The sequence below is a fragment of the Arthrobacter sp. B0490 genome, from assembly GCF_002929355.1.
Taxonomy (GTDB): Bacteria; Actinomycetota; Actinomycetes; order Actinomycetales; family Micrococcaceae; genus Arthrobacter_D.
The window spans coordinates 341676-399346 of the sequence record NZ_PJIR01000002.1; the positions used below are offsets into that span (position 1 = coordinate 341676).

Consider the following 57671-nt stretch of genomic DNA (forward strand, 5'->3'; position numbering starts at 1 on the left):
GCGATGTTGCCGCCGTTGTCGTCGTCCCCGCCGAAGGCCTTCGGGAAGGCGCGGTGCACGGCCCTCTGGCCCACGAGGTAGTGGAGCTGGTCGAAGCAGCGCAGGCGGTGGTCGGTGTGCGTGAGGCCCTCGATCTTGTGCAGCTCGGGGCGGCCGGCGAGCTCGCGGGCCACGCGGCGCACGTGTGCCCACCTGCCGAGGAGCAGTTCTCCGAGCTCGGCCGTGTCGACGGTGGCCCGATCATCGTCCCTGATGTCGACCGTCGGCGGGATCTGCTGCGGCCTGGAGATGGTGTCGGTCATGGCGTGTCCTTCGCTGGTCGGCGGGTTGCGGGGGAAGGCGGGGCAGCCGCCGGCACGAGGTCCTCGTACCGGCTGATGCCGTCGAAGAGCCAGCCCGTGATGTGGCGGGCCATCTGCTCCTCGGTGGGTCTGTCGGGGCTCTCGGGGGCGCAGAGCCAGCTCTCGCCCGCGGCCCGCACCATGCCGATCGCCGCGGCCGGCCAGTACTCCGGCGCGGCGTCGTCGGGACCGGCGGGACGGTCGGGGGACAGCAGGTAGGCACGCATGGGCCGCGAGACCATCTCGGTGATCGCGGCGAGGAAGTGGGCGAGGGTGTCCTGGGGGCCGTCGTCGGCCGCCGTGGATTCCGCGATGCCCACGCGCGTCACGAAGGCGTAGACGTTGGGTGAGGTCTGGGCCATCTGCAGGTAGGCGAGCACCATCGAGTACAGGCCCTCACGGGGCGTCGAGGCGGACTTCGCCGCGTCGAGCACCTTCTGCTGCATCTGCCCGATGACCACCTCCGCCATGGCCCGCTGCAGCCCTGTCTTGTCGCCGAAGTAGCGGTAGTACACGGACTTGGAGGTGTCGGCCGCCGCCGCGATGTCCTCCATGGACGCGCCCGGGCCGAGGGAGTCCACGGCCCGCCGGGCGGTCCTGATGAGCTGGCGGCGCCGCTCCGCGCGGTGCTGCTCCCACCGGCTGGATCGCCCGTCGGACGCTGCCGGGGCACCACTCGGCGCCTTCGGGGAGGTGCCCTTCAGGGCCGACGGGAGCTTCATGATACCCAGCGTATCAGGTACGCTAGGTATCGGTAATCCACCCCCTCGCACCAGGAGTTCTTCCATGGCAGATCAGGCCGGGGCGCAGCACGCCTCCTCACCCCGCACGGCAGTCGTCATCGGCGGCAACCGCATCCCCTTCGCGCGGTCCGGGGGCGCGTACGCCTACTCCTCCAACAAGGACATGCTCATCGCCGCCCTGGACGGGCTGGTGGCCCGCTTCGGGCTCCAGGGGGAGCGCATCGGGGAGGTCGCCGCGGGCGCCGTCCTCAAGCACTCCCGCGACTTCAACCTGACCCGTGAAGCGGTCCTCGGCTCGGCCCTCTCGCCCGAGACGCCGGCCTACGACCTGCAGCAGGCCTGCGCCACCGGCCTCGAGACCGTGGTGGGGCTGTCCAACAAGATCAGGCTCGGGCAGATCGAGTCGGGCATCGCCGGCGGCGTCGACTCCGCGTCCGACGCCCCCATCGCCGTCAGCGAGGGGCTCCGGCGCGTGCTGCTGGACCTGTCCCGCGCGAAGACGACGCAGCAGAAGCTCCGGACCCTCGCCACGCTCCGCCCGAAGGACCTCTCGCCCAACGCCCCGACGACCGGGGAGCCCCGCACGGGCCTGTCCATGGGGGAGCACCAGGCCCTCACCACGGCCGCGTGGGAGATCACGCGCGAGGCCCAGGACGAGCTCGCCTTCCGCAGCCACCGGAACCTGGCGGCGGCCTACGAGCGTGGGTTCTTCACGGACCTCCTGACGCCGTACCGGGGCCTCACGAAGGACGCGAACCTCCGCGCGGACACCTCGCTCGAGAAGCTGGCCACGCTCCGGCCCGTCTTCGGGAAGTCCCTCGACACCCCGGCGACCATGACGGCCGGCAACTCCACACCGCTCACCGACGGCGCCGCCGTCGTCCTGCTCGGCAGCGAGGAGTATGCGACCGCCAACAACCTGCCCATGCTCGCGAACATCGTCGACGCCGAGGCGGCAGCAGTGGACTTCGTGCACGGGGACGAGGGCCTGCTCATGGCACCGGTCCACGCCCTGCCACGCCTGCTCGAGCGCAACGGCCTCACCCTCGAGGACTTTGACTTCTTCGAGATCCACGAGGCCTTCGCCGGGACGGTCCTCGGCTCGCTGGCGGCCTGGGAGGACGCGGACTACTGCAAGCGCGTCCTCGGCCTCGACGGCGCACTCGGCAGCATCGACCGGGCGAAGCTCAACGTCAACGGCTCCTCCCTCGCCGCCGGGCACCCCTTCGCGGCGACGGGCGGACGGATCGTCGCCTCCCTCGCCAAGACGCTGTCCGAGCGGGGCGGCCGCGGCCTCATCTCGGTCTGCGCCGCGGGCGGCCAGGGCGTCGTCGCGATCCTCGAGGCCAGGAACTGATGGGGGACAGCTACCTCGACCTCGTCAACACCCCGCTGCCCGGCAGGATCGCCAAGGCCCTCGGCCTGCCGCGGCCCTCGGTGCTGCGGCGCTACACGCCCGGGGAGGCCGTCGCTGCGCAGCCCGTGCTCGTCACGGGGTCCGGGGCCGGCGCCGAGGCGCTCGCCGACGTCCTGCTGGGCTGGGACGTCGAGGTGCGGCGGCACGTGCTGCCGGGCGAGAAGCTGGGCGCGGCCGTCGTCGTCCTCGATCGCGCCGCATCGCCGGAGGACCTCGCTGCACCGATGCTCGAGCTCGGGCAGGCCGTGCGGCTGCTCGTCCCGGGCGGGCGCGTCGTCGGACTCCTCCGGTCCTCCGCCGACACCGCCGATCCCGCCGAGGCCGCGGCCCGCCAGGGCATCGACGGCGCTCTCCGGTCGATGGCCCACGAACTGCGGGGTGGCGCGACCGCCAACGGGATCGTCCTGCGGGGGAACGCCACGACCACCGACCCCACCACCCTCGGCGCCCTGAGGTTCCTCCTGTCCGGCAGGAGCGCGTACGTGGACGGCCAGTTCATCGAGGTCACCTCCACGCCCGCGGGCGGCGTCGCCGGCGCCGCGGCCCGTCCGGCGGCGGAGGGCACACCCGACCGGCCCCTCGCGGGCAGGACGGCCGTGGTGACCGGGGCGGCACGCGGCATCGGCGCGAAGATCGCGGAGGTCCTCGCCCGCGACGGCGCCCGCGTGGTCGCCGTGGACGTGCCCGCGGCCGGGGAGCAGCTCGCCCGGGTCGCCAACACCGTCGGCGGGACGGCCCTGCAGCTCGACATCACAGCACCCGACGCCGCGACGCGGATCCTCGACCACGTCGGGCAGCGCTACGGCGTCCTCGACATCGTGGTGCACAATGCGGGCATCACGCGGGACAAGCTGCTCGCCAACATGGACGCGGCCCGCTGGGACTCGGTGATCGCGGTGAACATCGCCTCGCAGCTGCACATGAACGAGCGGCTCCTCGCCTCTCCCGTCTTCTCGGACACGGGCCGCATCATCAGCCTCGCCTCGACGAGCGGCATCGCCGGCAATCGCGGACAGAGCAACTACGCCGCGTCCAAGGCCGGGGTCATCGGCATGGTCCGGGCCCAGGCGGCGGCCTTCGACGACGGAGGCCGCACCATCAACGCCGTCGCGCCGGGCTTCATCGAGACGGACATGACCGCGAAGATCCCGCCCCTCACCCGCCAGGTGGCACGCCGCCTGAGCAGCCTGCAGCAGGGCGGGCTGCCCGTCGACGTCGCCGAGACGGTCGCCTTCCTGGCCTCCGACGCGGCGGCCGGGGTCAACGGGCAGGTGCTCCGCGTCTGCGGGCAGAACCTGGTCGGCGCGTGAGCGGGGCGGCCGTGCAGGACGTGGCGCTGCCCGCGGTACCGGGCCTTCCCGGGCTGTACCGGCAGGCGGTGGTCCTCGCCGGGCGGCGGAGGATCCGCCGGGAGGGCATGCCGTCCGGCCTTCCCGCCGCACGCCACCGTGTGGACGGCGTGGTCGCCGACCTCGGCGCCCTCACCCGGTTCCAGCAGCTGTTCGGTGCCGCCGTGCGGGACCGGCTGCCGTCGGCCTATCTGCACACGCTCGCCTTCCCGGTCGCCCTGAGCGTCCTGGCGCGGGCGGACTTCCCGCTGCCCCTGCTCGGCCTGGTGCATCTCAGCAACGAGGTGCACCAGGCACGGCAGGTCGGGGCCTTCGAGGCGCTCGACGTCGTCGCGTGGGCGGAGGACCTGCGACCCCACGCCGCGGGTACTCAGGTGGACCTGGTCATCGAGGCCTCCGTCGGCGGCGAGCGGATCTGGACGGGCCGCTCCGTCTACCTGGCCCGCGGCCTCCGCACGGACGGCGCGGCCCCGGCCGTCCGGCGCGACGGCGACCGCCCCGCCTTCTCCGCCCCCGTGCCGACGGGCCTGTGGCGGCTGGGTGCCGACACGGGACGGCGCTACGCCGCCGTCTCGGGGGACTGGAACCCCATCCACCTCACCGGACCGACGGCGAAGGTGCTGGGCATGAAGGGCGCCATCGCCCACGGCATGTACCTGGCCTCGCGCATGGTCGACGAAGCCGTGCCGGCCCCCGGCGGCGCCCTCGCGTGGCGCATCGATTTCGCCGCCCCGGTGCAGCTGCCCGGGACGGTGACGACGTCGTTCGCCCGCGCCGGGCATGCCACCGGGAGGGATGGCGCCGGCAGCGTCGTCGAGGTGGTCGGGTGGTCCGCCGGGCGTCGCCGGCCACACTTCACGGGCTGGGTGCGCGCGGAATAGTTGCACGGCGGACGGGCCCTGTCCAGAGCGGCGACGATTTTCGGGGGGAGTTCCCCGGAAGTCGTCCTTTACACTGGCAGGGCCGCCGCCCTCAGGGCACACTCCAGGGACCGGCCCACGTGGGCCGGCCCCCAGTATGGAAAGAGGAGTTTCGTGAACTCTCAAGGTCTCAAAGCGGGAATGATCGCCGCATCGGCCCTGATGGCATCGGCGCTGATGGCAGCAGGTCCCGTCCAGGCAGCACCGGCCCTACCCTCCATCGACACCGTCGTCGCCGGAGGTACCACCCCCGGGACGCAGTCCCACACCCAGGAACAGAGCCAGGCGGCGCTCGACGCCTACTGGACCGCCGACCGCATGAAGGACGCGAAGCCGGCGAACACCATCAACTCCGGCTGGGCCGCCGCGGGCCGCTCGATCCTGCCGAAGGCCGGCCAGCAGGCCGTCGCGAAGGCCCCGAAGGCGCCCGCCGTCCAGCCGCGGGCCATCGCCCAGTCTCCCGTCCCACGTATCGGCAAGGTGTTCTTCACCCAGGCAGGGCAGAACTACGTCTGCTCCGCCAACTCGGTGCAGAGCGGTAACCAGAGCACCGTCGCGACCGCCGGTCACTGCACCTACGACGTCGCCACGGGCTGGGTCACGAACTTCGTCTTCGTCCCCGCCTACAACAACGGCGCGGCGCCGTACGGCAAGTGGACGGCGCGTTCGCTCCACGCGGCCACCGAGTGGGTGTCGCGGGGCGACATCAACTACGACGGCGCCTTCGCCGTCGTGAACACGCTCAACGGCCGGACGCTCGCCGCCACGGTCGGGGCATCGAGCATCGGCTTCAACATGGCGCGCAACCTCAGCTACACCGCCTACGGCTACCCCGCAGCAGCGCCCTTCAACGGCGAGCGCCTCTTCAGCTGCTCCGGCGCGTCCTCCACCGACCGGCTCGGCGGCACCCAGTCGCAGGGCATCCCGTGCGACATGACCGGCGGCTCGTCGGGCGGCCCCTGGTTCGTCGGCTCCGGCGCATCCGGCACACAGAACTCGGTCAACAGCTTCGGCTACAACACGCAGGCGAACGTGATGTACGGGCCGTACTTCGGCAGCTCCATCCAGTCCGCGTACTCCATCGCGGCCAGCCGGTAGGCACCACCCTTCCAGCTCCGACCCACCACACGGCACGGGCGGTCCCCTCGTCGGGGACCGCCCGTCCGCCGTCCCGGGGCAGGTCCGCCGCGTCGTCCCCCGTCCGTCCTCGTCCGTCCCGGGCCGCCTCCCGGGTGGGCGCATGCCACCCGGTCGGGTCCACCTAGACTGGGGCCATGACCGGCCCCACCCTCGCCGACCGCGCGGCGGAACTCGACACCGCCGACCCGCTGGCACACCACCGCAAGCTCTTCCTCGGCGCAGACGCCGTGCAGTCCTACCTCGACGGCAACTCGCTCGGCCGTCCCCTCGCGAGGACGGTGGACAGCCTCACCGCCTTCGTGGAGGAGCAATGGGGCGGGCGCCTGATCCGGGGCTGGGACGAGGGCTGGCTCGAGTTGCCCGAGCGGATCGGCGACCAGCTCGGACGCGTCACGCTCGGAGCCGCCGCCGGGCAGTGCATCGTGGCGGATTCGACGAGCGTCCTGCTCTACAAGCTGGCGCGCGCCGCGGTGGCCGCACGCCCAGACCGCACCGAGATCGTCATCGACCGCGACAACTTCCCGACCGACCGCTTCATCGTCGAGGGCATCGCCAGGGAGCGGGGGCTGACGCTGCGCTGGATCGACGTCGCCTACGACGGCGGGGCCACCCCGGCGGACGTCTCCGCCGTCGTCGGGCCGCAGACCGCGCTGGTCCTGCTCAGCCATGTCGCCTACCGCTCGGGTTTCGTCGCCGACGTGCCCGCGATCACGAGGATCGCCCACGACGCCGGGGCGCTCGTCCTGTGGGACCTCAGCCACTCCGTGGGGTCCGTGCCCGCCGAACTCGACGCCTGGGGCGTCGACTACGCCGCGGGCTGCAGCTACAAGTACCTCAACGGAGGTCCCGGCGCCCCGGCCTGGGCCTACGTGGCCCAGCGCCACCTGGCCACCCTCGACCAGCCGATCCTCGGCTGGCTCGGCAGCGCGGACCCCTTCGCGATGGGATCCGCCTACCAGCCCGCAGCGGGGATCCGGCGCCTGGTCTCCGGGACGCCACCGATCGTCGGCATGCTGGCGATGCGCGAGATGCTGGACCTGATCGAGGAGGTCGGCATGCCGGCGGTCCGCCGCAAGTCGGAGCTCCTCACCGCCTTCGCCGCGGACGCGGTGGAGGAGCTGCTGTCCCGGTACGGCGTCGTCCTCGCCTCCCCGCGCGCGGCCTCCGACCGCGGCGGCCACATCACCATCGACCACCCCGCCTTCGCCGCGATGGTGCCCGAGCTGTGGCAGGACGGCATCATCCCCGACTACCGCAACCCCGACGGGATCCGGCTCGGTCTCTCGCCGCTCTCGACGTCCTTCGCCGAGGTCGCGGTCGCGGTCGACGGCATCGCCGCGCGCCTGGCGGCCGACACGGGGACGGCCGTCCGCGCCCCCGCCCCGGGCCTGTAGCGCCCCATCGTGCCTTTCGACCCCGCCCTGCTCTGGGAGCGGATCGCCGCCGGCTTCACGCGCGCGCTCCCGCCCGAGATCGGCGTGCCCGGACTCGTCGCGATCGTCGTCGTGGCCGCCGCCCTCTCCGTGCCGCGGCGATCGTGGCGGGTCTTCGGGCTCTTCGTCACGGTGGTACACGAACTCGGCCACGCGGCGGCGGCACTCCTGACGCTGCAGCGCGTCACCGGCATCACCCTGCGCCTCGATCATTCCGGCACGACCACGAGCAGGGGACGCCGCGGCTGGCGGACCGCCTTCACGACCTTCTGGGGGTACCCGGTACCCGCCGTCGTCGGCGCCGCCCTCGTCTGGAGTGCCGCCCACGGCTGGGCGGCGGTGGCCCTCTCCGCCGGAGCGCTGCTCCTGGTGGCCGCGCTCGTCCTGATCCGCAACGGGCAGGGCTTCCTCATCCTGGGCGGCACCGCTGCCGCGTCCCTCGCCCTCGTCTGGTTCGGGGGAGCGGTGCCCGCCGGCTTCGTCTGCCTGGTCCTCGGCATCGCCCTGCTGGTCGGTTCCTGCCGTGACTGGGTCAAGGTGGTGCGCGTCCACGTCCGACGGCGTGACCTCGGCACCTCCGATGCGCACCTGCTGCAGGACGCCACGCGCATCCCGTCGCCGGTCTGGCTCGGATCGTTCGCGCTCGTCATCGGGGCGGCCCTCGTGCAGTGCCTCGGGCCGCTGTCGCTCATCGCGGACCGGGCGGCCCAGGGCTGATGCGCCTCCCCCTTCCGAGCCGGCCCGGGGGGCGGTCGGGGGCCGGTCAGTCGCAGCGGCGGGTGCGACCCGAGCTGTAGGGTGCGCCCTGCTCGCGGCACAGGTCGTCGAAGAGTTCGTTGACCGCCTGCGAGACGCAGTCCCGCTCATGATCCGGCAGTTCCATCAGGCCGTGCAGGTACGCGTTGATCTCGTACTCGTCCACGCCGCCGCCCATGCTGAAGTAGTGGACCCAGAGCTGACCGGGCGAGATGTTGGCGCGCTTCATCGCGTCATACGTCCGGGCGTACTGCTCCCGATCGGGGTTCGTTCCGTCCACGTCGTCCACTCCATGCACTCGGGGCACCGTTCCCGGGACGGGTCGATGCTTCGGCGGTGTTGAAAACAGCATACGCACGCCCGCAGCACCCGGGAGCCCGGGCCGGGGCTGCCTCGCGGATCGCGATCCGGAACGCAGAGCGGCAGTCCACCGTTGCTGATGATTCGCGGGGCCACGGCCTCCGCGACGGTCCTCCCGATGCAACAACGCGGTCGGACTCGTGCTAGAGTTTCTCTCGTTGCTTTCGCCGGTTTCGACCGCGAAAAACCACCCGCGCGGGTGGCGGAATGGCAGACGCGCTAGCTTGAGGTGCTAGTCCTCTTATTGAGGGTGGGGGTTCAAGTCCCCCTCCGCGCACAGTGAAGGCCCTAGTCAGAGAGATCTGGCTGGGGCCTTCTCGTCGTTCCCCGACGATGCTCCGTGGCGGGCGGTGGCGATCCGCACCCGCCGGGGTGCGCACTCGCTAGGCTGGAGGCAACTGCTACCCAGGAGGACCGCGTGGGCATCCCACCCGAAGATGAAGTTGTCAGGATCTGCCAGGAACTGATCCGGATCGATACCTCGAACTTCGGGGACAACGTGGGGCCCGGGGAGCGGCAGGCCGCCGAGTACACGGCCGGGCTGATCGAGGAGGTGGGCCTGTCCACGCAGCTCTTCGAGGCCGCCCCGGGGCGCACGTCCGTCGTCGCCCGCATGGAGGGCTCGGACCCGTCGCTGCCCGCCCTCGTGGTCCACGGCCACCTCGACGTGGTGCCCGCGCAGAAGGAGGACTGGACGGTCGACCCGTTCGGCGGCGAGGAGAAGGACGGCCTGATCTGGGGCCGCGGTGCCGTCGACATGAAGGACATGGACGCCATGATCCTCTCCGTCCTGCGATCCATGCAGCGGGACGGCGTCAGGCCGCAGCGCGACCTCATCTTCGGGTTCTTCGCCGACGAGGAGGCCGGCGGGGCGTACGGCGCATCCTGGCTCGTCGACAACAAGCCGGAGATCTTCGAGGGGGCCACCGAGGCCATCTCCGAGGTGGGAGGGTTCTCGGCGACCATCGGCGGGCAGCGGACCTACCTCCTGCAGACCGCGGAGAAGGGCATCTCCTGGCTGCGCCTCGTCGCCCACGGGCGCGCAGGCCACGGCTCGCAGATCAACACCGACAACGCCGTGACCGCGCTGGCCCGCGCCGTCACCCGCATCGGCGACCACTCGTGGCCCATCGAGCTCACACCCACCACGCGCCAGTTCCTCGACGGCGTCACCGAACTCACCGGCGTCGAGTTCGATCCCGACAATCCCGACATCATCCTCAAGGAACTGGGCACCGTGGCACGCTTCGTCGGGGCGACCCTGCAGAACACCGCGAACCCCACGGTCCTGAAGGGCGGCTACAAGCACAACGTCATCCCCGGCACCGCGGAGGCACTCATCGACGTGCGCACGCTGCCCGGACAGCAGGACCAGGTCCTGGAGATCATCCGCGGACTCGCCGGTGAGGGGGTGGACGTGAGCTACGAGCACAAGGACACCTCCCTGGAAGTGCCCTTCGCCGGCAACCTCGTGGACTCGATGATCGACGCCCTCCACGCCGAGGACCCCGGCGCGAAGGTGCTGCCCTACACGCTCTCGGGCGGCACGGACAACAAGTCACTGAGCCGGCTCGGTATCACCGGGTACGGCTTCGCGCCCCTGCAGCTGCCCGACGAACTGGACTTCACCGGCATGTTCCACGGGGTCGACGAGCGCGTCCCGGCCGACTCCCTGCGGTTCGGCGCCAAGGTGCTCTCCCGCCTGCTCACCCGTTACTGAACCGGTGGCCATGACCCCCGGGGCACCGGACGCGGGCCGGCTCCTGCCCGCAGGACTGCTCGGGCGCTTCCGGGCGAGGGCCGCCGGCTACGACGCCGCCAACACGTTCTTCACCGAGGACTTCGCCGAACTCGAGGCGGCCGGCTACCTCCGCCAGCTGGTGGACACCCCGCCCGGCGACGCGGGCGGCATGGCCGGTGCGGCCGCCGCGCAGCGCCTGCTGGCCGCGGCTGCGCCCGCGACGGCCCTCGGGGTCAACATGCACCTCGTGTGGACGGCGGTCGCCGGCCTCCTCGCCGACCGCGGGGACACATCGCTGCACGGTGTCCTCGCGGACGCGGGACGCGGGGAGGTCTTCGCCTTCGGCGTCTCGGAGCCGGGCAACGACGCCGTCCTGTTCGACTCGCTGACACGGGTGGACCGCCTGCCCGACGGCGGCTTCAGCTTCACCGGCACGAAGGTCTTCACGAGCCTGTCACCGGTCTGGACCCGGCTCGGGATCTTCGGCAAGCTCGAGGGCCGGGACGGGGACGACGTCATCCTCCACGCCTTCGTGCCCCGCGGGACGCCGGGGGTCGAGATCGTCGAGGACTGGAATCCGCTCGGGATGCGCGCCACGCAGTCGTCGACGACGCGACTCTCCGGAGTCCGCGTGCCCGAGGACGCCGTGTTCAGGCGCGTACCCGTGGGGCCGAACGCCGACCTGCTGGTGTTCGGGATCTTCGCCGCGTTCGAGAGCCTGATCGCCGCGGTCTACCTGGGTATCGCGGACCGGGCGCTCGACCTCGCGGCCCACGCCCTGACCCGGCGTCGCAGCATGGTCGCGGACCGTCCGCTCGCGGACGACCCGGTCCTCCGGAACACCCTTGCGGCCGCCGCGATGCAGCGGACCGCGGCCGAGGCCGAGCTCCGTGCCGTGGTGCAGGATCTGGACGCCAGGAGCGATCTCGGGTCCGCGTGGTTCCCCCGTCTGGTGACGCTGAAGACCCATGCGGTCGAGGCGGCGGTCGCCGCGACGGGCACCGCGCTGCACGTGGGCGGAGGATCGGGTTTCTCGGCGGATTCCGAGGCGGTGCGGCTGCATCGCGACGCCCTGGCCGGCCAGTTCCATCCGTCGACCGAGGAATCGGCCCGGGCGACGGTCGCCACGGCACTCCTCGGCCCGCCGTCGACCTGACACGGCCCCGGAACCGCGCAAGGCCCGGCAAGGGAAGCGGCGGAGGACCGGCCACTGCCGCGGCGGTACGTCGCGCTGCGGGCGCTAGGCGGTGCGCTCGACCCGCAGGACCTTGCGGCGCAGCCAGTAGCGCCTGTCGCCGCCCATGTAGATGCAGCTGCGTTCGAGTTCCCACTTGCCGTACTCGGCATGCTCGGTCAGTAGTTTCCGCGCCGCGGGCAGGGGCTCACGGGCACTCACCGTCAGGACCAGGTACTCGTATTGCAGCCCATAATCACGCTTCCGGACGGCCGTGGCATTCAGAAAATGTTCTCGCATATCCCTCCAATTCCGATCACTTTACCGATAACGTCTAGGCCATGAGCATAGATCCGCGTGTCGCGCTCCAGTCCCTCGTGACGGCCCTCGAAGAGCATCTGGCGGCCGCGGCGTCACAGCGGGACGACAACGATCCCGCGGTGGAATCCGCGTACCTGGGGATCGCGGACGCGTTCGAGGTCTACGAGGAGGCCCTCTACGACGCCTTCGGCGAAGTGACCCCGCTCGAGATCTACGAGGACACCGAGGACGACACCGAGGACGACACGGACGACGACGAGGATCAGGACGGCGACGACGACGAGGAAGCGGACTACGCGTCCGACCTGGTCGACGCCGAAGTGGAGAACTGACCGCATCCTGATGCGCCGCCCGACGGCCCTGGGCCCGCGCGCGTCGGGCCCGGGCATCAGCTCAGGGCCGAGACCTCGTCCAGGACCTCCGCGATCGGTTCGGCCACGGGTGCACCACTGGTCTGCAGGAGTTCCTTGAGCTGCTGCGGCGTCCGTGCACCGACGATCGCGGCGGCCACGCCGGGGCGGTGGAGGAGCCAGCGCAGTGCGAGCTCGTGCGGCTGCAGATCGAGTCCGCGGGACGCCGTGCACAGCGCCTCCGTGATCCTCTGGGGCTTGCCGGAGAGATAGGGCTCCACGTACGGCGCCCACACGTCCGAGGCGGCCCGGGACTCCGAGGGGATCCTGCCGCGGTACTTCCCCGTGAGGACGCCCCGGCCCAGCGGGCCCCATGCCAGGATCGCCGCACCGAAGGCCTCGGCGGACGGCAGGACGTCCCGTTCGGCGCCGCGGCTGATGAGCGAGTACTCGACGTCGTTCACGAGCAGCGGGAACGACGCCGTCGCAGCGGCCCGGGCGAACTCCCAGCCCGAGTAGTTGGAGACGCCCACGTAGCGTGCGCGGCCGCTGGCGTAGGCGACGTCGAGCGCGCTCAGCGTCTCGTGCAGCGGGACGGTCGCGTCGGGGGAGGGCGCGAGCCACACGTCGACGTGGTCGGTGCCGAGCAGTGAGAGCGACGCGTCCAGCGAGTCCAGCAGTCCCCGGCGCGAGGCGTCCAGGCGCCGGCTGCCCGAGCGTGTCGTCCCGCCCTGCACCACCAGGACGAGTTCCGAACGAGCGACGGTGTCACCGATGAAGCCGCCCAGCATCGCCTCCGCCTGGCCCTCGCCGTAGCGGGCCGCGGTCTCCACGAGCGTGCCCCCCGCGTCGGTGAAGAGACGGAGCTGCTCGCGGGCCGCCTCCTCGCCGACCTCCTGCCCCCAGTTCATGGTGCCGAGTCCCAGCGCCGAGACGGTCAGGCCGCTCGCTCCCACGTTTCGCCGTTGCATGAGGCCAAGCCTAAAGCCTGGGCCCGGCCGCATGGCTTAGGGTCGTAAGGGTGCATTGGATAGAAGCAGTCATCCTGGGGTTCGTCCAGGGCCTCACCGAATTCCTGCCCATCTCCTCGAGCGCCCACCTGCGCATCGTCGGCGAGCTCCTGCCGAACGCACAGGACCCGGGTGCGGCGTTCACGGCGATCACCCAGCTGGGGACGGAGACGGCCGTCGTCGTCTTCTTCTGGCGGGACATCGTCCGCATCGTCAGGGCCTGGTTCGGTGCGCTGCGGGGCAAGGTCCCGCGGAACCACCCGGATGTCCGCATGGGCTGGCTCGTCATCCTCGGCAGCGTCCCGATCGTGGTGCTCGGGCTCCTGTTCCAGGACCAGATCGAGGGGACCTTCAGGAGCATGTGGCTCGTCGCGACCATGCTGATCGTGTTCGGGCTGATCCTCGCGGTCGCCGACCGTGTGGGACGGCAGACGCGGGACCTCCAGAGCCTCACCTACCGGCACGGCATCCTGTACGGCCTGGCGCAGGCCCTCGCGCTCGTCCCGGGCGTGTCGCGCTCGGGCGGGACCATCACGGCGGGCCTGCTCATGGGCTATACCCGCGAGGCGGCAGCCCGCTATTCGTTCCTCCTCGCCATCCCCGCCGTGTTCGGCAGCGGTGTGTTCCAGCTCGTGAAGAGCTTCGACGAGACCGGTCCGTACGGACTGCCGGAGACGGCGCTGGCGACGGCGGTCGCGTTCGTCGTCGGCTTCGCCATCATCGGCTGGTTCCTCAGGTTCGTCACGACGCGCGGCTACGGGCTCTTCGTCTGGTACCGCATCCTGCTCGGTCTCGCGCTCTACGTGCTCCTCGGGTTCGGCGTCATCAGCGCCTGACGCCGGGCCGTAAGGTAGAACGTGTGATTGCGTGGAACTCGACTCCTGTCCCTGAACTCGTCGGCACCCAGTCGGACATCATCCTGTTCGACACCGCCACCCAGGAGCCGGCACCGCTCGAGGGACATGCCGAGCAGAGCCTCTACGTCTGCGGCATCACCCCCTACGACGCGACCCACCTGGGCCACGCCGCCACATACGTCGCCTTCGACCTCCTGAACCGTACGTGGCGGGACACGGGATCCACCGTCCGCTACGTCCAGAACGTCACCGACATCGACGACCCCCTGCTCGAGCGCGCGACGGCGACCGGTGTCGACTGGCGGGACCTCGCCGCCGACCAGATCGCCCTGTTCCGCGAGGACATGGAAGCCCTGAACGTGCTGCCGCCGGACGAGTACGTGGGCGCCGTCGAGGCGATCGACTGGATCGTCCCGGTCGTCGAGGACCTGGTGGCACGCGGTCTCGCCTATCCCGTCGCGGGCGGGGCGGGGGAGCCGGACGGTGACATCTACTTCTCCCTCGACGCATGCGCCTCGCTCCACGAGGACGACGCCGCACGCTGGTTCCTCGGCCAGGTCTCGCACCTGGACGGCGCGACGATGCTCGAGCTCTCCGCACAGCGCGGCGGCGACCCGGCCCGGCCCGGGAAGCGCAACGCCCTCGACCCGCTCCTCTGGCGCGCGGCCCGCGCGGACGAGCCGAGCTGGCCCGGAAGGTCCCTGGGCGAGGGCCGGCCCGGCTGGCACATCGAATGCGCCGTGATCGCGCAGCGCTTCCTCCCGACCCCCTTCACGGTGCAGGGCGGCGGCTCCGACCTCGTCTTCCCCCACCACGAGATGAGCGCCTCGCACGCCTGGGCCGCCGGAGGCACCCCGCTGGCCCGGCACTACGCCCATGCCGGCATGGTCGGCTTCGACGGGGAGAAGATGAGCAAGTCCCGCGGGAACCTGGTGCTCGTCTCGGCGCTGCGCCGCTCGGGCGTGGATCCCGCGGCGATCCGGCTCGCGATCCTCGCGCACCACTACCGCTCGGACTGGGCCTGGACCGACGGCGTGCTCGCCGGGGCGGTCGACCGGCTGGCCGCCTGGCGTGAGGCTGCCGCCCGCGCAGCGCAGGACGACGTCGGCGCCGTCCGCAGGCAGATCCGTGCACACCTGGCGGACGATCTCGATGCGCCGTCCGCCCTGGCCGCGGTGGACGCCCTGGCGGAGAAGCTCCGCGGTTCCGCCGGGGACGGCGGGGACGGCGGGGGCTCGCAGGACCTGGCCGACGCCGTCGACGCCCTGCTCGGCGTCCGGCTCTAGCCCCCGCACGACCCGCCGGACCGGGCCGTCCCCCCGGGACGGCACCCACCCGCGCATACGAGGGCCCCGCCGCCGGGACGGGCAGTCGCGCGGGCCGTCGGGTGGACTCCTCCGGGACGGGCAGTCGGGTGGAGCCCGCCGGGCGGAGTCGATCGGACGAAGCGGGTCGATCGGGACCGGCCGGTCGGAGTCGGTCGGTCGGAGTCGGTCGGGCGGAGTCAGGCCGACGCCGTCACTGCAGCACGATGCGCAGGACGCCGAAGATGAGTGCTGCCACTCCGAGGGCCGTCGCGATCCAACCGAGGACGCGTCCTGCACTGGAGCGTTCCCCCAGGCGCTCGGCCTTGTTGGCCTGCATGATGGCGAGCGGACCGAGGATGATGCCGAGGAAGAAGATCCCGATGATCCCGAGGACGAGGGACGCCGTCCTGGCCTGCCCGGCCTCCGGTGGAAGGGATCCGGATGCCTCGTTGAACGGCTGCTGTGACACTGGCCCTCCGATCAGCCCGACCGGCGGCACGATTCCCGGTGCTGGGCGCATGGTGCGGTTCGAGCGAGGCGGTGCCTCCGAACGCTCTGTCGCTGCGACTCTACTCCGGCCCGGGCCCGGGTGGACCCGGAGCCGGGAGTGTGTCGCGGACCGTCCCCGCACGCCGTTCCGCGACGCAGCGCGTCACTGCTCGCGGCGTCGCTTCTTCAGGTAGCGCTCGAACTCGCGGGCGATCGATTCGCCGCTCGCCTCCGGGAGGTCCACGGTGTCCTTGGCCTCCTCGAGCTGGCGCACGTAGGCGGCGACCTCGGGGTCCTCGGTGGCGAGCTCGTCGACGCCGCGCTCCCAGGCCTCCGACTCCTCGGTCAGCACGTGCGTGTCCACAGTGACCTGCAGGATCTCCTCGAGCTTGTTCAGCAGGGCGAGCTGCGCCTTGGGGGAGGGCGACTGTCCCACGTAGTGCGGTACGGCGGCCCAGAGGGACATGGTGGGGATGTCTGCGAGCAGGCCCATCTCGGCCAGCACCCCGACGATCCCGATCGGCCCCTCGTAGGTGGAGGGTTCCACGTCGAGGCTCTCGCGCACCAGGTCGTCGTCCGAGGTGACCGTCACGGGGATGGGGCGGGAGTGTGGGACATCTGCCAGCAGGGCCCCCACCAGGACGATGCAGTCGACCCTGAGCTCCTTCGCCAGCGCCACGAGCTCCGCCGTGTACGCGCGCCACTTGTAGGACGGCTCGACGCCGTTGACGAGGATCAGGTCGACGTTCGAATCGGGGACCACCGTCTTGCTGATGCGGGTGTTGGGCCACTTGATCCGCCGCTGGCCCGAGGAGTTGCGCTTGATCATGGGGCGCGTGAACTGGAAGTCGTAGAACTCGTCGGCGTCGATCGTGGAGATCCGTTCGCTGCCGAAGAACCGGCCCATGTACTTGAGGGCGTCACTGGCCGCCTCGCCGGCGTCGTTCCAGCCCTCGAAGGCGGCGAGCAGGATCGTGGTCCGACGCTCGGGTTCGCCGGCATCCTGGAAAAGGTCCTGGATCCCGTTCGGCTGGTTCTCTTCGAAGCTGTCCACGTTCTCACCCTAGACCCCGGCGCGCGGGCATGTCAGGCGGGGTCGGGCCGCTACGCGCAGAGCTGACGTACGGGCGGAGCAGGGGCCCACCGTAGACTTGGAGGCATGGCCAACCACCCCACCAGCACCGTCCGCACCCTGTCCCGAACGGATCCCGACGGAGACAACGCGGCCCTCCGGGGGCTGCAGGGCGTGCTGTGGGACATGGACGGCACGATCGTCGACACGGAGCCGTACTGGATGAGGGCGGAGAAGGAACTCGTCGAATCCTACGGCGGGGACTGGAGCACCGAGCAGGCCACAGCGCTCGTCGGCCAGGCGCTCGACTACTCCGCCGCCCGCCTCCAGGAAGCGGGGGTCGCGATGGACATCCGCGCCATCATCGAGCACCTCACCGAGCGCGTCGCCGCCGACGTCCGCTCCGCCGTACCGTGGCGGCCCGGAGCCCGGGAGCTCCTCGCAGCGCTCCGCGAGGAAGGCGTCCCCTGCGCGATGGTCACGATGTCGGAGACGCTGCTCGCCACGGCGGTCGCCTCGCGGCTGCCGGAGGGCACCTTCCGGCACCTCGTGACGGGCGACCGCGTGCACGCCGGCAAGCCCGACCCCGAGGCTTACCAGCTCGGCTTCGACCTCCTCGCCGCGGACCACCCCGGCCTGCGGAAGGACCGCGTCGTCGCCGTCGAGGACTCCCTGCCCGGGGTGACGTCGGCGCTCGCCGCCGGACTGGTCACGCTCGCCGTCCCGCACTTCGTCCCGCTGCCCCCCGACGGTCGCCGAACCGACTGGGACACCCTCGCGGGGCGGACGCCCGCCGACCTCGCGGCACTCCTGCCCGACGACGCCGGGCAGGACGGCCCGCGGGGGGACGAGCACGCATGAGCAACGACCAGCAGTCGGCCCGGCCCCCGGCGAGCCCCGGGCTGTCCCTCGGACGCATCGCCGGTATCCCCGTCGTCCTGGCCTGGTCCTGGTTCATCATCACGATCTTCATCGTGGTGGTGTTCGGACCACGCGTGACCGATGCGTTCCCCGGCATCGGTGTCGGCGCCTACGCCGTCGCCCTGGGCTATGCCCTGCTGCTCGCGGCCTCCGTGCTGATCCACGAGCTCGCACACGCCCTCACGGCACGGGCCTTCGGGTGGCCCACCACGCGGATCGTGCTGAACCTCTGGGGTGGCCACACCCAGTTCGCGAGCTTCAACGCCTCGCCCGGTCGGTCGCTGCTCGTCGCCCTCGCCGGCCCGGCCGCTAACTTCGTCCTCGCCGGTATCGGCTGGGGGATCCTGCAGGCCATGACCCCCGGATCCGTCTCCTATCTCCTCACTACCATCCTCGTCTGGGCCAACCTCCTCGTCGCCCTGTTCAACGTCCTGCCGGGCCTTCCCCTCGACGGGGGCCGCCTCGTCGAGAGCGCCGTCTGGAAGGCGACCGGAAGCCAGGAGAAGGGTACCGTCGCGGCCGGCTGGGCGGGCCGCATCATCGTCGTGCTCCTGCTCGGCGTCGTCGTCGGCGTCCCGCTGGTCCGCGGGCTGCAACCCGACCTGACCGTCATCGTCCTCGCGGTGGTCATGGGAGCCTTCCTGTGGATGGGCGCGACGGCGGCCATCGAGAATGCACGCATGCGCCTGCGGCTCCCGGCGATCAGTGCGGGGAGGCTGCAGCAGCGCGCCATCGGCCTGCCCGCCGGGACGAGCGTCGCCGCCGCGCGGCGCCTGCTCCGGGACAACCCGGGTGCCGCCGTCGTGGTCACCGGCGCCTCCGGGATGCCGGAGGCCGTCGTCGACGAGGCCGCGCTGCTCGCCGTCCCCGAGGAGGCGGAGGGAACGACGCCGGTCAACGCGGCCGCCCGACGCCTCGCCGCCGGCGCCTACGTGCCGGAATGGGCCGAAGGGCAGGAACTCGTCCAGTTCCTAGCACGGCTCGAGGGCAGCGAGTACGCCGTCATCAACCGCCAGGGCTCGGTCACCGGACTCCTGCACCAGCAGACCGTCGTCCACGCCATCACCGGCAAGGGGACCCCGGGCCCCTGACGGGGAGCAGCCGGCGACACCCGCCCCAGAGCCCTACCCGCATCCACGCACCCCGCCCGTTCACGCCGGTTCCACCGGCCCACGCCGAAGGATCCCCATGAGCACCCCCACATCCCCCGAAGCATCGTCGACCCCGCACGGCGCTGCGGCCCGCCGCGGCCCGTTCCGTGCAGGGGAGCGGGTGCAGCTGACCGACGAGAAGGGCCGGATGAACACCATCACCCTCACGCCCGACGGCGCGTTCCACACCCACAAGGGCTTCCTGCAGCACGACACCCTGATCGGCGCCTCCGAGGGCACCATCCTCGAGAACACCAGCGGCCAGCTGTACCAGGCGCTGCGGCCCCTCCTGTCCGACTTCGTGCTCTCGATGCCGCGCGGCGCCGCCGTCGTCTATCCCAAGGACGCCGGGCAGATCGTCACGATGGCTGACATCTACCCGGGTGCGCGCGTCGTCGAAGCCGGCGTCGGCTCCGGTGCCCTGTCGATCTCGCTCCTGCGGGCGGTCGGCGACTCCGGTTCCCTGCACTCGTTCGAGCGCCGCGAGGAGTTCGCCGACATCGCCCGCGGCAACGTCGAGACGATCTTCGGCGGGCCCCACCCTGCATGGCAGATCACGCTCGGCGATTTCCAGGAGCAGGTGCTCGTGCAGGAGGAGCCCGGCTCCGTGGACCGCGTGGTCCTCGACATGCTCGCCCCGTGGGAATGCCTCGACGCCGTCGCCACCGTCCTCGCCGCCGGCGGGGTCTGGATCAGCTACGTCGCGACGGTCACCCAGCTGTCCCGCACCGCCGAGGCCGTCCGCGCCGACGGGCGCTTCACGGAGCCGGAGGCGTGGGAGTCCATGGTGCGCGGCTGGCACCTCGAGGGTCTCGCCGTCCGGCCCGACCACCGCATGGTCGCCCACACCGGGTTCCTCATCACCACGCGACGCCTCGCGGACGGGGTCACGGGCTTCACCCCGAAGCGCAGGCCGTCGAAGACCGGCTTCAGCGAGGAGGACCTCAACGCGTGGACCCCGCAGGCCGTGGGCGAACGCGACGTGTCCGACAAGCGCCTCCGCCGGGTGGCGCGTGACGCGGCGTCGACCATCCAGCGCGGCTCCCTCCCGCCGGAAGAGGCCCAGGCCCGGCGCGACGCCATCGCCGACGGCGGCTCGGTCGAGTAGTCGGCGATCCGTCCCCGAGCAGGCGCCGGGCGGTGCGGTGGAGACCGGGCCGGCGGAGCGGGCCGGCACCACGGCCGCGCCTGACGATGCGATGGCTCCCGCGCGTCGACACCGCATCGCCGATACCGGGCGGAACTCCGCGCACCGCGGGCCCGGCTCTGCGCTAAGGTCGAAAGACAGCCGAACGTCGAACATGAGGTGGCGAACCCGAATGCCCGAATCAGACGACTACGCTCCAGGCGCCGACCGTCGCGGCCCCGACACTCCCGCGGTCGACCATTCGGTGGCCCAGCGCCAGCTGAACGTGCTGCGGGACAAGCTGCGGCACATCGACCGGCAGCTCGCCGCGGCCACCCAGAACAACGGTAAGCTCGTCGCCGCCCTCGAGTCCGCCCGCACGGAGATCGTCCGGCTGAAGGCCGCCCTCGAGAAGGAGGGCGCCGCCCCGTTCAGTTTCGCGACCGTCATGCAGGTGAACCCGAAGCGCCCGTCCGAGCCCGGCACGACCACCGAGGCGACGGTGCAGGACACCGCCGACATCCTGCAGTCGGGGCGGAAGCTCCGCGTCACCGTCAGCCCCCTCATCAGCGTCCGCCAGCTCGCGCCCGGGCAGGAGGTGCTGCTCAACGAGTCGCTCACGATCGTCGCCGCCCTGGGCTACGAGCGCGCGGGGGAGATCGTGACCGTGAAGGAGCTCCTCGGCGTCGACCGGGCCCTCGTGGTGGGGCGCACGGACGACGAGCGCGTCATCAGGCTCAGCGGTCCGCTGCGCACGGAGCGGATCCGCGTGGGCGACGCCCTCGCGGTCGACACCAAGTCCGGCTACGGGCTCGAGAAGGTCCCCCGCAGCGAGGTGGAGAACCTCGTGCTCGAGGAGGTGCCGGACATCGCCTACGGCGACATCGGCGGGCTCGGGCCGCAGATCGAACAGATCCGCGACGCCGTCGAACTGCCCTTCCTCCACCCCGACCTCTACCGGGAACACGGGCTCAAGCCGCCCAAGGGGATCCTGCTCTACGGACCTCCGGGCTGCGGCAAGACCCTCATCGCGAAGGCCGTCGCCAACTCCCTCGCGGCCCGTGCCGCGGAGCGGGCGGGCGTCGACCAGATCCGCAGCTACTTCCTCAACATCAAGGGGCCGGAACTGCTCGACAAGTACGTGGGGGAGACCGAGCGCCACATCCGCCTGATCTTCGCCAGGGCACGCGAGAAGGCCTCCGACGGGAGTCCCGTCGTCGTGTTCTTCGACGAGATGGACTCGCTCTTCCGCACCCGCGGCACCGGCGTGTCCTCCGACGTCGAGACGACCATCGTGCCGCAGCTGCTCAGCGAGATCGACGGCGTCGAGAAGCTCGAGAACGTGATCGTCATCGGTGCCTCCAACCGGGAGGACATGATCGACCCGGCCATCCTGCGGCCGGGCCGGCTCGACGTGAAGATCAAGATCCAGCGGCCCGACGCGGAGGGTGCCGCCGAGATCTTCGCGAAGTACATCACCGCCGACCTCCCGCTGCACGCCGACGACCTCGCGGAGAACGGCAACGACCCGCGGACGACCATCGCCGAGATGATCCGCCGCACGGTCGAGCAGATGTACTCCACGGACAAGTCGAACGAGTACCTCGAGGTGACCTACGCCAACGGCGACACCGAGATGCTGTACTTCAAGGACTTCAACTCCGGCGCCGTCATCCAGAACGTCGTGGACCGCGCCAAGAAGTACGCCATCAAGGACCTCCTCCTCGACGGCAGCAAGGGCCTGCGGATCGAGCACCTCATGCGGGCCGTGGTGGACGAGTTCCGCGAGCACGAGGACATGCCGAACACCACGAACCCCGACGACTGGGCGCGGATCTCCGGCAAGAAGGGCGAGCGCATCACGTACATCCGTACCATCGTGCAGGGCAAGGCGGGCCAGGAACCGGGCAAGTCGATCGAGACGACGGCCAACACCGGCCAGTATCTGTGATCGGAACGGGCGGGCGACCGAGCGCGCCGGGGGCGGCGCTGCCGGCGGTCGGTGAGGGGATCTCCGTCCACCGCGTCATGGGAACCGAGACCGAGTACGGCATCATCGCGCCCGCCCTGCCCTCGGCGAATCCCACCCTGCTGTCCTCCCAGGTGGTCAACGCCTACGCGGCGACCCTGCGTGAAGGACTGGGCAACCTGGCCGGCACGCGGTGGGACTACACGGACGAGACCCCTCTGACCGACGCCCGGGGCTTCCGCATGGACCGCGCGAGCGCCCACCCGAGCCAGCTCACGGACGAGCCCGCCGAGCTCAGCGCCGAACAGATCGCGCTCGAACGCGGCGAGCCCACGGAGGCCGCCGTCCTCATGAACCTCGTGCTCAACAACGGTGCGAGGCTCTACGTCGACCACGCCCACCCCGAGTACTCGTCGCCCGAGGTGACCAACCCCCTCGACGCCGTCCTGTGGGACCGGGCGGGCGACCACGTCGCCGTCACCGCCATGCAGCGGATCGGGGCCATGCCCGGCTTCTCGCCCGTGATCCTCTACAAGAACAACACCGACAACAAGAGCGTCTCCTACGGCTCCCACGAGAACTACCTGGTGCCCCGCGGCGTCCCGTTCTCCCGGCTCGCCGAGGCACTGATCCCCTTCTTCGTCTCCCGGCAGGTCATCTGCGGTGCGGGGCGGGTGGGCCTCGGTCCGCTCAACCAGGAGCCCGGCTTCCAGATCAGCCAGCGCGCCGACTTCTTCGAGAACGAGGTCGGGCTCGAGACCACCGTCCGGCGGCCCATCATCAACACGAGGGACGAGCCGCACGCCGTCGCCGAGAAGTACCGGCGGCTGCACGTCATCATCGGCGACGCCAACCTCAACGAGGTGTCCAACTACCTCAAGGTCGGCACCACCGCCCTCGTCCTCTCCCTCATCGAGCAGGGCCTCGCCCCGGTGCCCGTGCTCGAGGACCCGGTCGCGGCGCTGCACACCATCAGCCACGACCCCTCGCTGCGGGCCACCGTGCGCCTCGCGGACGGCCGGAGCGTCAGCGGGCTCGACCTGCAGGACCTGTACTGCGACGCGGTGCTCGCCGCGCTCCCCGCGGACGCGGACGAGCAGACGCGCGACGTCGTCGACCGCTGGCAGTCGCTCCTCGCGACGCTGCGCCGGGCTCCCATGGACGCCGCCCGGCAGGTGGACTGGATCGCGAAGCTGAAGGTCCTGGAGGCGTACCGGGCGCGGGACGGGCTTGCCTGGACCGACCCGCGACTGGCGCTGATCGACCTGCAGTACGCGGACCTGCGGCCCGAGAAGGGCGTCTACCAGCGGCTCGCACGCCGGAACGACGTCGACCTGCTCGTGACGCCCGCGGAGGTGGCGCGGGCCGCCGTCGAGCCTCCGCGGGACACGCGCGCCTACTTCCGCGGCCGGTGCATCGCCGAGTACCCCGCGGAGGTCGTGGGCGCCAGCTGGGACTCGCTGATCTTCGAGCTCGCGGGGGAGCGCAGGCTGCAGCGCGTCCAGACCCGGGAGCCGCTCCGGGGAACGGCGGCCCTGACCGCCGAGTTGTTCGACGTGGCTGCCGATGCCGAGGATTTCCTCGCCCGATTGTTGAGCGGCCCCGATCGCCGCGTGGCACCATAGGATTGCGATCCGAGAACGGATCACGTACAGGGAAGGGAGCCATCATGGCGACGCAGGACCGCAGGACCACGAGCGGATCGGCAACCGAGGCCGAGGAGGAGATCCACGACCCCGCCCCCGCTGCTCCCGCCGCCCAGGACTCCGCACAGACCCAGGGCGTGGACGACCTCCTCGACGAGATCGACGGCGTCCTGGAATCCAACGCGGAGGAGTTCGTCCGCGGATTCGTGCAGAAGGGCGGCCAGTAGCGGATGCTCCCGGACGATGCAGCAGCGGCGGTTCCCCGGGCCGCCTCGACCTCCTTCGCCGACTACCTCGGCGCGCACCATCCCGGACTGCTGCCGTCCAACCGCACGCTCGGGCCGACGACCGGCTCGGTGGACGCCTCGCACCTCGCCCCGCACGCCACCACGATCGTCTCCCTGACCTTCCCCGGCGGCGTCCTGATGGCGGGGGACCGGCGGGCGACCATGGGCAACGTCATCGCGAGCCGCCACATCGAGAAGGTCTTCCCCGCCGACCGCTCCTCGGTCCTCGGTATCGCGGGCAGCGCCGGGATCGGGCTGGACCTGACCCGGCTCTTCCAGGTGGAGCTGGAGCACTACGAGAAGATCGAGGCCACGATGATGAGCCTCGACGGCAAGGCCAACCGCCTCGCGGCGATGGTCCGCCAGAACCTCCCCATGGCGATGCAGGGCCTTGCCGTCGTGCCGCTGTTCGCGGGGTTCGACACCGACCGCCACGTCGGGCGGCTCTTCTCCTTCGACGTCACCGGAGGGCGGTACGAGGAGCACGAGCACCACTCGGTCGGATCCGGCTCGGTGTTCGCCCGCGGGTCGCTCAAGAAACTGTGGAACCCGCGCCTGGACGAGTCCTCCGCCGTGCGCGTCGCGGTGGAAGCGCTGTACGACGCGGCCGACGACGACTCGGCGACGGGCGGTCCGGATGCGGTCCGATCGCTGTGGCCCGTGGTCTACGTCGTGGACGCGGCCGGTGCCCGGCGCGTCCCCGAGCGTGACCTCGAAGCCGTGGCGCACGCCATCATCGACGCCCGCTCCGCGGCGGGCAGGGAGGCCTAGGCCATGACCCAGCAGTTCTACGTCTCCCCGGAGCAGCTCATGAAGGACCGCGCGGACTTCGCGCGGAAGGGCATCGGCCGCGGGAGGTCGGTCGTGGTGATGAGCTGCCGCGACGGGATCGCCCTCGTCGCCGAGAACCCCTCACCCTCGCTGCACAAGCTGGGCGAGATCTACGACCGCATCGCGTTCGCCGCCGTGGGGAAGTACAACGAGTTCGAGAGCCTCCGGCAGGCGGGCGTGCGCTACGCGGACGTGCGCGGCTACTCCTACGCCCGCGAGGACGTCACCGCCCGGGGGCTCGCCAGTGTCTACGCCCAGAGCCTGGGTGCCGTGTTCACCGCGGAGAGCAAACCGTTCGAGGTCGAGCTCGTGGTGGCCGAGGTGGGCCGCGCCCAGGACGCCGACCACCTGTACCGCCTCACCTTCGACGGCTCGATCGCCGACGAGTCGGGCTTCGTCGTGATGGGCGGCGCCGCCGACGTCGTCGTCGACGCCCTGCAGGGCGCGTGGTCCTCGGATCTCGGCCTGCCCGAGGCCGTCCGTGCCGCCGCCCGGGCTCTCCGGAACGGCGGGACCAGCAGCGGGACCACCGGTGCCGCCGGGGACGTGGACCGGCCCGCCGCGCTCGATCCGTCAGTGCTCGAGGTCGCCTTCCTCGAACGCGACCCCGACACGCTGCGGGGCAGCCGCCGCGCGTTCCGCCGCATCGGCGGCCCCGAGCTCGAGGCCATACTGCAGTACGAACAGGACACGTGATGGACCGGCGCATCTTCGGAGTCGAGACCGAATTCGGCATCTCCTACTCGGGCCCGAACTCGCGCCCGCTCTCCCCCGAGGAGGTGGCCCGGTACCTGTTCCGCAAGGTCGTCAGCTGGGGGAGGTCCTCCAACGTCTTCCTGACCAACGGGTCACGCCTGTACCTCGATGTCGGCTCGCACCCCGAATACGCGACCGCCGAGTGCGACGACCTCGCCCAGCTCGTCGCCCACGACCGCGCGGGCGAGCTGATCCTCGAGGACCTCGTCTCCGAGGCGCAGCGCAAGCTGGCGCAGGAGGGCTACGACGGCAAGATCTACCTCTTCAAGAACAACACCGACTCCGCCGGGAACTCCTACGGCAGCCACGAGAACTACCTGATCCCCCGGAAACTCGAGTTCGCGCGGCTCGCCGACATCCTCATCCCGTTCCTCGTGACACGGCAGCTCCTCGTCGGCGCCGGCAAGGTCCTCAAGACGCAGACCGGCTCCATCTACGCGTTCTCGCAGCGCGCGGACCACCTGTGGGAGGGCATCTCCTCGGCCACGACCCGTTCCCGGCCGATCATCAACACGCGCGACGAGCCGCACGCCGACGCGGAGCACTACCGCCGGCTGCACGTGATCGCCGGTGACTCCAACATGTCCGAGACGACGATGCTCCTGAAGATCGGGTCGGTGGACCTGCTGCTGCGCATGGTCGAGGCCGGCGAGGTGATGCGGGACTTCCGTCTCGAGAACCCCATCCGCAGCATCCGGGAGATCTCGCACGACCTCACGGGCCGTCAGGTGCTCAAACTCGCGAACGGCCGGCACATGACCGCCCTCGAGATGCAGCGCGAGTACCTCGCCCGGGTGACGGCGTTCGTCGACCGGCACGGCGCGCACAACGACCACGTCCCGACCATCCTCGACCTGTGGGAGCGCGTGCTCGATGCCGTGGAGACCGGGAACACCGCAGGCATCGACACGGAGGTGGACTGGGCGATCAAGAAGAAGCTGATCGACCGCTACCTCGCCCGTTCCGGCGGGGACCTGGACTCGGCCAGGGCCGCCCAGCTCGACCTCACCTATCACGACATCTCACGGTCACGCGGACTGTTCTTCCTGCTGCAGGCCCGCGGTGAAGCGGCCCGCGTCGTCGACGACACCGCGGTGAAGGAGGCGGTGGACATCCCGCCGCACACCACGCGTGCCCGGCTGCGCGGGGAATTCGTGCGCCGCGCGAAGGAGGCGAACCGCGACTACACGGTCGACTGGGTGCACCTCAAGCTCAACGACCGGGCGCAACAGACGATCCTCTGCAAGGACCCGTTCACGTCCGTCGACGAACGCGTGGAGGCGCTGCTGCAGCAGCTGTGACGCGGCCGTCCCGCGGGCACCACCGGTTCCATCCCGGTTCCATACCGGTGCCGCGCGCGCCTGTCCGTCCGTCAACAGCGCGCCCCGAGGAGAAACCGTCCGGCCCCAGCCGTTAGGCTTGTCGGGGCCCTTTGTTCCGCGGGCAGCCCGACCTGGACACCAACCTGAAAGTGGTTCTGTGCGAAAAGTACTAGCAATCCTTCTCCCGCTGCTGCTGCTGTTGCTGACGGCCTGCGGCGGACCGACGACGGACAACCTGACGGGGGAGTCCTCGGGGAGGTCGGCGGGAGCCGCCGAGATCTTCGACACCGTCACGGTGACCGGCGGGTCCGACGAGGAAGCACCGACCGTCGAGTTCGAGTCGCCCCTGGACACCAGCGCCGCTGCCGCGAAGACCGTGGCCGAGGGCGAGGGCAACGAGATCAAGGAGGGCGAGCAGATCAGCGTGCAGCTCGTGGCCCTGAACGCCGAGGACGGATCGGTGCTCGGAGAGACCTACAGCCAGGGCGAGCCGCAGGTCCTTCCCCTCGACGACACGTTCAAGGGCGAGTTCCCCGAACTCTTCGACGTCCTCATCGGTACGAAGGTCGGCTCGCAGGTCGCCTTCGCCACGCCCCCGCCCGCGGGGGCCGAGGGAGCAGCCGAGACCCCGAACCAGATCCTGGTCCTCAAGGTCATCTCGTCCGAGCAGCCCCCGCCCGAGCCCGAGGTGCTGTCCCCCGAGGATGTCCAGAAGCTCGATGACGAGGGCCAGCTGCCCACCTTCACCTTCGGTGACAAAGGCGCCCCCGAGGTCACGATCCCCGAGAACGACCCGTCCGACGACCTCGTCGTGAAGGTGCTCGAGGAAGGCGACGGCGAGGTGCTCGCCGAGACCGACACCATCACCGCGAACTACACCGGCTGGACCTACGCCGACGGGCAGAAGTTCGATTCGAGCTTCGACCGCGGCGAGCCGGCGAGCTTCCCGCTGAACGGCGTCATCACCGGCTGGACGAAGGGCCTCACCGGCCAGAAGGTCGGCTCCAAGGTGATGCTCGTCATCCCCGAGCCGTGGGCCTACCCCACCGCCGGCGAGGGCCAGCCCTCCGGCACGCTCGTGTTCTTCGTCGAGATCGTCAGCAAGGAAGCCGCCCAGTAGTCCGACGCCGCGCCCGCGGCGGCCGGACCGGCAGTACCCCCCCACGAAAGGAAACCATGTCCTTCGGACAGCGCAAGTTCGACCGGCAGAAGCCCGAGATCGACTTCCCGGCCCACGACGCCCCGACCGACCTCGTCATCGAGGACATCGTCGAGGGCACCGGCGACGAGGCCAAGCCCGGCAACACCGTGTCCACGCACTACGTGGGTGTGGCCTTCTCCACGGGCGAGGAGTTCGACGCGTCCTGGAACCGCGGCGCCCCGCTCGATTTCCGCGTCGGTGTCGGCCAGGTCATCCAGGGCTGGGACCAGGGGCTCCTCGGCATGAAGGTCGGCGGACGCCGCCGCCTCGAGATCCCGTCCCACCTCGCCTACGGTCCGAGCGGCGCCGGCTCCGCGATCGGCCCGAACGAGGCGCTGATCTTCGTGGTGGACCTGCTCGCCGTCCGGTAGACCCGGCACATACATCACTTCGGTCCAGGAGGGACGCAGGTCGACCCCGGTCGACCTGCGTCCCTCCTGCCGCGTCGAGGAAAGGTAGGGTTTTCACCGTGTCCGCAAAACGTACCGAACGCCTCCTCACCCTCGTGATCATGCTCCTGTCGAGCCGGCGCGGGTTCACGAAGGAAGAACTTTTCGAGGAGATCGACCTGTACCGCGAGGCGACGTCCGTGGCTGCGCGCGAGAAGCTCTTCGACCGGGACAAGGCAGCCCTCCGCGAGCAGGGCATCCCGCTCGAGTCCTTCAGCGAGGACACCCTGTTCGACAACGACAACACCGTGCAGCGCTACCGCATCGACGCCGAGGACTACCGCCTCGGTGGTGTCACCTTCCAGCCCGACGAGTACGCGGTCCTCAACCTGGCCGCGGGAGTATGGGACCAGGGGTCCCTCGACTCCGCGGCGTCACGCGCCCTCCGGAAACTGAGTTCCCGCAGCACCGACGGAGGCGTCGAACTGACGCCCCTCATCCAGCCCCGCATCACCACCGACGCACCCCACTGGGACGTCGTCTGGCAGGCGCTCACCTCCCGGGCGCCCCTCCGCTTCCCCTACCGTGCGGCCAGCACCGGGCGCGAGGAGATCCGCACCATCCACCCGTGGGGCATGGGGGCGCGGTTCGGGCACTGGTACGTCGTCGGCTTCGACACCACGCGCGGCGCAGAGCGTTTCTTCCGGCTCTCCCGCATGACGGGGGAGCCGGTCGTCCTGCCGGGGACCTTCGACGTCCCGGCGTCCTTCGACATGAACCAGACGCTGTCCTCGCTCTCGCGGCGCGAACCCGACCGCACCGCCGTCGTCGCCGTCCGGCCGGGCTCCTGCCAGGTGCTGAGGGTCCGCAAGGACGCGGAGGTCCTCCGCACGGGGGAGGAGTGGGACGTGCTTCGCGTGCCGTACGCGGCGTCGAGCCCGATGGCGGCGACCGTCGCGGGGCTGGGCATCAATGCCAGGGTGCAGGAGCCCCAGGAGCTCGCCGTGGAGGTCGGGCGCCTGCTGGACGGTGCCTACCAGGCCGCCATGTCCGCACCGCGCGGCCTCGAGATCACCGGGGGCGTGCGGCTGGCACCCCGACGCAAGTCCTCCGCGCAGGACCACCTGCTCCGCCTGCTCGACCTCGTCCCCTACCTCCTGGCGAACCCGGGCGCGGAAGTGGGGGAGACGGCACGCAGGTTCGACGTCAGCGAGAGCCAGCTCACCAAGGACCTCGACCTCCTGTTCGTGAGCGGGCCGCGGCACTATCCCGACGGCCTGATGGACGTCAACATCGAGGACGGCCGGATCTACCTCACCAACGCGCGAGACCTCGCCGAGCCCGTGAAGCTGAGCATGGACGAGGCCTGCTCGCTGATCGTCGGTCTCCAGGCGCTGCGCGAACTACCCGGGATGAGGAACAACGAGGCGATCGTCAGCGCCCAGACGAAGCTGACCGCCGCAGCCGGCGACGCCGCGCGCATCGGCACGGCGGTGGCGACGAAGCTGACGGAGGACGACATCGACCCGACGCTGGAGGTGCTGCAGGCCGCCCTGCACTCCCGGGTGCGGGTGGCCGTCGACTACTTCGTGCCGACGCGCGACGAGATCACCCATCGCCTGCTCGAGCCCATCCGGATCTTCCTGCACCAGGACACGTGGTACCTCGAGGCGTGGAGCGTCGACTCCGACGGGCTGCGCAACTTCAGGCTCGACCGCATCCAGAGTGCCGCGCTCACCGACCAGCCGGCCACCGCCCTGGTGGACGAGGAGTCCCTCGCCCGGGACCGGCGGGCCACCCTGCCGTACCGGTCCGGGGACGCGGACCAGGCCGTCACGCTCCTGCTGGAGCCACGGGCGCGCTGGATCGCGGCGCAGTACAACGCCGACGCCATGGAGGAGCTCGGCGAGGACCGGCTCGTCGCGCGGCTCAAGGTGGCGTCGAGTGCCTGGATCCCCGGCCTCGTGGCGGGGCTCGGCGGGTCCGCCGCTGTCGTCGGCCCCGACCAGCTGCGCGAGGAGACCCTCCGCTGGCTCGAGGCGGCCCGCGCCCATCAGGCGCTGGCCTAGACTGAACCCATGCTCTGGTGGATGTGGATCGTGCTGTGGGTGGCGCTGGTGGCCGTCAGTGTCATCTTCCTGACCGTGATCGGGTTCCGTGTGTTCCGCCGCGGGATGCGAACTCTCGGTGAATTCGGGGAAGCGATGGACCGCCTCGAGGTGAACGTGCCTGCCCACGACGGGCTCGCCCCCCACTCCGCCGGGGTGCCCGGGATCCCCGTACCCGCCGTGTTCTCCAGGCCGGAGGACGTCCGTGCCGCACGCGCGCTCGCCCGGACGCGCCGTGCCGATGACCGGCGCAGCCGGCGGATCGTCAAGCGTGCCGGCCGCGGGCAGCCGCAACTCCTGCAGGACATGCCCCACCTGTGACCTAAACTGTTGTGGGGATCAACGAGAGGAATTGGGCATGAGGCTCGAAGGCTGGCATATCGTCATCATCATCGTTCTTGCGATCGTTCTGTTCGGGGCTCCGAAGCTGCCGGGCCTGGCCCGCAGCGTCGGTCAGTCTCTCCGGATCTTCAAGTCCGAGGTGAAGCAGATGAAGGACGAGAACAACACACCCAACGCCGGGACGGACCCCGTGGAGGGCCGCGTGGTCACCGATCCCGCGCCGCAGGCCAACGCCCAGACGGACGCGCCGACCTACCAGTCGCCGGTCCAGTACCCCGGCCAGCCGGGCCAGCCCGCCCAGCCGGGTCAGCCCGGTCAGCAGGCCCCGCACTACCCGGGTGATGTCCGCGCCGACGGCAGCCGGCCGGGCCCATCGCAGCAGGGCAGTTCCCCCTCCGCCAGCCAGTAGCCCGGGACGCCCCGGTGTCACCAGCAAAGGCCCGCCAGCGTGGCAGGAAGGCCAACCCCGAGGGGCGGATGGCCCTGAAGGAGCACCTGCGCGAGGCACGCAACCGGCTGTTCAAATCGGCCATCGCGATCATCCTCGGGACGGTCGCCGGGTTCTTCGTCTACGAGCCGGTCCTGCGCGCCCTGGCCGCTCCGATCATCGCGATCAACACCCAGGAGGGCAGGACGGCGTCGCTGAACTTCGACAGCGCCGCCTCGCCCTTCGACCTGCTCATCCAGGTCTCGGTGTTCCTGGGCCTGGTGATCTCCAGTCCGGTCTGGCTGTACCAGCTGTGGGCGTTCATCACGCCCGGGCTCAAGAGCAAGGAACGCCGGATCGCGCTGGCGTTCATCGCCGTCGCGTTCCCCCTGTTCCTGGGCGGCATCGCCCTGGCCTGGCTGATCCTGCCCAACGCGGTCCGGGTCCTCACCGAGTTCACGCCGGAGGACTTCTCCAACTACATCAGCGTCTCGGTGTACTTCACGTTCGTGCTGCGGCTCATGCTCGCGTTCGGCATCGCGTTCCTGCTGCCCGTGGTCCTGGTGGGCCTGAACATGGTGGGGCTCGTCTCCGGCAGGCAGATCCTCAAGGCCTGGCGGATCACCGTGTTCCTGGTGTGCCTGTTCGCCGCGATGGCCGCCCCGGGCGGGGACGCGCTGAGCATGTTCTACCTCGCGGTGCCGCTGCTGCTGCTGTTCTTCCTCGCCCTCGGACTGTGCCTGCTCAACGACCGCCGCCGCGCCCGCCGCACCGCAGCCCGCGAAGCCGCCGTCGAGGCCACCGCCGACACCGCATCCCCCCTCGACGCCCTCTAGGCGGGTCCCACGCCGACGCGACCCGTCCAGCCCGGGGTCGGCCGCCCCTGCCCGCCCGGCATCCCGCACCCGAGCCGGTGTCTCCCGTTCCGCGCCACCCGACACCCTCCGGGCCCGGCCCGCAAGCACGACCGGGACCGGCCGGGGGCGGGCACGCGCGGCGTGCCGGCCCCGGGCCGAACGTCTAGGGTGGAAAGATGACCACCCCCGCGGAGAGATACGCCGCTGCCAAGGCCCGTACCGAGCGCTCACGGACCCAGCTGTTCCAGTTCGCGCAGACCCTCGACTTCGCCCTCGACCCGTTCCAGCAGGAGGCGTGCACGGCACTCGAGGCGGGCCGGGGTGTACTGGTCGCGGCGCCGACGGGTGCCGGCAAGACCGTCGTGGGCGAGTTCGCCGTCTTCATGGCGCTGCAGCACGGCCTCAAGGCCTTCTACACCACGCCGATCAAGGCCCTCAGCAACCAGAAGTACTCGGAGCTGGCCGCGGTGCACGGCGCCGACCGCGTTGGTCTGCTCACGGGTGACACGAGCATCAACGGGGACGCCGACGTGATCGTGATGACCACCGAGGTGCTGCGGAACATGCTGTACGCGAACTCCGACGCCCTCGACAACCTCGGCTACGTCGTCATGGACGAGGTCCACTATCTCGCCGACCGCTTCCGCGGCGCGGTCTGGGAGGAAGTGATCATCCACCTCCCCACGGAGGTCAAGCTCGTCTCGCTCAGCGCCACCGTGTCCAATGCGGAGGAGTTCGGCGCCTGGCTCGACACCGTCCGCGGCGACACCGACGTCGTCGTGTCCGAACACCGCCCCGTGCCGCTCTGGCAGCACGTGATGGTCGGACAGAACCTCATCGACCTGTTCGCCGGGGACATCGCGTTCGACGAGGCCGCGCCCGCCGGCGCGGGAACCGGCGCGCGGGACCAGTACGACGTGAACCCCGAGCTGCTGGAGCTCGCGAGCAACGAGATCCGTCTCAACCAACGGGCCAACTGGGGCGGAGGCGGGCGGCGCGGCAGGCAGCGCAACGGCCGCAGCGGGCCCCCGCAGACGACCGCGGTACGCCGCGCCACGCGCCCCCAGGTCATCAGCGCCCTGGACCGCGCGGACCTACTACCCGCGATCACGTTCATCTTCTCCCGCGCCGGGTGCGAGGCCGCCGTGACCCAGTGCCTGCACGCAGGACTGTGGCTCACGACGGAGGACGAGCGCGACGAGATCAGCGAGACGATCGACGGGGCCACGCTCGACATCCCCCGCGACGACCTCGAGATCCTCGGCTTCTGGACCTGGCGGGAGGGCCTCATCCGCGGCTTCACCGCGCACCACGCCGGGATGCTGCCGACCTTCAAGGAGATCGTCGAGCGCCTCTTCGCCGCGGGTCTCGTCAAGGCGGTCTTCGCCACCGAGACGCTCGCCCTCGGCGTGAACATGCCCGCCCGGACCGTGGTGCTCGAGAAGCTCGACAAGTTCAACGGCGAGGCGCACGTGGACGTCACGGCGGGGGAGTACACCCAGCTCACCGGCCGCGCCGGCCGGCGCGGCATCGACGTGGAGGGCCACGCCGTCGTGCTGTGGCAGCCCGGCACCGACCCTGGCGCGGTGGCGGGCCTCGCCTCACGCCGCACCTACCCCCTGAACTCGAGCTTCCGGCCGACGTACAACATGAGCATCAACCTGATGGCGCAATTCGGCCAGGAGCGCTCCCGCGAGATCCTCGAGACGTCCTTCGCCCAGTTCCAGGCCGACCGCTCCGTCGTCGGCCTCGCCAAGCAGGTGCGGAGCCGCGAGGAGTCGCTCAAGGGCTACGAGAAGTCGATGACCTGCCATCTCGGCGACTTCCGGGAATACGCGAACCTCCGCCGCGAACTGTCGGACCTCGAGTCGAGGGCATCGCGGGACCGCTCCCGGACCCTGAGGTCCGCGGCCGAGACCTCGCTGGAGGCTCTGCGGCCCGGCGACGTGATCGACGTCCCCGGCGGACGGAGCCAGGGGTACGCCGTGGTCCTCGACAGCGACACGTCCAGGGAGCCCCGGCCCACGGTGCTCACGCTCGAGACGCAGATCCGCCGCGTCGGCGTCTCCGACCTCGACGGGCCCGTCGAGGTGCTCTCCCGCGTCCGCATCCCGAAGCACTTCAGCGCGCGCAGCCCGAAGGACCGCCGCGACCTGACCTCGTCGCTGCGGAACGCGCTGGAGGAGAACCGCCCGCCGCGCAGGGGTGCCGACCGCGTCTCGGCCGGCCACTCCGCGTCGGCCGCCGCCGAGGAACGCGCCATCACCGAGCTCCGACGGCGCCTCCGCGCCCACCCCTGCCACGGGTGCAGCGAACGGGAGCAGCACGCGCGCTGGGCGGAACGGTGGTGGAAGCTGCGCCGGGAGACCGACAACCTCGCTGGGCAGATCCGCGGTCGCACGAACACGATCGCCAAGACCTTCGACCGCGTCTCGGAGGTGCTCGGCCACTACGGCTACCTCGAGTACACCGACGACGGCGTCTCGGTCAGCGCCTCGGGCCAGAAGCTCCGCCGCATCTACGGGGAGAAGGACCTCCTCATCGCGCTGTGCATCGAGGAGGGTGCGTTCACCGACCTCGACGCCGCCGAGCTCGCCGCGCTCACCACGGTGCTCGTGTACCAGGCGAAGCGCGAGGAGCGGGGGGTGCGGCCGGTCATGCCGAGCATCGCGCTGGAGGGGTCCGTGGAGACGATCATCCGCCAGTGGTCGCAGCTCAACGACGTCGAGGAGCAGCACCGGCTGCCCGTCACCAGCGAGCCGGAGCTGTCGCTCGTCTGGCCGATGTTCAAATGGGCGCAGGGCCGTTCCCTGCAGGCCGCCCTCAGCGGCACGGAACTCGCGGCCGGGGACTTCGTGCGCTGGTCCAAGCAGGTCATCGACCTTCTGGACCAGGTCGCCAAGGTACCCGACCTGCCGGGCCACCTGCAGCAGACCTGCGTCCGCGCCATCCGGCTGGTCCGCCGCGGCGTGGTGGCATACTCGAACATCAGCGAGTAGTCCTGCTCGGGGACTCCTACCGACCACAGAAAGCCGCGCAGCACCCCCATGCCCAGCCCTGAACGCCGCACCCCCGTCCTCTACCGCAACGGCTCCGTCTACAGCCCCGCCGATCCTTTCGCCACCGCCATGCTCGTCGACGGGGGGACGGTGGCCTGGGTGGGGACCGAGCACGCCGCCGCGAACCTGGCTGGCCCCGACGTGCGCACCGTCGACCTGGACGGCGCGCTGGTCACCCCCGGCTTCGTCGACGCCCACACGCACACCACGGAGACGGGCGTCGCCCTCGGCTCCATCGACCTGACCGCGTGCCGCACACTCGCAGGGCTGCTCGAGTCCGTATCCGTTGCCGCGGCATCCGGGGCGGGGACGATCCTGGGCTTCGGCTGGGACGAGTCGCAGTGGCCCGAGAAGCGCGTGCCGACGGCATCCGAGCTCGACCGGGCCGGTGGCGGCGCCCTCGTCTACCTCGTACGGGCCGACATCCACTCGGCGGTCGTCTCCGGCACGCTCGCGGCCGGGCTGGGGCTCGCGGGCCTGGACGGGTGGGACGACGGCTTCGTGGTCCGCGCGGCCCACGAGGCCGCCCGGAAGGCCACCCGCAGCCTCACGCGTGACCAGCGCAGGACGTACCAGCGCGCCGCACTGCTCCATGCCGCGAGCCGCGGGTACGTCGCGGTCACGGAGATGGCCGCGCCGCACATCGCGCCGCGTGAGGATCTCGAGACCCTGCTGTCCATCGACGGTCCGGGACACGAACTGCCCCTGCCCGAGGTCATCCCCTACTGGGCGCAGCTGACGTCGTCCCGCGAGGAGGTGCGCGAACTGATGCAGGGCTTCGGCGGTCGCCTCGCCGGACTCGCCGGGGACCTGAACGTCGACGGCTCGATCGGCTCGCGGACCGCTGCGCTCCGCGAGCCCTACAGCGACGAGCCCGGCAACCGCGGGACGCTCTACCTCGACGGGGACGCCGTCGGTGCCCACCTGCTCGCCACCACCGCCGAGACCGTCCAGGCCGGGTTCCACGTCATCGGGGATGCCGGGCTCGACGTCGTCCTCCAGGGCCTCGAGGTGGCGGCCCGCGACCTGGGCCTGGACGAAGTACGCCGTGCGCGCCACCGCCTCGAACACGTGGAGCTCGCCGACGACGCCGCCATCGCGGCCCTGGTGCACTACGGCGTCGCCGTGAGCGGCCAGCCCGCGTTCGACGCCCTGTGGGGGGTCGACGGCGGACTGTACGGGCAGCGGCTGGGAACGCGTAGCGTCGGGATGAACCGTTTCGCGTCACTCCTGGCCGCCGGCGTCCTCGTGGCGCTCGGCTCGGACAGCCCGGTGACCCCCCTCGACCCGTGGGCCTCGGTCCGCGCGTGCCTCCGGCACAGCAGCCCGGCCGAGAACATCTCCGCCCGGGCCGCCTTCATCGCCCACACGCGGGCGAGCTGGCGGCTCTCGGGCCGCAGCCCCATGATGGGGCAGCTCGCACCGGGGACCCCGGCGTCCTTCGCGGTCTGGAAGGTCGACGAACTCATGGTGCAGACGCCGGACAACCGCGTGCAGTCGTGGAGCACCGACCCGCGCGCCGGGACGCCCCTGCTGCCGGCCCTGGACACCGAGAACGCCCCGCTCTGCCTCGAGACCGTGCACGACGGGCGGCGTCTCTACGCCGAGGACGGTTTCGCGGGGGCCTAGGGAACACTCCGGAGTTCCTGCGCCCCGCCTCGCAGGAGGCGCTCCGACAGCGCCCTGACCTGCACCGAAGCACATCGTCGCAGGTCAGGGCACTGTTGACTTGTACTCCACAGCACGTAAGCTCTTGCGGTACGGGTTAGATGACCTCCTGCGGGAGGGAACCTGGCTGGTCTCCTGAGCGCAATGCATCGGCCTTCGAACGGCGCGTGTTGCCCATCTAGGCGGAGCTGGCACTCAAGGGCAGGTCCACGTGTCAGTAGAAAACGGCGTCGTCCTCCGTGCCGACGCCGGTACGAAGGTACGTGGATCTGCCCGCCTTCGGCCGTCGCGGCCGGCGTGGGGGTCCCCTGGGGCACGGGCGCAGTCGCCTATACTTGCACACTGGCTCCGCTACGGGCGGAGCGGTTCCTGCGCGATGCGCATCCCGATGGAAAGGCCCCAGCTGCGTGCGAGTCGTCACGATCATTCCCACCTACAACGAGATCGAGTCGCTCCCGCTGACCCTGGCCCGCCTGCGTGCAGCAGTGCCCGCGTCGGACGTGCTGATCGTCGACGACAACAGCCCCGACGGCACCGGTGACCTCGCCGATCGCGCCGCGGCTGCGGACGATCAGGTGCACGTGCTGCACCGCGCCGGCAAGGAAGGCCTCGGCGCCGCCTACATCGCGGGATTCCGCTGGGGGCTGGACCGGGGGTACGACGTCCTCGTGGAGATGGACGCGGACGGCTCCCACCGACCCGAGCAGCTGCAGGACCTCCTCGACGCCGTGGACCGGGCCGATCTCGTGATCGGCAGCCGCTGGGTCCACGGCGGCAACGTGGTGAACTGGCCGCTGCACCGCAAGCTCCTCTCACGCGCCGGCAGCACCTATTCACGCCTCCTGCTCGGCCTTCCGGTGCGCGACATCACCGCCGGGTTCCGTGCGTTCCGGCGCTCGACCCTCGAGGCCCTCGACCTGTCCGCCGTGGAGTCCGTGGGCTACGGCTTCCAGGTCGACATGACCTTCCGGGTCGCCCGGCTGGGGCTGACCATCGTCGAGGTCCCGATCTCCTTCGTGGAACGGGAGCTCGGTGCGTCCAAGATGAGCGGGAACATCGTGTTCGAGGCCATCGCGAACGTGACGCGCTGGGGCCTCGAGGCACGCTGGAACAAGCTCACCGGGCGCCCGTAGCCGCCCCGCTGCCCAGCACGACGGACACGTACCGTCGGACAAGCACCGTCGGACAAGCACCGACAGAAAAGGCACCCGCCGTGTGGCGGGTGCCTTTTCCGTGGTGACGCTCGGGTGGGGGAGCGTCGGTGCGTCGGCCGGTCAGGCCGAGCGGCGCTCGCCGCGGCGCTCGCGCAGGATCGTCAGGCGGTCCTGCAGGATCTGCTCGAGTTCCTCCACCGAACGGCGCTCGAGGAGCATGTCCCAGTGGGTGCGGACGGGCTTGTCGTTCGAGGTGTCGGGCTTCTCGCCGTTCACGAGGAGGGCTTCCTTGCCGGTCTTGGAGACCCACGTCGCAGGGATGTCCGCCTCCGAGGAGAACGTGACGAAGACCCGCTCACCGTCCTCGCACCGGTACTCGACCCGCTGCCGGGGAGCGGGCTCGACGCCGGACTCGGTTTCCATCGACTGCGCACCGAGGCGCATGCCGCGCAGGCTGCGATCGCTCATGATTATCTCCTAGTTCCCATGGCTCCCCGTCTTCCGAGGGGCCGTTGCCGCTGTTCCTTGCCGAAAGTACGGGCCGTGCCGCCACACGCCCGGTACCGCTTCCGCCCCGGGGACGGAAGGGAAGCCTTCTGTACAACACCACCCGCCGCAGGGATGTTCCCTCGAGCGGACGGATAAACAGCTAAGTATACAGGGCACACCCGAAGCTCCGCCGATGCCCGGTCCCCGCCGGAGGCGGCGGGCGGCGTGGGCCGGGTCCCGGAGCCGGCCGCCCCGGCCGATGGCTGCCATCGCTCCGACGGGATCTCAGGTGCGTGTCACCATCTCCGGGCCGTCCGAGGGGGAGTCCGGGGTGGTGGTGCCCAGCATGGTGCCGATGCCCTTGAGGGCCTCACCGACCTCGCTGGGGATGATCCAGAGCTTGTTCGCCGACCCCTCGGCGAGTTTGGGCAGGGTCTGGAGGTACTGGTACGCGAGGAGCTTCTGCGTGGGGTTGCCCTTGTGGATGGCATCGAACACCTTGTGGATGGCCTGCGCCTCGCCGTCTGCCCGCAGGATCGCGGCTTTCGCGTCGCCCTCGGCGGCGAGGATCGCGGCCTGGCGCTGGCCCTCCGCCGTGAGGATCTGGGACTGCTTGGTGCCCTCGGCGGTGAGGATCGCGGCGCGGCGGTCACGCTCGGCCCGCATCTGCTTCTCCATGGAGTCCTGGATGGAGTGCGGCGGGTCGATGGCCTTGAGCTCCACGCGCCCCACCCTGATGCCCCAGCGGCCCGTTGCCTCGTCGAGGACGCCGCGGAGCTGGCCGTTGATCTGGTCGCGCGAGGTCAAGGCCTCCTCGAGATTGAGGCCACCGACGACGTTCCTCAGCGTGGTCGTGGTCAACTGCTCCACGGCCTGGATGTAGTTGGCGATCTCGTAGGTCGCCGCCCGCGGGTCCGTGACCTGGAAGTAGACGACGGTGTCGATCGACACGACGAGGTTGTCCTCGGTGATGACGGGCTGGGGCGGGAAGGAGACGACCTGCTCGCGGAGGTCGAGCAACGGCAGCAGCCTGTCGACGAACGGGATCAGGATGGTGAGGCCCGGGTTCAGCGTCCGCTGGTACTTGCCGAGTCGTTCGACGACGCCCGCGCGGGCCTGCGGGACGATCCTGACCGACTTCACCAGGATGACCAGGACGAAAATGATGAGGACGATCAGGACTACGGTGAGCGCGATCGTTCCGGCGGAGCCGTTCATGAATCCCCTTTGTTGGTGTGGTCGCCCCCTGAGGGCCGGATCGCGGCCCGGGAGCGGAGAAGCGGGCGGTCCGCGCTAGGCGTCGCCGGAAGGCGGGGGACGGTCGGCGTCGCGGGCGGCTGCAGGCTGGACGACGGCGGTGGCACCGTCGATCCTCGCGACGGACAGGCGGGTGCCGGCGGGCAGCGGGGCGCCGTCGGCGGAGCGGGCCGTCCACGTGTCACCGCCGATCTTGACGGTGCCGGAATGGGCCGTGACGGGTTCGAGGGCGAGCGCGGCGGCTCCGACGAGGCGGTCGATGTTGTTCAGCTGATCCGCCGGGCCCCTCTTGAGGTGGCGTACCGCCACGGGCCGGACGAGCAGGATCATGAGGAGCGAGACGGCCGCGAACACGACGACCTGGAGGACCAGTCCCGCTCCGGCGAAGGTCGCGATGAGGGCGGCCAGTGCTCCGACCGAGAGCATGAGGAACAGCAGGTCCAGGGTCAGGGTCTCCACGGCCGCCAGTCCCAGGAACAGGACCAGCCACAGGACCCAGCCGTTGTCGAGCAACCACTCCATGGGGCATCCCCTCGTGTGCGTGCCGCGGGAAGCGGCCGTCGGTCCCATTCTGGCAAACGGGTCCGACATTACCTAGGGTGTGCGTGCCGGCGGCGCCGAGTTGTTACCCATCCGTGCCGTCCGCGCGCCCGGAAGACCTCCCGCCCCGTGCGAGGACCTGCACGGTGAAGCGCGCCGCGACCTCCAGGGGCGCGCCTGCCCCGTCCGCCTTCCCCCCGGATCGGCCCTCCGCAGGCGCGTGCCGCGCTGCTGGCCCCATGACGAGGGCGGACCGGGCGAGGCCCCGCGGCAGGGACAGGACGTAGTCGAGGTCCTCGCGTGCGGTCTCCACCAGGGCCCCGCCGAACGAGGCGAGGACGTCGTCGGCCTTGTGCGCAGGCACGGACAGGAGCGGTCCGACCGCCTCGAGCCCGGAGAGGTGTCCGGGCCGCGGTGTGACGACGACGAGGCACCCGCCCGGTGCGAGCACGCGCACGAACTCCTCGGCATTCCTCGGCGCGAACACGTTGAGGAGCACATCCACCGACCCGTCCGCGAGCGGGAGCGGACGCCAGACGTCCCAGACGATGCTGATGCCGCCCGGCAGTCTCCGGGCGGCGCGCCGCAGGGCGATCTTGGAGATGTCGAGCGCCACGGGGAAGCACCCGGGGGACCGGCCCACCAGCCCCTCCAGGTAGTACCCCGTCCCCGCGCCGGCGTCGAGGACCACGCCCGGTGATCCCGAGTGCTGCAGGACGGCGTCGACGACGGCGCTGCGCAGCGGGGCGTAGGCACCCGATCCGAGGAACCGGTCGCGCGCGTCCACCATCTCGACCGAGTCGCCCTCGAACGGCGACCCCCTGCCGGTCAGGAGATTGAAGTAGCCCTGACGGGCGGCATCGAAACGGTGCCCGCGCGCACAGGCCAGGGACTGTCCTACCTCCTCCAGCGGCGAAGCGCAGACGGGACAGAGAAGGAGGGGGCGGGGAACGGCGGACACCGTCCCATCCTAGGGAGAAGACGTCGCGCACCGTTGACTCAGGCCACTGTTTCGGGTCTGATCGGGAGGGTGAAACCAGACCAGATCGAACTCCTGACCACCACGGGCTCCCCGACACTCCACCCGGACGGCTCCCGTCTGGTGATCGCCGCGACCCGCCCCGACCTCCGCGCCGACAGCTACGTCGGCCAACTGTGGGAGTTCACGCTCGCCGGAGAGCGCCGTCGACTCACCCGGGGCTTCCGCGACACCGCACCGCGCTACTCACGCGACGGCCGGCTGCTCGCCTTCCTCCGGGCCGCACCGGGCGGCAAGCCCCAGCTGTTCGTGGTGCATCCCTCCGGCGGCGAGCCCGTCCAGCTCACGGACCAGCCCCTCGGCGTCGCGCACTTCGACGTCTCCCCGGATGCCACGACCCTCGTCTTCGCCGCGCGCGTGCCCGAGCACGGGCGCTACGGCACCGTCGACGGCGTGGGTGCGGGCCTGGAGGATCCGCGGCTGATCACCGGGTACAAGTACCGGATGAACGGCCTCGGCTACACGACGGACAAGCGCTCGCAGCTGTTCACCGTCGCGGTGCCCGGTCTCGACGCGGAGCCCTACGTCGCCGCCGTCGGCCGGCTCGGGAAGGCTCACGCGGACGGGCCGGGCGCACTCGAGGAGCAGGGCGCCGTGCCGGCCGCGACGCAGGTCACGACGGCGGATGCCGACCACCTCGAGCCCGCCTTCTCCGCCGACGGGCGGCGCATCCTCTTCACGGCGGCGCTCGCCGAGGACGCGGACTCGACGCTCGTGTCCGACATCCACTCGATCGCGCTCGACGGGAGCGACCGCCGGCAGCTGACGAACCTGGGCGGTGACACCCGCCTGGGGTGCAGTGCGCCCCGCCCGAGTGCCGACGGCGACTGGCTGTTCTTCCTCGCCTCGGACCTGTCCCCGTCGGGGCTGGACTTCGTGGCCCGCAACACGGCGCTGTACGTCCTGCCGGCCACGGACCCCCGGGACGTCCGACGGCTGACCGACCCCGAGACCGCCGATCTCGGCGACGTGCAGGAGATCGTCGAGGGCGGGCCCGCATCCGTGCTCGTCTTCAACCGCTCGCGCGGCAGCGGGGAGCTGCTCCGGATCTCCGCGACGGGGGAGAGCGAGACCCTCGTCACGGGACCCCTGGTGGTGACGGGAGCCGCGGCGGCGGGAGGCACGGTCGCCGTGTCCTACACGGACCCGACGACGTCGGGTGAGGCGGCCGTCCTGGATGGAGGCGCCCTGCGTCCCGTCTCCGACTTCTCGGCCGCCCTGCGGGGCGGGACGCGCGTGGCGGACCTCCAGGAGCGGTCGTACTCCGCTCCCGACGGGACGCCCGTGCACGGCTGGGCCGTCCTGCCCGAGGGCGAGGGGCCGCACCCGGTGCTGCTCGTCATCCACGGCGGCCCGTTCGCCCAGTACGGGTGGGGGTACTTCGACGAGGCCCAGGTGTATGCCGCGGCAGGTTACGCGGTGCTGCTGTGCAACCCCCGCGGCGCGGCCGGCTACGGGCAGGCCCACGGCCGCGTCATCAAGGAGGCGATGGGCACCGTGGACCTCGACGACGTCCTCGCCTTCCTCGACGGTGCGCTCGCCGAGTTCGACGCCATGGACGACCAGCGGCTCGGGGTCATGGGCGGCTCGTACGGAGGCTATCTGACCGCGTGGACGATCGCCCACGATCACCGCTTCGAGGCAGCGGTCGTCGAGCGGGGGTACCTCGATCCGCCGTCGTTCGTCGGGTCCTCGGACATCGGCTGGTTCTTCTCCGAGCAGTACACCGGGACGGATCCGGCACACGTGGCGGAGCAGAACCCGTTCGCGAAGATCGGCGACGTGCGGACACCGGCGTTCGTCATCCACTCGGAGGACGACCTGCGCTGTCCGATCGAGCAGGCCCAGCGGTACTACACGGCCCTGAAGAAGCAGGGCGTCGACACCGAGCTGCTCGTGTTCCCCGGGGAGACCCACGAACTGTCGAGGTCGGGCTCCCCGTGGCACCGCCGCCAGCGCTTCGAGCACATCCTGCGCTGGTGGTCGCGCTACCTGCCCACGGACGCGAACCCGGCCGAGACCGCCGTGGGCTGACCGCCCGGCGCTTCCGAGGGCCCGGCGCGCCGAAGGAGCGGTGCGGTGGCCCCTCAGAAGCCGAGGCCGCGCCGCGCCTCGTCGATCGTCGGCTGGGCCCATCGGCGGTGTTCCTGATCGGCGCTGAGGGACCGCAGGACGGCCCGGTCCAGGTACAGCTGCCCGTCGAGGTGGTCGGTCTCGTGCTGCACGATCCGGGCCGGCCACCCCTCGAACCCGGCGGTGACGGTGATGCCGTCGGGCTGCGTGTAGGTGGCCGTGATGCGGGAGGGGCGCTCGACCACGGCCTGGTAGCCGGGCACGGAGAGGCAGCCCTCGTAGAACGCGGCCCGGGCCCCGTCCGCCGGCTCGTAGCGGGGATTGATGATCACGGTGAAGGGCAGGGGAGTGCGGGCGCGCGCCTCGGCGATCAGCGGGTCCCGGACGCCCGGATCCTCGAGGACGGCGATCCTCAGCGGGATGCCGATCTGCGGGGCGGCGAGGCCGACGCCCGGAGCCTCGTGCATGACGCGCCGCATCGTGGAGATCAGCCGGGCCAGCGTCCCGCTGTCGAGCTGGCCGTCGAAGTCCTGCGCCCGACGGCGCAGGACGGGGTGGCCCGCGCGGACGATCGCGGGCAGGTCCTGGGCCAGGACGGCCTCGACCTGCTCCACGAGGGCCCGGGCCGAGAGCATCGCGGGGCTATCGTTGCCGGGAGCGTTCGCAGTCATCCCTCCAGCAAAGCACAATCCCGGACAGGAACGGGTGCGCTCCCCATTGCCGGTTCCGGGGCGACGACGGAGAATCGGACGTGCTGCCCGGGGGTCGTCCTGAGGCGGCTCCCCGCACGGACACCGGCCGGTCGCGAAGGCGGCGGGCCGCAGGATGGAGACACGATGACCACGGCCACGACGGACGTCCAGCAGGCAGCGGCACACGCGGCGGACAGCCACGACCTCATCCGCGTGCAGGGCGCGCGGGAGAACAACCTCAAGGACATCACGATCGACATCCCGAAGCGGCGGTTGTCGGTCTTCACCGGTGTCTCCGGGTCGGGCAAGAGCTCCCTGGTCTTCGACACGATCGCGGCGGAGTCCCAGCGCATGATCAACGAGACGTACAGCGCCTTCGTGCAGGGCTTCATGCCCACGCTCGCCCGGCCGGAAGTGGACGTCCTCGAGGGGCTGACCACGGCGATCATCGTGGACCAGGAACGCATGGGCGCCAATCCCCGGTCCACGGTCGGCACGGCGACCGATGTGAACGCGATGCTGAGGATCGTGTTCTCGCGTCTGGGTCAGCCCCAGATCGGGTCCCCGCAGGCGTTCTCCTTCAACGTCGCGTCGATCAGCGGTGCCGGCGCCGTCACCATCGAACGCGGAGGCACCACGGTGAAGGAGCGCCGCAGCTTCACGGTCACCGGCGGCATGTGCCCGCGGTGCGAGGGCATGGGCTCCGTCACGGACATGGACCTCACACAGCTCTACGACGACAGCCGGTCGCTGAACGCGGGGGCGCTGACCATCCCCGGGTACAGCATGGAGGGCTGGTACGGGCGGATCTACAGCGCCACGGGCTTCTTCGACGCGGACAAGCCGATCCGGGACTTCACCAAGCGGGAACTGCAGGACCTGCTGTACAAGGAGCCGACGAAGATCAAGGTCGACGGCATCAACATCACCTACGAGGGCCTCGTCCCCAAGATCCAGAAGTCGATGCTCTCCAAGGACCGTGAGGCCATGCAGCCGCACATCCGCGCCTTCGTCGACCGGGCGGTCACGTTCACCACGTGTCCCGACTGCGACGGGACGCGCCTCAGCGAAGCGGCGAGGTCCTCGAGGATCGACGGCGTCAGCATCGCCGACGCCTGCGCCATGCAGATCAGCGATCTCGCGGTGTGGGTCCGGGGGCTCACCGAACCCTCCGTGGCCCCGTTGCTGACCGCGCTGGGGGAGACCCTGGACTCCTTCGTGGAGATCGGCCTCGGCTACCTCAGCCTCGACCGCCCGTCGGGCACCCTCTCGGGAGGCGAGTCCCAGCGGACCAAGATGATCCGGCATCTCGGGTCGTCGCTGACCGACATCACCTACGTCTTCGACGAACCGACGATCGGCCTCCACCCGCACGACATCCAGCGCATGAACGACCTGCTCCTGCGCCTGCGGGACAAGGGCAACACCGTTCTCGTGGTCGAGCACAAGCCCGAGATGATCGCGATCGCCGACCACGTCGTCGACCTCGGCCCGGGTGCGGGGACCGCCGGCGGGACGGTGTGCTTCGAAGGGTCCGTGGACGGACTGCGCCGCAGCGGCACGCTCACCGGCCGGCACCTCGACGACAGGGCGGCACTGAAGGCCGAGGTACGCCCGCGCCAGGGGGAGCTCGAGATCAGGGGGGCGACCTCCCACAACGTGCGCGACGTCGACGTGGACATCCCCCTCGGCGTCCTGTGCGTCATCACCGGCGTCGCCGGGTCGGGCAAGAGTTCCCTGATCCACGGGTCGGTGTCCGGCCGCGACGGGGTGGTCGCGGTGGACCAGACGGCCATCAAGGGGTCTCGCCGCAGCAATCCCGCCACCTACACGGGCATGCTCGAACCGATCCGGAAGGCGTTCGCGAAGGCCAACGGCGTCAAGCCGGCCCTGTTCAGTGCCAACTCCGAGGGGGCGTGCCCCACCTGCAACGGCGCCGGCGTCATCTTCACGGACCTCGCCATGATGGCGGGCGTCGCGACGACCTGCGAGGTCTGCGGCGGCAAGCGGTTCATGGCGGAGGTACTGGAGTACGAGCTCGGCGGGAAGGACATCAGCGAGGTCCTGGCGATGCCCGTCACCGAGGCGACCGAATTCTTCCGGGTCGGCGAGGCGAGGGTGCCCGCCGCCCACGCGATCCTCAGCCGACTCTCCGACGTCGGCCTCGGCTATGTGAGCCTCGGGCAGCCCCTGACCACCCTGTCCGGCGGCGAGCGCCAGCGCCTCAAGCTCGCCACGCACATGGGCGAGAAGGGCGGCGTCCTGGTCCTCGACGAGCCCACCGCCGGTCTGCACCTGGCCGACGTCGAGAATCTGCTCGGGCTGCTCGACCGCCTCGTCGACGCCGGTAGGTCGGTGCTCGTCATCGAGCACCATCAGGCGGTCATGGCGCACGCGGACTGGATCATCGACATCGGACCGGGCGCAGGTCACGACGGCGGCAAGGTCATCTTCGAGGGGACGCCGGCGGACCTCGTCGCCTCCCGACCGACCCTGACGGGTCGGCACCTGGCGGAGTACGTGGGCGCCTGATCCTCGCCGTTCCGGACGGGACCAGCGCTCGCGGACCAGCGGCCACGGAGGAGTAGGTCCGGTGTCCAGGGCGTCGGACGTGCCCTGTGTCTCGTGCGTGCCGATGCCGACGTCGTCCGGGCCTCCGTCGTGCCTGCTCGCGGACGGTACCCCGGGTAGGTGGGCAGTTCGCCGGCGGTTGGAGGATCCCTGCGCTGGGCACCGTACCCCATGCCGCCCGTCCTGCGGGACAGAAGTGACCCGAGCGAGTGATGTGCGTCACCAAGCAAGTAGTCACCACTGTTGTCCGAGTGATTCCCGACACGTCAAATGAGAACCACGCACCACCTGAAGAATTTAGGGGACACCTCGTGATTACTCTGGAACTGGCGAACACCACCGGCCACGCAGTCCACGTTCCTCCGGCGACGCCGCCGTCGCACAGGCTGCAGGTCTCGGTCTTCGGGCCCTTGACGATCCGGCGCGGTGACACGCTGCTGGGCGCCAACGATCTCGGGGGACCCAAGCCTCGCCAGGTCCTCGAGATCCTCCTCATGAACTTCGGCTCGGCGGTGTCCAAGACCCGCATCATGGACCTGCTGTGGGGTGGCAATCATCCGGCCGTCGCGCTCCCCACCCTCGAGAGCTACGTCAGTGTCCTCCGGCGCAACCTGCAGCCCGGGAACGGACGGACAGGTCCCCTGCGGACGGTCACCGGCGGCTACGCCATCGACAGGACCCTGGTGGATCTCGACCTGGACCGGTTCGAGACCCTGACCCGGCTGGCGGGCCAGGCGGATCCCGCGCGGGCACTGGCGCTGTTGACGGAGGCGCTCGAACTGGCCTCTGCTCCGCTGCTCGGCGACGAGTTGCTGCCGGCGTGGGCCGAGGAGGAACGCGCCGGGCACGCAGCGCGGGTCGGCCTGGTGCGCGTCCTGGCTGCCGAAGCAGCGTTGTCGGTGGGGGAGGCAGGGACGGCGATCGCCCTGGCCGGAGCGGCTGCGAAGGAGGATCCCCTCAACGAGCGGGCCTGGACGGCCCTGATCCTCGGTCTTGAGCGGAACGGCGAGAACACCGAAGCACTGCGGGCCTTCGACCGCTGCCGCAGGATCATCGACCGTGAACTCGGCTGCGCGCCGGGACTGGTGCTGAAGGACGCTCACGCCCGGCTCCTGGTGAGCACAGCGACTGCCGGGCCGTCCAACGGCCCCAGGCCCCTTCCCGAGGACACGGTGAGGAGCCCCGTCGCCCTGACCGGCAGGCCGGAAGCGAAGCGCCTGCGGATCCTGATCGTCGATGACCACACGACGTTCTCCGACCTGTTGGCGGGGGCACTGGACCGCGAGCCGGACCTGAAGAGCGTAGGAGCGGCGAAGTCCGTGGCATCCGCTGTGACGATGTTCCGGGACCTCCGGCCCGACGTCGTCATCATGGACCTGTATCTTTCGGACGGTTCCGGGCTCAGCGCCGCGGCACGGATCCTCGCGGAGGCCCCGGGAACCCGGATCGTCATGCTGACCGGCAACCCGTCCCAGCAGGCGCTGAGCGAAGCGGCCCGTATGGGCATCTGCGGCTTCCTCCCGAAGGACGGGGCACTGGGAGTGATGCTGGACACGCTGAGGCACGCGCACGTCGGTGGGATGATCGTGAACCCGTCCCTGGTGGAGAGGTGGGGGCGCAGCGCCTCGTCCGCGCCGGGACCTGCGGGACAGTGACCGGCAGGCCTCCGGTGCGCAGATCCCAGCCGGGGGAGCCCCCGCAGGCCACCGACATCACCCGCGGTGTCGTCGAGCGGCGTGAGGTGAGGGCAGCAGTGGCCCGGTTCCTCACCGCCGGCTTCGTGGCCCTCGTCCTGGTGGCGATCCCCATCGTCTTCTGGGTGCGGGCGGAGGCGGAGCGCCACGCGCTGGCCAATGCACGGGACATCACCCAACGGCTCGCCGACAGCGTCGTCGGGCCGCTCATCACCGATGAGGTCCTCGCCCACGACCCAGCGGCGCTGGAGCTTCTCGAGCAGAGGCTCGCGCCGTGGCTGGCCGAGAGCGGCATGACGAGGATCAAGGTGTGGGACGAGGACGGCCGCGTGGTCTACTCGGATGTCGACTCTCTCATCGGGCGGGATTTCGAGCAGGAGGAGTGGGCGCGGCTGCTGCTCGCAGGTGGGCCGGCCACGGCCACCCTCGAATCCCAGACGGCGGAGGAGAACGAATACGAGGAGGGTTCCGGCGAACTCGTGGAGGTCTACGTCCGCTCCGCTTCACAGAGCGGGGCTCCGATGATCTTCGAGACCTATTCGTCCGGTGACGGGGTGCGCCGCGAGCAGCACGCGGTGCTGATGGGAGTGATCCCGCCGCTCCTGCTGTCACTGGCGGCCCTCCAGCTCACGCAACTGGTCCCGGCGGTCCGCCTGGCGCGGCGGATCCAGGTCCACCAGGCCGCACGGACCGCCCTGCTGCGGTGTGCGATCGAGTCGTCCGACCAGGAGCGTCGGCAGATCGCCGGGGAGCTCCACGACGAGGTGATCCAGGACCTGTCCGGCCTCGCGTATGCGCTGGAGTCCGAGGAGCGCCGAGGCCCCCCTGCGCTGCAGGACGTCTTCATCAACGCCAGGACGATGCTGCAGACCAACATCCGGACCCTGCGGGCCATGACCAGCGAGCTCTATCCCCCCGATCTCGAGGAGCTCGGCCTGGAGGCGTCCCTCAGGCGGCTGGAGGCACCCCTGATCGAGCGCGGCATCGGTCTGACCGTCGAGATACCGGCGAAGCTCGTGCTGGACCGGGACAGGGCAGCTCTGCTCTTCCGCGTGGCACGGGAAGCTCTCGTGAATGTCGGCAAGCATTCCTCGGCGCGATCCGCCGCCATCCGGATCCGGCAGGCCGGCCAGCTCACCGAGATCTCCGTGACGGACGATGGTGTGGGCTTCGACCCGACCGAACCCTGCACGGAGGGCCATCTCGGCCTGCGGATCCTCGGCGACACCATCCGCCAGGCCGGCGGTGCATTCGACGTACGCTCCGCGCCGGGAACCGGAACCGCGGTCATCGCGACCTTCGGCGGAGCCGCAGCGACGCCGCACGCCGACGTGCGCACGGCGTCGTGGTCGCTCCCGGATCTCGTGATGGCTCGAGCCCGTCTGATGTTCCTGGCCTGGAGGTCGTGAACGGTCCCTGGTCGAGCCATCCGCAGCGAGGACCTTCGGGTCGCTCCCACGGGCGGCCCAGCGGTTCGAACAGGCCATCGCCTTCCAACACCGCCCGGATCGGGGCCCTGCCGTCGTGGGACCCCCAGCACCGTCTCCTGTTCGTGCTGTTCCACACCGCTGGCCCCGTGCGCCCGCCAGAGATCGCCCATCGCCTGTGAGCCCCTGGAATGCGCCTGGAATGCGCCGAACCGTGCCTGAACGGTCGGACTTCCCGAGTGCGCCCGGTCGCTCCTCGGCAGGCCTCCGCCGCCCGGAACCCGGGTGCGGGCGCTCGGTCCGCACAGCTCGGTCATGGCTTCCCTCCGAGGCGCCCGCCGGCTTCCGCCGGCTCCCGGCATCTCCCGGCCACTCCGTCCGGGGGAGGGGCCGATCGGCTCCGAAGCCCGGCCCACGGGCGGAGGCGGACCCTGCGACTCCCCGGGAGCAGTGTCCGGCCCATGGCGGGTGCTCCGGCACGAGCTCGCTCCGGGTGCCCGGAGGTGCGGCAGGCAGCCGGTAGCGGAACGCGAAGCAGCCCGGTGGTTCCCGGCACGGTGCCGGGAACCACCGGGCTGCGGTGGTGGAACGTCCTGCCTACTTGTTCGCCGTGGCCACCGGGCCGGCGGTGCCTCCCAGCGTTGACTCGATCCAGAGACTGCCGGGGTTGACAGTGCCCGCGGCTGCATTGCGTAGCCGCAGGGAGTAGGCGCCGCCGGTAGCGGGGGCGGCGGCTGCAGTCACATTCACCTGGCCGAGCACGCGGCCCGTCGGACCGCCGACGCGGATCGTGACGATGCCGCCGATGACGTTGCTGGTGCCGCTGACCCTCAGGTCGCCGCTCCTCCACTGCGCCGAACCGATGGTGACCTTGTCCGGTACGGGCGTCACCTTGACCTCATCGGTCCGCACGGTGGCGCCGACGGTGACCGTGAGACGGAAGGTGAGCGGGTTGTTGGTCATCGGGGACTTGTAGACCGGCAGGCTGAACGTCGACTTGAGTGCCGTGCCCCCGGTGAGGGTGACCCTGTCCGGATCTGCAGGTCCGGTGAGGACCTGCTCCCACCGGTAGGTGGCGCCGGCGGTCGAGGAGCCGGTGCCGTCCAGGCTGACGACCCTGGCGGTCGTCTGGCGTGCAACCGCCTGGTCCGGCCCTGCGATCGCGACGACGGCACCGCGGACGGTGACGGGGTCGCTCTTCGGGGATTCAGGGCCTGCCCCGTTGGTGTTGCTGGCACTGACGGTGAACTGATAGGTGGTGTCGCCGTTGAGGCCGTCGTACAGCAGCGTGTTCACCGTCCCGGCCACCGTCTTCGGAGCCCCGAATGCTGTGCCGTCGGCTGTGTAGGCCTGGACCGTGTAGCCCGTGATGGTCAGTCCGGGCGCACCGGGGTCCGGCGCAGCCCAGGTTACTTCCGCCGTGCCCTGCCCGGCCTTCGGCGCCGCGGCGAATGCCGGGGCGGCCGGTACGGGATCGTTGGTGATGACGAAGGCGACGCTGCCGTTCTCGGAGACATTGCCCGAGGGATCGACGGCGGCGAAGGTGACGGTGCTGGTCTCGGCGACGTCGACCGGTCCCGTGTAGAGGAGCGAGCCCGGGGCGCTGGCGTCACCGGACACAGGGTCCGTCCCATCCACCGTGTAGTAGATGTCGCTGCCCGCTTCGTTCGCGCTCAGCGTCAGCTTCTGTGCCACGGAGAAGGTCCCGCCACGGGGGGAGGCGGACACGGACGGGGCGGTCGAGTCGGTGACGGCGGTGGCATGCACGGCAGGGAAGGTCTCACCGACGCTGCTGACGGAGGTGACGTAGACGTCGTACTCCTCCTCGGCGTCCAGGCCCTTGATGGTCGTGCTCGAGGCCTTCGGGTCGCTGATCCGCACGCCGGATTCCACCTGCTCCGTTCCGACGACGGTCTTGGCGACGGCTGTGACGCGGTAGCCGGTGATCGGCGGCGTACCGGGGATGGCCTGTGCCGGCGTCCAGTGCACCTTCACTTCGCCGGCGACCTCGGCGGCGGAGATGTCGGTAGGGCCTGCGGGGCCCGACTGCAGGGGCCCGTTCGGGCACCCGCCCATCCCGGGTCCACCGAGCTCACCGAATTCGGCGATGGTCAGGCCCTGCCGGTTGTCGTCGGCATCCCGTTCCTGCCAGGCCATGGCGCGTGCGCCGCCGGCACCCGCGGCGATCTCGGCGGCGGCGGGATCGTCGAAGATGTAGGTGGCGGTGAAGGTGTTCGGCCCGTCGAGGCCGAATTCGAGCCGTGACTGGTAGCCGTCCTCCGCTGTGAGCGGTCCGGAGATCGCACGGGCGTCACGCCGCCCGACGCTCGTGTCCTTGAGGGCGGGCTCGACGATGCGTTGTTCCATCTGGTCGGTGTTGACCCCGTCTGCCACATGGCCCCTGACGGTCACGGTGTTGCCGTTCAGGACGGAGGGGGCGGTGACGTACGTGTCCTGGACGGTCGTGGCTCCTGCCTCGATGCCGCCGAACTTGATGGAGACGGTGTCACCGGGCCGGATGTCGGGGGTGACGTTCAGGCCCGTCCCGGCACCCCAGCAGACGCCGCCGGGGTGGTTGATCTCGAACGCCACGTCACCGGCCCCGACGACGCCCTGGGCAGAGCCGACCACGCCGGCTCCTGGCCGGCGAACCTCGACGGTGGCCGTCTGGCCCGTCCGGTCCTGGTAGCCCTCGATGGTGACGAAGTCCCGATCAGGGAAGACGACCAGGTTGTCGGGGAAAGCAGGCACGGCCGCATTGGCCGCGGGGACGGCCAGAAGGGACGTTGCGCCGAGGACGGCGGATACCGTCACGACGATCGCGGTCCGTCCGTAGCCCTGGACGCGGGACCTCGATTGCCCCGGTTCGTGTAGTGCAGATTTCATGACATCCTCACTGATCCTCGGTGCGTGAGGGGTTCACGCATGGCCACAAGCTAGGGCGGCCACCTTGCGGAAATGCTGTCGGACGACCCGGCTCGAGAAGGACCGCCACGCATCGACTCGGATGCCTCACCCTCCCCGTGCCGATCCCTAGGGATTCCCTAGGAGACCGGGCGACAGTAGCGGGCATGGAGACCACAGCACCCACGAATCCCCCCGTATCGATCGCGCCGGCAACGCCCAGGCGCTGGAGGTTCCTCGTCCCGATCATCCTGCTCGCCCTCGTCGGCGCCGTGGTCGTGAACGTCCTCCTGGCGGCCCCCCGCACGCCACCGGCTCTCCTGGGGGCGTCGGCCGACGTCTCCGGCGGACTTGCCCGCATCCAGGGAGTCCTACCGACCGAGAGCGACGGGTGGGCGCCTCCAGGACCCGCTGCGCTCGCGGACCCGTCCGGTGCGGGCCTCCACCGGGTCCGCATCCTGGTGGAGCTCACGGCGATGGAGGAGGACGGCCTGTCCTTCGACCCGGCCGAGTACACGGTCTCGGCCCTCGGCGGCGGGACGTGGGAGGCGGTGTGGTCGGCTCCTGCTCCCACGCAGGCGCGTCAGGGGGAGACCATCGATGCGGTGCTCGTGTTCGAGCTCCCGGACCAGGCCATCGACCTGACGCTCGACGTGCCCGGGGGAGCCGGCCTGTCGCTCGGAGCGGGGCACCACCGGGGCAGCGATTAGCCCGACCTCCTGTTCCCCGGGCCCGCCTGGAGGGTTACAGGGAATTCCCAAGGCAAGGCGGTTCGGGTGCAGGGAATTCCCAAGCCCGCTTCGGCACAGTCGGCGTACTGAACAAAGGAGACCCAACATGTCAATATCACGTCGTCAGGTTCTGCTGATCGGTGGACTCGGAACCCTCGGAGTCGGAGGCGCGATGATCCCGACCCGGTCGGTGGAGGCGAAGTCCGCCAGCCGCCTCAGCGACCGGGAGATGCCCCGGCCGTTCCAGGTCCCCTTCGTTCAGGCACCGATCCTCCAGCCGTACAGCACCGGGATCGACCCTGCGGACGGGCGGCCCGTCAACCACTACCGGCTGACGCAGAAGGCGGCCATGGCAAGCATCCTCCCGCGGCTCACCACGCCCATCCTCGGCTACAACGGGCTGTTCCCGGGGCCGACCATCAGTCTGGACCAGGGCACGAAGGCCGTCATCAGGATGCGCAACCAGCTGCCGGCCCAGCACTCGCTGGACGGACACGCCCTGTCGACGTCGACCCACCTGCACGGGTCCGCGTCGCTGCCCCAGTACGACGGGTACGCCAGCGACATCACGCATCCCGGGTTCTACAAGGACTACTACTACCCCAACTTCCAGCCGGCCCGCACGCTGTGGTACCACGACCACGGCGTGCACTTCACGGCCCTGAACGCGTACTCCGGCCTCGCCGCCCAGTACCACATGCACGATCCCATCGAACGGCAGCTGCTGCCGCAGGGCCGCTACGACGTCGCCGTGACCATCAGCGACGCGATGTTCGCGCAGAACGGGGCCCTGGGGTACGACGACAACAGCCATTCGGGGCTCTGGGGCGACGTGATCCTGGTCAACGGCAAACCGTGGCCGGTGATGAAGGTGCAGAAGCGTGTGTATCGCTTCCGGATCCTGAACTCCTCCATCTCCCGTTCCCTGCGACCGACGCTCAGCACCGGTGACCCCCTGGTCATCGTGGGCACCGATGGTGGCCTGATGCCGGCGGCGCAGAGCGTCGCGAACTACCGGCACGCAGGCGCGGAGCGCTACGAGGTCCTCATCGACTTCAGGAAGTACAGGACGGGCCAGCGGATCGAGCTCCGGAACCTGTCGAACAAGAACAACGTCGACTACGACTTCACGAACCGGATCATGGCCTTCGACGTCACCGACGAGCCAGTGGACACCACCGACCCCACCTGGAACCGGATCCCGACGACCCTGGTCGGCAGCGAGGCCATGTCGCTGGTGCCGAAGCAGTCGGTGAAGACCCGTTCGTTCCGGGTCAAGCGCAACGACAGGACCAACCTGTGGACCATCAACGACGACAGCTGGCAGGACGTCATCGCCAGCGGCTACCGGAAGGTCGTCGCCGATCCCGCACTCAACGCCGTGGAGATCTGGGAGATCGAGAACAAATCGGGCGGGTGGTTCCACCCGCTCCACATCCACCTCGTGGACTTCCAGGTCCTCAGCCGCAACGGCAAGGCGCCGTTCGCCTACGAGCGGGGCCCGAAGGACGTGGTGTACGTGGGGGAGGGCGAGACCGTCCGGCTGCTGATGAAGTTCACCCCCCACGCGGGGGTCTACATGATGCACTGCCACAACCTGCCGCACGAGGACCACGACATGATGGCCCAGTTCCGGGTCGGCCTGAAGCCCAGCGACCTGGACCCCAACGACCCCATGACGGCGGCCAGGGCCGAGTGGGACGACGAGGACTGACGACGGACCGGGAGGCGCGCGGCAACCGCTGGCTGCGCGCCCCGGTGCCGTTGCCGCAGGAACGCGTCACCGCGAGCCGCCGGCGGCGTCTCGTCGCCGGGGCCCTCATGTTCGCCCTGGTCCTCGCTGCGGTCCGGGCGTGGGTCGTCGAGCCGCTCACGGTCTCGTCGGACAGCATGGAGCCGGCCATCCGGTCGGGCGCCGTCGTGCTCCTGTTCAAGCCCGGTGCCGCCGTCGGCCCGATCCGCAACGGAGACGTGATCGCTTTCACCGATCCCGCCGACGGCCGGACGGCCATCAAACGTGTCGTCGCGGGGGAGGGGCAGACCGTCGCGATCCGCGACGCGGAACTGTACGTCGACGACGTCGTCGTCCCGGAGCCGTCGATCGACCACAGCCGTATCGACGCGACCTACTTCGGGCCGGTGACGGTACCGCCCGGCACCGTGTTCGTGCTGGGTGACAATCGCGGTGTGTCGATCGATTCCCGGGATTACGGGCCCGTGCCGCTGACGGCGGTCCAGGGCACCCTGGTCCGGTGACCGGAGGACGACGGCGTAGGGTGCAGCACGCTTGACGCGCAGCCAAACGGCGGAATGTCGTCGTGGTGAATCGACCACTACGACCGCCACGCCACGGTCCTCTTCGCCAAACACGGGCCCTTCGGAGAATGCGGAACCACCCACGTATCCAAGACTGCTCGGCGGATCCTCGTTTCAGAGCCACCACCTGAAAATTGGGAATGGTAGGCAAACGTTCTGGGGCAAGTAGACGGGTCCCAGGTATCGAGCATGAGGGGGTGCCTAGGAACTGAACGGGGGTGTGGCCGTGACGACGTTGACAGCCCTTTCGGCCACGACCTGCGCGTCGGTTCCCGAGTCCCGGCGTCGACCATGACGGTTGTGACGGCCCGATCATCAGATGCCTCTGCCCTCAGCAGGGCGTCCACTTGTGCCTCGAAGCAGGAGTCACTCGGCATGGAGTGCACGTCCAGCGCCACAACGTGGTTGGTGGAGACGATGTTGCCTGCCCCCGAGACCAGCCGGATGATCACCGGCGTCGCACCTGTCGGTTCGATGTCTTGCACGTCGATGATCTGGGAGATCGCGAGTCATTACTCGTTGATGGGCCGTCGGCGTTGCCGCTTAGTCGCGGATCGCTGCTGTTTGTAAGCGGAACGGCGACGTTCCGAGCCGCGCGTGGGACGGGTCGCTCGGCGCGGAGGGGGCGGAGGGGTTAGTGCGGCGGCCACAATTTCGCGGAGCGCCTTGAGAGCGATTTCGCGGTTACGCAACTGGGAGCGCTGCTCCGACACCGTCACCGTGATCGCGCTCGAGCCAGAGCTTCGGGCGAGTCGGTGAACGATTCGCAGCCGTTGCTCATCGCTTAGCGCCGACGACTCCGATGCCATCCAGGTGAGGTGCACCCGACTGTCAGAGGTGTTGACGTGCTGCCCGCCAGGCCCGGACGACCTGGAGAACTTCCACCTCAATTCGGTCGCCGGAATGATCAAGTCCGATGTCACTTCAAGATCCACGCAGTAAGCGTGGCACGCCAGGAGTGTCTGGCGGCAGTCGTCGACTACTCGACGTTGTTCCATCAACGACTGGACCGTGCACGGCAGCGACCGCGCCGCTCCGCGACCGGCGGTTGTACCGTCGCTCGGAAAAGCTTGCTCAAGAATTCGTCATCGGATGCACCGATAACCTCGTGTTATGTTGACGGGGGCTGGGACATGGTGTCCGGCAAGCGGTTCACCCACAGGTGGACGGCCTTGAGCTCTACCCTTCGGGCTCCACCCGCCCACAGGTGGATGACCTGCCGAATGTGAGCGACAAGTGTTTGGGCTGTCACCGATGTTCTAATGCCACTTCCACGCTGCTAGGCCCGCAGTCTGTCGTCAGTGAGCTAAAGCGCCCTGGAAAGTATGCAGGTCCCTTGCTCGCTCGAGGTGAGCCTTCCCCTTATCAATTACTTGATAAGCAAATTTTTTTGTATCAATGTGTATAGCAACTAGGGCGGTAAAACTTCAGTTAGTCGGTTCTTGCGTCCTCTCCGGCCATGCTCCGGTCTCGAAGAAATCGTGAAGAATTGTGAGAGCCAGCGACGGGTCTAAACCTTTACGTGCAAGCCAGGAGTGGTCGTTGTACGTGGCCGCGTAGCGGTCGCCGGAGTCGCACATCAGCGAGACAATGCTTCCCGGGCGGCCGTCAGCGACGAGATCCGCGACCAACTGCCATACGCCCCAGAGGTTGGTGCCCGTCGAGGGTCCGGCGTGCAGTCCGGTGAGTGTCCGCAAGTGCTGGGCGGCGGCGACTGATGCGGCGTCCGGTACCTGAATCATTGCGTCGATGACGGATGGCACGAAGCTCGGTTCGAGACGCGGCCGGCCGATGCCCTCGATACGGGAGGGACGGCCAGTCGGGTTTGAGCCCGGGTGTGCCCATGCCGGATAGAACGCCGAGTGCTCAGGGTCGACGACGGCGAGGCGGGTCGGGTGACGGTGGTAGCGCAGATACCGGCCAATCGTCGCGCTCGTCCCGCCG

At 70.4% G+C, this 57671-nt stretch carries 51 protein-coding genes, 1 tRNA gene and 1 pseudogene (2 of these 53 cut by a window edge); 37 read left to right on the plus strand and 16 right to left on the minus strand.

Features of this window, described 5'->3' with window-relative positions; all coding sequences use genetic code 11:
* On the minus strand, positions 1 to 302 hold the 5' portion of the coding sequence (locus tag CXQ97_RS04530; RefSeq protein ID WP_104179639.1) for an acyl-CoA dehydrogenase. It extends 1819 nt beyond the left edge of the window; only the first 302 of its 2121 coding nucleotides appear in the window; the start codon lies at positions 300 to 302; the stop codon falls past the left edge of the window.
* Positions 299 to 1063, minus strand: a complete 765-nt coding sequence (locus CXQ97_RS04535; protein ID WP_104179640.1) for a TetR/AcrR family transcriptional regulator — start codon at positions 1061 to 1063, stop codon at positions 299 to 301. The genes CXQ97_RS04530 and CXQ97_RS04535 overlap by 4 nt, the downstream gene beginning before the upstream one ends.
* 64 nt (positions 1064 to 1127) lie before the next feature.
* Here CXQ97_RS04535 and CXQ97_RS04540 point away from each other — a divergent pair, with 64 nt between their 5' ends.
* The 6 genes from CXQ97_RS04540 to CXQ97_RS04565 all read left to right on the plus strand — a co-directional run bounded on the left by CXQ97_RS04540 (position 1128) and on the right by CXQ97_RS04565 (position 8060).
* The gene (locus tag CXQ97_RS04540) at positions 1128 to 2441 is read left to right on the plus strand and encodes an acetyl-CoA C-acetyltransferase (protein WP_104179641.1); all 1314 of its coding nucleotides are present in this window, start codon (positions 1128 to 1130) and stop codon (positions 2439 to 2441) included.
* Entirely contained in the window at positions 2441 to 3811 is a 1371-nt protein-coding gene (locus CXQ97_RS04545; protein ID WP_104179642.1) for a 3-oxoacyl-ACP reductase, read from the plus strand. The genes CXQ97_RS04540 and CXQ97_RS04545 overlap by 1 nt, the downstream gene beginning before the upstream one ends.
* Positions 3808 to 4731, plus strand: coding sequence for a MaoC/PaaZ C-terminal domain-containing protein (locus CXQ97_RS04550; protein ID WP_258062254.1), 924 nt, complete (start codon positions 3808 to 3810; stop codon positions 4729 to 4731). The genes CXQ97_RS04545 and CXQ97_RS04550 overlap by 4 nt, the downstream gene beginning before the upstream one ends.
* Before the next feature lie 153 nt (positions 4732 to 4884).
* On the plus strand, positions 4885 to 5868 hold the full coding sequence (locus CXQ97_RS04555; protein ID WP_258062255.1) for a serine protease: 984 nt from the start codon (positions 4885 to 4887) through the stop codon (positions 5866 to 5868).
* 176 nt (positions 5869 to 6044) lie between these two features.
* A complete protein-coding gene (locus tag CXQ97_RS04560; RefSeq protein WP_104179644.1) occupies positions 6045 to 7304 on the plus strand; it encodes a kynureninase in 1260 nt (419 codons plus the stop codon).
* A gap of 9 nt (positions 7305 to 7313) precedes the next feature.
* A complete protein-coding gene (locus CXQ97_RS04565; protein ID WP_104179645.1) occupies positions 7314 to 8060 on the plus strand; it encodes a M50 family metallopeptidase in 747 nt (248 codons plus the stop codon).
* A 46-nt stretch (positions 8061 to 8106) separates the two neighbouring features.
* Here CXQ97_RS04565 and CXQ97_RS04570 read toward each other — a convergent pair whose 3' ends face one another.
* A complete protein-coding gene (locus CXQ97_RS04570) occupies positions 8107 to 8379 on the minus strand; it encodes a hypothetical protein (RefSeq protein WP_146069570.1) in 273 nt (90 codons plus the stop codon).
* A gap of 273 nt (positions 8380 to 8652) precedes the next feature.
* Here CXQ97_RS04570 and CXQ97_RS04575 point away from each other — a divergent pair.
* The 3 genes from CXQ97_RS04575 (at position 8653) to CXQ97_RS04585 (ending at position 11356) form a co-directional block, all read left to right on the plus strand.
* Positions 8653 to 8736, plus strand: a tRNA-Leu gene (locus CXQ97_RS04575).
* 141 nt (positions 8737 to 8877) lie between these two features.
* The gene (locus CXQ97_RS04580; protein WP_104179647.1) at positions 8878 to 10179 is read left to right on the plus strand and encodes a M20/M25/M40 family metallo-hydrolase; all 1302 of its coding nucleotides are present in this window, start codon (positions 8878 to 8880) and stop codon (positions 10177 to 10179) included.
* A gap of 10 nt (positions 10180 to 10189) precedes the next feature.
* Entirely contained in the window at positions 10190 to 11356 is a 1167-nt protein-coding gene (locus tag CXQ97_RS04585; protein WP_104179648.1) for an acyl-CoA dehydrogenase family protein, read from the plus strand.
* 84 nt (positions 11357 to 11440) lie between these two features.
* Here the strand turns inward: CXQ97_RS04585 and CXQ97_RS04590 are convergent, their stop codons facing one another.
* A complete protein-coding gene (locus CXQ97_RS04590) occupies positions 11441 to 11674 on the minus strand; it encodes a DUF5703 family protein (RefSeq protein ID WP_104179649.1) in 234 nt (77 codons plus the stop codon).
* A gap of 41 nt (positions 11675 to 11715) precedes the next feature.
* On the opposite strand from CXQ97_RS04590, the gene CXQ97_RS04595 reads away from it, so the two are divergent.
* The gene (locus CXQ97_RS04595) at positions 11716 to 12027 is read left to right on the plus strand and encodes a hypothetical protein (RefSeq protein WP_104179650.1); all 312 of its coding nucleotides are present in this window, start codon (positions 11716 to 11718) and stop codon (positions 12025 to 12027) included.
* Between the two features lie 56 nt (positions 12028 to 12083).
* Here the strand turns inward: CXQ97_RS04595 and CXQ97_RS04600 are convergent, their stop codons facing one another.
* The gene (locus CXQ97_RS04600; RefSeq protein WP_104179651.1) at positions 12084 to 13016 is read right to left on the minus strand and encodes an aldo/keto reductase; all 933 of its coding nucleotides are present in this window, start codon (positions 13014 to 13016) and stop codon (positions 12084 to 12086) included.
* 50 nt (positions 13017 to 13066) lie between these two features.
* Between CXQ97_RS04600 and CXQ97_RS04605 the strand changes: the two genes are divergently transcribed.
* Together CXQ97_RS04605 and mshC are read left to right on the plus strand one after the other, a co-directional pair.
* Positions 13067 to 13891 (plus strand): undecaprenyl-diphosphate phosphatase, encoded by an 825-nt coding sequence (locus tag CXQ97_RS04605; RefSeq protein ID WP_104179652.1) that lies wholly within the window; start codon positions 13067 to 13069, stop codon positions 13889 to 13891.
* 23 nt (positions 13892 to 13914) lie between these two features.
* Positions 13915 to 15198, plus strand: a complete 1284-nt coding sequence (gene mshC / locus CXQ97_RS04610) for a cysteine--1-D-myo-inosityl 2-amino-2-deoxy-alpha-D-glucopyranoside ligase (RefSeq protein ID WP_104179653.1) — start codon at positions 13915 to 13917, stop codon at positions 15196 to 15198.
* A 232-nt stretch (positions 15199 to 15430) separates the two neighbouring features.
* Here the strand turns inward: mshC and CXQ97_RS04615 are convergent, their stop codons facing one another.
* A complete protein-coding gene (locus tag CXQ97_RS04615) occupies positions 15431 to 15688 on the minus strand; it encodes a hypothetical protein (protein WP_104179654.1) in 258 nt (85 codons plus the stop codon).
* Between the two features lie 183 nt (positions 15689 to 15871).
* Complete coding sequence (locus tag CXQ97_RS04620; RefSeq protein WP_258062316.1) at positions 15872 to 16729, minus strand: PAC2 family protein; 858 nt, start codon at positions 16727 to 16729, stop codon at positions 15872 to 15874.
* Positions 16730 to 16867: 138 nt separating this feature from the next.
* On the opposite strand from CXQ97_RS04620, the gene CXQ97_RS04625 reads away from it, so the two are divergent.
* The 18 genes from CXQ97_RS04625 (at position 16868) to CXQ97_RS04710 (ending at position 37973) form a co-directional block, all read left to right on the plus strand.
* Complete coding sequence (locus tag CXQ97_RS04625; protein WP_104179656.1) at positions 16868 to 17641, plus strand: HAD family phosphatase; 774 nt, start codon at positions 16868 to 16870, stop codon at positions 17639 to 17641.
* Complete coding sequence (locus tag CXQ97_RS04630) at positions 17638 to 18792, plus strand: site-2 protease family protein (protein WP_104179657.1); 1155 nt, start codon at positions 17638 to 17640, stop codon at positions 18790 to 18792. Before CXQ97_RS04625 ends, CXQ97_RS04630 begins: the two co-directional genes overlap by 4 nt.
* 97 nt (positions 18793 to 18889) lie before the next feature.
* A complete protein-coding gene (locus tag CXQ97_RS04635; RefSeq protein WP_104179658.1) occupies positions 18890 to 19960 on the plus strand; it encodes a tRNA (adenine-N1)-methyltransferase in 1071 nt (356 codons plus the stop codon).
* 211 nt (positions 19961 to 20171) lie between these two features.
* On the plus strand, positions 20172 to 21929 hold the full coding sequence (gene arc / locus CXQ97_RS04640; protein ID WP_104179659.1) for a proteasome ATPase: 1758 nt from the start codon (positions 20172 to 20174) through the stop codon (positions 21927 to 21929).
* Positions 21930 to 22006: 77 nt separating this feature from the next.
* Positions 22007 to 23572: a depupylase/deamidase Dop gene (gene dop, locus CXQ97_RS04645; RefSeq protein ID WP_104179859.1), complete on the plus strand. Its 1566-nt coding sequence runs from the start codon at positions 22007 to 22009 to the stop codon at positions 23570 to 23572.
* A gap of 44 nt (positions 23573 to 23616) precedes the next feature.
* Entirely contained in the window at positions 23617 to 23820 is a 204-nt protein-coding gene (locus CXQ97_RS04650; RefSeq protein WP_104179660.1) for a ubiquitin-like protein Pup, read from the plus strand.
* 3 nt (positions 23821 to 23823) lie between these two features.
* Positions 23824 to 24651 (plus strand): proteasome subunit beta, encoded by an 828-nt coding sequence (gene prcB / locus CXQ97_RS04655; protein WP_104179661.1) that lies wholly within the window; start codon positions 23824 to 23826, stop codon positions 24649 to 24651.
* A 3-nt stretch (positions 24652 to 24654) separates the two neighbouring features.
* Positions 24655 to 25407, plus strand: a complete 753-nt coding sequence (prcA, locus tag CXQ97_RS04660) for a proteasome subunit alpha (protein WP_104179662.1) — start codon at positions 24655 to 24657, stop codon at positions 25405 to 25407.
* Entirely contained in the window at positions 25407 to 26768 is a 1362-nt protein-coding gene (pafA, locus tag CXQ97_RS04665; RefSeq protein ID WP_104179663.1) for a Pup--protein ligase, read from the plus strand. Before prcA ends, pafA begins: the two co-directional genes overlap by 1 nt.
* 178 nt (positions 26769 to 26946) lie before the next feature.
* Complete coding sequence (locus tag CXQ97_RS04670) at positions 26947 to 27909, plus strand: FKBP-type peptidyl-prolyl cis-trans isomerase (RefSeq protein ID WP_181034973.1); 963 nt, start codon at positions 26947 to 26949, stop codon at positions 27907 to 27909.
* A gap of 56 nt (positions 27910 to 27965) precedes the next feature.
* Positions 27966 to 28361 carry an FKBP-type peptidyl-prolyl cis-trans isomerase gene (locus CXQ97_RS04675; RefSeq protein ID WP_104179665.1) on the plus strand — a complete coding sequence of 132 codons (396 nt, stop codon included), beginning with the start codon at positions 27966 to 27968 and terminating at the stop codon, positions 28359 to 28361.
* Between the two features lie 98 nt (positions 28362 to 28459).
* Entirely contained in the window at positions 28460 to 30448 is a 1989-nt protein-coding gene (locus CXQ97_RS04680) for a YafY family protein (RefSeq protein ID WP_104179666.1), read from the plus strand.
* Between the two features lie 9 nt (positions 30449 to 30457).
* A complete protein-coding gene (locus tag CXQ97_RS04685) occupies positions 30458 to 30808 on the plus strand; it encodes a hypothetical protein (RefSeq protein WP_104179667.1) in 351 nt (116 codons plus the stop codon).
* Positions 30809 to 30845: 37 nt separating this feature from the next.
* Positions 30846 to 31238, plus strand: coding sequence for a Sec-independent protein translocase subunit TatA (tatA, locus tag CXQ97_RS04690; protein WP_104179668.1), 393 nt, complete (start codon positions 30846 to 30848; stop codon positions 31236 to 31238).
* A gap of 68 nt (positions 31239 to 31306) precedes the next feature.
* Entirely contained in the window at positions 31307 to 32092 is a 786-nt protein-coding gene (gene tatC / locus CXQ97_RS04695; RefSeq protein ID WP_104179669.1) for a twin-arginine translocase subunit TatC, read from the plus strand.
* A 197-nt stretch (positions 32093 to 32289) separates the two neighbouring features.
* Positions 32290 to 35112, plus strand: coding sequence for an RNA helicase (locus CXQ97_RS04700; RefSeq protein ID WP_104179670.1), 2823 nt, complete (start codon positions 32290 to 32292; stop codon positions 35110 to 35112).
* Between the two features lie 48 nt (positions 35113 to 35160).
* A complete protein-coding gene (locus tag CXQ97_RS04705) occupies positions 35161 to 36801 on the plus strand; it encodes an amidohydrolase (protein ID WP_104179671.1) in 1641 nt (546 codons plus the stop codon).
* Between the two features lie 446 nt (positions 36802 to 37247).
* The gene (locus tag CXQ97_RS04710; RefSeq protein WP_104179672.1) at positions 37248 to 37973 is read left to right on the plus strand and encodes a polyprenol monophosphomannose synthase; all 726 of its coding nucleotides are present in this window, start codon (positions 37248 to 37250) and stop codon (positions 37971 to 37973) included.
* 141 nt (positions 37974 to 38114) lie between these two features.
* On the opposite strand, the gene CXQ97_RS04715 is transcribed toward CXQ97_RS04710, so the two are convergent.
* The 4 genes from CXQ97_RS04715 to CXQ97_RS04730 all read right to left on the minus strand — a co-directional run bounded on the left by CXQ97_RS04715 (position 38115) and on the right by CXQ97_RS04730 (position 41241).
* Positions 38115 to 38462: an RNA polymerase-binding protein RbpA gene (locus tag CXQ97_RS04715; RefSeq protein WP_104179673.1), complete on the minus strand. Its 348-nt coding sequence runs from the start codon at positions 38460 to 38462 to the stop codon at positions 38115 to 38117.
* A 306-nt stretch (positions 38463 to 38768) separates the two neighbouring features.
* The gene (locus CXQ97_RS04720; RefSeq protein WP_104179674.1) at positions 38769 to 39701 is read right to left on the minus strand and encodes an SPFH domain-containing protein; all 933 of its coding nucleotides are present in this window, start codon (positions 39699 to 39701) and stop codon (positions 38769 to 38771) included.
* A 75-nt stretch (positions 39702 to 39776) separates the two neighbouring features.
* Positions 39777 to 40262, minus strand: coding sequence for an NfeD family protein (locus CXQ97_RS04725; RefSeq protein WP_104179675.1), 486 nt, complete (start codon positions 40260 to 40262; stop codon positions 39777 to 39779).
* Positions 40263 to 40365: 103 nt separating this feature from the next.
* Positions 40366 to 41241 (minus strand): putative RNA methyltransferase, encoded by an 876-nt coding sequence (locus tag CXQ97_RS04730; protein ID WP_104179676.1) that lies wholly within the window; start codon positions 41239 to 41241, stop codon positions 40366 to 40368.
* Between the two features lie 69 nt (positions 41242 to 41310).
* Between CXQ97_RS04730 and CXQ97_RS04735 the strand changes: the two genes are divergently transcribed.
* Complete coding sequence (locus tag CXQ97_RS04735) at positions 41311 to 43353, plus strand: S9 family peptidase (RefSeq protein ID WP_104179677.1); 2043 nt, start codon at positions 41311 to 41313, stop codon at positions 43351 to 43353.
* Between the two features lie 53 nt (positions 43354 to 43406).
* Here CXQ97_RS04735 and CXQ97_RS04740 read toward each other — a convergent pair whose 3' ends face one another.
* Complete coding sequence (locus CXQ97_RS04740; RefSeq protein ID WP_258062261.1) at positions 43407 to 44063, minus strand: peptide deformylase; 657 nt, start codon at positions 44061 to 44063, stop codon at positions 43407 to 43409.
* A 165-nt stretch (positions 44064 to 44228) separates the two neighbouring features.
* Between CXQ97_RS04740 and CXQ97_RS04745 the strand changes: the two genes are divergently transcribed.
* The 3 genes from CXQ97_RS04745 to CXQ97_RS04755 all read left to right on the plus strand — a co-directional run bounded on the left by CXQ97_RS04745 (position 44229) and on the right by CXQ97_RS04755 (position 49758).
* On the plus strand, positions 44229 to 46616 hold the full coding sequence (locus tag CXQ97_RS04745) for an excinuclease ABC subunit UvrA (protein ID WP_104179679.1): 2388 nt from the start codon (positions 44229 to 44231) through the stop codon (positions 46614 to 46616).
* A 350-nt stretch (positions 46617 to 46966) separates the two neighbouring features.
* Complete coding sequence (locus tag CXQ97_RS04750; protein ID WP_258062264.1) at positions 46967 to 48310, plus strand: BTAD domain-containing putative transcriptional regulator; 1344 nt, start codon at positions 46967 to 46969, stop codon at positions 48308 to 48310.
* A gap of 14 nt (positions 48311 to 48324) precedes the next feature.
* Positions 48325 to 49758, plus strand: coding sequence for a sensor histidine kinase (locus CXQ97_RS04755; RefSeq protein ID WP_258062265.1), 1434 nt, complete (start codon positions 48325 to 48327; stop codon positions 49756 to 49758).
* A 615-nt stretch (positions 49759 to 50373) separates the two neighbouring features.
* Here the strand turns inward: CXQ97_RS04755 and CXQ97_RS04760 are convergent.
* Positions 50374 to 52662, minus strand: a complete 2289-nt coding sequence (locus CXQ97_RS04760) for a fibronectin type III domain-containing protein (RefSeq protein WP_104179681.1) — start codon at positions 52660 to 52662, stop codon at positions 50374 to 50376.
* Positions 52663 to 52847: 185 nt separating this feature from the next.
* Between CXQ97_RS04760 and CXQ97_RS04765 the strand changes: the two genes are divergently transcribed.
* The 3 genes from CXQ97_RS04765 to lepB all read left to right on the plus strand — a co-directional run bounded on the left by CXQ97_RS04765 (position 52848) and on the right by lepB (position 55667).
* Positions 52848 to 53390: a hypothetical protein gene (locus CXQ97_RS04765; RefSeq protein ID WP_104179682.1), complete on the plus strand. Its 543-nt coding sequence runs from the start codon at positions 52848 to 52850 to the stop codon at positions 53388 to 53390.
* A 127-nt stretch (positions 53391 to 53517) separates the two neighbouring features.
* Positions 53518 to 55125 (plus strand): multicopper oxidase family protein, encoded by a 1608-nt coding sequence (locus CXQ97_RS04770; RefSeq protein WP_104179683.1) that lies wholly within the window; start codon positions 53518 to 53520, stop codon positions 55123 to 55125.
* Positions 55107 to 55667 carry a signal peptidase I gene (gene lepB / locus CXQ97_RS04775; RefSeq protein WP_258062266.1) on the plus strand — a complete coding sequence of 187 codons (561 nt, stop codon included), beginning with the start codon at positions 55107 to 55109 and terminating at the stop codon, positions 55665 to 55667. Before CXQ97_RS04770 ends, lepB begins: the two co-directional genes overlap by 19 nt.
* Before the next feature lie 261 nt (positions 55668 to 55928).
* Here the strand turns inward: lepB and CXQ97_RS20245 are convergent.
* From CXQ97_RS20245 to CXQ97_RS04785, 3 genes and pseudogenes are all read right to left on the minus strand, one after another.
* Positions 55929 to 56227: pseudogene (locus tag CXQ97_RS20245) on the minus strand (right-handed parallel beta-helix repeat-containing protein); the annotation flags it as partial.
* Positions 56228 to 56239: 12 nt separating this feature from the next.
* Positions 56240 to 56662, minus strand: a complete 423-nt coding sequence (gene arfB, locus CXQ97_RS04780; protein ID WP_104179862.1) for an alternative ribosome rescue aminoacyl-tRNA hydrolase ArfB — start codon at positions 56660 to 56662, stop codon at positions 56240 to 56242.
* A gap of 492 nt (positions 56663 to 57154) precedes the next feature.
* Positions 57155 to 57671 carry the final stretch of a PLP-dependent cysteine synthase family protein gene (locus tag CXQ97_RS04785; RefSeq protein WP_104179684.1) on the minus strand. Its footprint extends 584 nt past the window's final position, so 517 of the gene's 1101 nt are visible here — the last part of the coding sequence; the start codon falls outside the window, past its right edge — the gene reads right to left on this strand; its stop codon occupies positions 57155 to 57157.

Bases quoted from the DNA above. Each gene is read 5' to 3' on its own strand.
- CXQ97_RS04535 (WP_104179640.1), bottom strand. From the start codon at position 1,063: ATGAAGCTCCCGTCGGCCCTGAAGGGCACCTCCCCGAAGGCGCCGAGT.
- CXQ97_RS04540 (WP_104179641.1), top strand. From the start codon at position 1,128: ATGGCAGATCAGGCCGGGGCGCAGCACGCCTCCTCACCCCGCACGGCA.
- CXQ97_RS04545 (WP_104179642.1), top strand. From the start codon at position 2,441: ATGGGGGACAGCTACCTCGACCTCGTCAACACCCCGCTGCCCGGCAGG.
- CXQ97_RS04560 (WP_104179644.1), top strand. From the start codon at position 6,045: ATGACCGGCCCCACCCTCGCCGACCGCGCGGCGGAACTCGACACCGCC.
- CXQ97_RS04585 (WP_104179648.1), top strand. From the start codon at position 10,190: ATGACCCCCGGGGCACCGGACGCGGGCCGGCTCCTGCCCGCAGGACTG.
- CXQ97_RS04590 (WP_104179649.1), bottom strand. From the start codon at position 11,674: ATGCGAGAACATTTTCTGAATGCCACGGCCGTCCGGAAGCGTGATTAT.
- CXQ97_RS04595 (WP_104179650.1), top strand. From the start codon at position 11,716: ATGAGCATAGATCCGCGTGTCGCGCTCCAGTCCCTCGTGACGGCCCTC.
- CXQ97_RS04600 (WP_104179651.1), bottom strand. From the start codon at position 13,016: ATGCAACGGCGAAACGTGGGAGCGAGCGGCCTGACCGTCTCGGCGCTG.
- CXQ97_RS04625 (WP_104179656.1), top strand. From the start codon at position 16,868: ATGGCCAACCACCCCACCAGCACCGTCCGCACCCTGTCCCGAACGGAT.
- CXQ97_RS04630 (WP_104179657.1), top strand. From the start codon at position 17,638: ATGAGCAACGACCAGCAGTCGGCCCGGCCCCCGGCGAGCCCCGGGCTG.
- CXQ97_RS04635 (WP_104179658.1), top strand. From the start codon at position 18,890: ATGAGCACCCCCACATCCCCCGAAGCATCGTCGACCCCGCACGGCGCT.
- arc (WP_104179659.1), top strand. From the start codon at position 20,172: ATGCCCGAATCAGACGACTACGCTCCAGGCGCCGACCGTCGCGGCCCC.
- dop (WP_104179859.1), top strand. From the start codon at position 22,007: ATGGGAACCGAGACCGAGTACGGCATCATCGCGCCCGCCCTGCCCTCG.
- CXQ97_RS04650 (WP_104179660.1), top strand. From the start codon at position 23,617: ATGGCGACGCAGGACCGCAGGACCACGAGCGGATCGGCAACCGAGGCC.
- prcB (WP_104179661.1), top strand. From the start codon at position 23,824: ATGCTCCCGGACGATGCAGCAGCGGCGGTTCCCCGGGCCGCCTCGACC.
- prcA (WP_104179662.1), top strand. From the start codon at position 24,655: ATGACCCAGCAGTTCTACGTCTCCCCGGAGCAGCTCATGAAGGACCGC.
- pafA (WP_104179663.1), top strand. From the start codon at position 25,407: ATGGACCGGCGCATCTTCGGAGTCGAGACCGAATTCGGCATCTCCTAC.
- CXQ97_RS04675 (WP_104179665.1), top strand. From the start codon at position 27,966: ATGTCCTTCGGACAGCGCAAGTTCGACCGGCAGAAGCCCGAGATCGAC.
- CXQ97_RS04685 (WP_104179667.1), top strand. From the start codon at position 30,458: ATGCTCTGGTGGATGTGGATCGTGCTGTGGGTGGCGCTGGTGGCCGTC.
- tatA (WP_104179668.1), top strand. From the start codon at position 30,846: ATGAGGCTCGAAGGCTGGCATATCGTCATCATCATCGTTCTTGCGATC.
- tatC (WP_104179669.1), top strand. From the start codon at position 31,307: ATGGCCCTGAAGGAGCACCTGCGCGAGGCACGCAACCGGCTGTTCAAA.
- CXQ97_RS04700 (WP_104179670.1), top strand. From the start codon at position 32,290: ATGACCACCCCCGCGGAGAGATACGCCGCTGCCAAGGCCCGTACCGAG.
- CXQ97_RS04705 (WP_104179671.1), top strand. From the start codon at position 35,161: ATGCCCAGCCCTGAACGCCGCACCCCCGTCCTCTACCGCAACGGCTCC.
- CXQ97_RS04715 (WP_104179673.1), bottom strand. From the start codon at position 38,462: ATGAGCGATCGCAGCCTGCGCGGCATGCGCCTCGGTGCGCAGTCGATG.
- CXQ97_RS04720 (WP_104179674.1), bottom strand. From the start codon at position 39,701: ATGAACGGCTCCGCCGGAACGATCGCGCTCACCGTAGTCCTGATCGTC.
- CXQ97_RS04725 (WP_104179675.1), bottom strand. From the start codon at position 40,262: ATGGAGTGGTTGCTCGACAACGGCTGGGTCCTGTGGCTGGTCCTGTTC.
- CXQ97_RS04740 (WP_258062261.1), bottom strand. From the start codon at position 44,063: ATGACTGCGAACGCTCCCGGCAACGATAGCCCCGCGATGCTCTCGGCC.
- CXQ97_RS04745 (WP_104179679.1), top strand. From the start codon at position 44,229: ATGACCACGGCCACGACGGACGTCCAGCAGGCAGCGGCACACGCGGCG.
- CXQ97_RS04760 (WP_104179681.1), bottom strand. From the start codon at position 52,662: ATGAAATCTGCACTACACGAACCGGGGCAATCGAGGTCCCGCGTCCAG.
- CXQ97_RS04765 (WP_104179682.1), top strand. From the start codon at position 52,848: ATGGAGACCACAGCACCCACGAATCCCCCCGTATCGATCGCGCCGGCA.
- CXQ97_RS04770 (WP_104179683.1), top strand. From the start codon at position 53,518: ATGTCAATATCACGTCGTCAGGTTCTGCTGATCGGTGGACTCGGAACC.